Below are 56,573 nucleotides of genomic sequence, written 5' to 3'. Positions count from 1 at the left end.
TTGCCACATCCACTACGAAACCTGCTAGACTCTTCGTTTTCGCTGTTTCGCTGTTGTGTCTGCAGCGGAGAAACCGAACTATACGGACCTCCCCGACACCCGTCAACACCCTCCTGCAATATTTCCTCTTCTTGTCCATCAAAGTGCTGATTTGAAAGCGATCTTTTGTGACAAAAAGATTTCCCGCCCGGTTTGACCTGCTTCTACCCCCTGTATCTACGCCCTGTTAGCGCCGCTGTGCCGGCCGTTTGCACCACATTGGCACATGTCTTTGCGCGCACCGGCGCTATATATCTATCTGGATGTACGTAATCAGTCAGTCCTGATGACTTTGCGGTCTGGCTGGAACGGCGTTTGCTTTTATGGATTCATCCAACGAGCAAGGAGCCAGTCATGGCCGGGCAATATGCGTGGGAATCAATCGATGTACATCTGTTGCGCGTGCTGCATGCGCTGTTGACCGAATGCAGCGTGTCCAATGCCGCGCGCCGGCTTAACCAGTCGCAACCGGCGGTGAGTACTGCGCTGCGGCGTCTGCGTGACATGCTGGGTGATCAGTTGCTGGTGCGCAGCCGCAATGGCATGACGCCGACTGAACGCGGGATGGCGTTGCTGGAGCCGGTGAAGATTGCCCTGCAGCAGATCGAGACCATCGCCATGCAGCAGGTGAAGTTTGATGCCGCCCAGTCCCGCCGCATCTTCAACATTGCAACGCCGGATTATCTGAATGCCACGCTGATTGCCCAGATCGTCGCCCGCTTGCGCAAACTGGCGCCGCAGTCGCAAGTGGCGTTTCACTCGCTGGGGCAGGATTACGATTATGTGCGTGCGCTGGAGAACGGTGATCTGGATGCGGTGATTGGCAACTGGCCGCAACCGCCAGAACATCTGCGCATGCTGCCCTTGTTTGAAGATGAGGTGGTGTGTCTGATGCGGGAAGATCACCCGCTGGCGGGCCGCAAGCTCACCATCACTGAATATGCAGAAGCAGAGCATCTGGTACCCAACCCCTATTCTGTGGGTCAGCGCGGGGTGATTGATCTGCATCTGGCGCGTGAGCGACTCAAGCGCAATGTAGTGGCTTACGTGCCCTACTTTAATCTGGTGCCTTATCTATTAATGCAGACAGAGATGATCTTCTCTGGCCCGCGCATGTTTGCCGAGTATTTCTGCGACCACATGCCGCTGGCGATGTCTCAGGCGCCGATCGAGTTTCCGCGCATGCAGTTCTATATGTTGTGGCATGACCGCAGCCATCATGGCGAGGAATGCCGCTGGTTCCGCGAACAGGTGGCCAGCGTGGCCCGCAGCTATGGCGCCAGCATGCTTGAAGCACGGGCCAGACAACTGGCTGCGGCCTGACTTAATGATCCGCAAGACGCTGGGCCAGACGCAGGGCTGCTATGCGGTCGATCTGGTTCAGCGCTTCGGCCATTTCTGCGGGCGCGTCATGCGCCAGGCGTTCCTGCATGCGGGCAATGATGGTGGCGCGGTCCAGCCCACGCACGGCAATCACAAAGGGAAAGCCAAACTTCTGTTGCCAGGCCGCGTTGAGCAACTGGATCTGCGCGAACTCCTCCGCCGAACATTGATCAAGCCCGGCGCCGGCTTGTTCTGACCGGGAATCCTGCGTGAGTTCGCCACGCACCGCCGCGCGACCTACCAGCTCAGGGTGGGCGCGAATCAGCGCCAGCTGCTGATCTGCGCCGGCTGCGCGCATGCTCTGGCTCAAGGCCGTCTGCAAAGCCGCCACGCTGGTAAAGGGTCTGGCTTGCCAGGCATCGGCGGCCACCCAGGGCGAGTGCTCATACAAATCGCCCAGGGCAGCGACAAACTCTGGCTGCGAGAACGTGGATAAACCGGCAAGAGTATAAAGGGTGGCCATGGAGACTCCGGGTCAGGCGTGCCGTGTTGTTCAACTGTATGAGACACGACCCGGCTTCAACAAGGTGATGTCGTTTATAGAGTTCCTGTCTGCCGCCACATGAGCGCGCCAGTGCCGCCACGCCGCGCTATCTGGCCGCAGGCATAGTCGTTATGCACCGCAGGGGGCCCGGCGATGCCGCGCCGGGCTTCTATAATCGACTACGTCTCCTCACGGATCTGGCAGGCATATGGGCAAGCTCTCGGTTCATGTTCTGGATACAGCGCACGGCCAGCCGGCGGGGGGCATGCGCCTGCGCTTGCTGCGCATTACCCCGGCGGGCCCGCAAAGCGTGTTTGAGGGGCATACCAATAAAGATGGCCGCGTCGATCAGCCGCTGTTGAGCGGCGATTTGTTCACCGCCGGTGTCTATGAACTGCAGTTTGAAGTCGCCGCCTATTTCAGGCTGCAGCGCGTGGCCCTGCCCGATCCTCCGTTCCTGGATATTGTTGTGCTGCGTTTTGGCATTGCCAATCCGGCTGCAGGCTATCACGTGCCACTGCTGGTCTCGCCGTGGAGCTACTCCACCTACCGCGGGAGCTAGGCGCCGATGGATGCCAGCTACGTGATCGAATGCGCGTCCATGCTGTTGCGCTGGATGCATGTCATCTTTGCCATTGCCTGGGTGGGCTCTTCTTTTTATTTCATCTGGCTGGATAACAGCCTGAAAGCGCCGGTTGATCCGGTCTTGATTGAGAAAGGCGTGGGCGGCGAATTGTGGGCGGTGCATGGCGGCGGCTTTTATAACCCGCAAAAATACCTGCTGGCCCCCCGCCAGTTGCCGGATGAACTGCACTGGTTCAAATGGGAGTCTTATTCAACCTGGTTGTCCGGCTTCTTTTTGATGGGGGCGCTGTATTACTCCCAGGCCGGGGTTTACATGATCGACGCCAACAGCGCGATCCAGACGCCAGGCGCCGCCGTGCTGACCGGGATGGCCACGCTGGTGACGGGCTGGCTGGTGTACGACGGGCTGTGCCGCTTGCTGTTCAATCGCAGCCCTTTATTGTTTGGTGCGATCTACTACGGCTTTGTGGTCATCACGGGGTTTGTGCTGTGCCATTTACTCTCTGGCCGCGCGGCGTTTTTGCATGTCGGGGCGATGATCGCCACCACGATGAGCGCCAATGTGTTTTTCTGGATCATTCCGGGCCAGAAAAAAATGGTGGCCGCCATGCGCGCCGGCCAGACCCCGGAGCCCGTGCACGGCAAACGCGGCAAGCAGCGCAGTGTGCACAACAACTATCTGGTGTTGCCCGTCATCTTTTGCATGCTGAGCAACCACTACGCATTTATATATAGCGGCCCGCAACCGGGGCTGACGCTGGCGGTGCTGCTGCTGGCGGCGGCGCTGACCCGGCATTTTTTCAATTTGCGGCACAAGGGGATCTATCGCTGGCAATACCCGGCCGCGGGGCTGATCCTGCTATTGGCGGTATTCATCACCCACGCGCCCAAAGCGCAACCGACCACCGCCCAGAGCGCACGCACCACCACGCTGGTAGATATCCGCCCGATCATTGCCGACCGCTGCATGGCCTGTCATTCAGAAAAACCCACCCGGATGCCCAGCGCCCCCAATGGCATCAAATTTGATACGGACGACGCCGTGCGCGCCAATGCGCCCAAAATCTTCCAGCAGGTGGTGCAGATGAAAGCCATGCCACTGGGGAACCTGACCGGAATGACCGACGCCGAACGGGCGCAGTTCGCGCAGTGGTTCAAAGACGGCGCCAGATGAGCGACTGGATCAGAACAGCGCCGCCAGCACCATGACAAGGCCCAGCATGGACACCACCCAGGCCAGCGAACGCAGCCAGGGTACGCCAAAGGCATAGAGCGGCAGATAGGCCACGCGCGCCCAGAAATAGATCAGGCAGCCCCATTCAGTCTGGGCGGATTCCCGCGCCAGGACATGCGCCAGCAACACCGCCGCCGCAAAAAAGGGCCAGGTTTCCATATAGTTGCGCTGCGCCCGCGCCAGCCGCCCGGCCAGGCCCTGTTGTGGCTGGCCTTCATCCCGCGGGCCGGCAGTCCACATGACGCCCTCGGATTTGAGAATCACGCAGGCATACGCCATCAGATAGACAAGGCCCAGCGCGATACTCCAGACCAGCCATTGCAATTGCAGATTCATCCGTGCTCCTTGTTCATAAGATGACGTCAGACCTGTCCGCCAGGCCGACAGGTGCTGCGCCGGACCGCGAAACGCAGCGCCGCACGCCATACTGTTTACAGGCGCGGCGTGTGCCGCAAGCGGAAAAGGAAAAAGCCATGTTGCTTGAAGGTTCCTGCCAGTGCGGCGCGGTCAGTTTTACCGTCCAGTGCCCGCATCCCCTGCCTTACCAGCGCTGCTATTGCAGCATTTGCCGCAAAACCCAGGGCGGCGGCGGTTATGCCATCAACCTGGGCGCGCTGGCCGATACGCTGGACGTGCACGGTCGCGAGCACATTCGCATGTATCACGCGCGGGTGAAAAATCCGGAAGATGCGCGCACGCATATCAGCAGCGCCGAGCGGCATTTTTGCGGCGAATGCGGTACGGCCTTGTGGGTGTACGACGCGCAATGGCCAGAGTTGATCCACCCGTTCGCTTCGGCCATTGATACGCCCTTGCCCGCCACACCAGAAACCGTGCATATGATGCTGGAATTCAAACCGGACTGGGTGGTGGCAGATATCAAGCCGCAGGATCAGCAGTTCCAGCGTTATTCCAGCGAATCCATTGCCGAATTCCACCAGCGCGTTGGCGGCGTGTCGTCAGATGAACCAGGCTAAGGCAGAAGTTATTTGCACACCCAGCCCACCGACAACACATAGCGGCTGCCGCCTTCCACCCGCGTCACGCTGTGCTCGCACGCATCCGGCCGGAACAATTTGATGCGGCGTGACGCATAGATGGGCGTGGCACAGACAAACTCGCCCCCGGCGCGCGGCGCTTTGAGAATGATGTTCAGCCGGTAATGACGGCCGTCCTGCACCGGATCGGTATGCGGTGGAATATGCGCGCCTTCCGGATAGCGGATCAGATAGCTGTCAAACGGAATGGGCCAGCGCGCGGTGAACAGCAGCATCTTGTCGTAACCGGAGCCCTGCCGACCCCGCTGCCAGCGAAAAGCGGTAGTCAGGTAACTGCACCAGCGCGCCCGAAGGGTGGCCCCGATCAATGTGCGCGCTGCCCCATGATGTAGGTTGCCGCCACGCAGCGCTCGTCGCCCAGCGTGGTCAGCGCAAACAGGCGCTCGGCCAGCGTGCGGGCGCGCGCCATGCGAAACGCCAGCTCCGGCGTGGCATCCAGTTTGAGGACGATGAAGTCCCCTTCCCGCCCCGGCGCGAAATTGCCGATGACTTCATCCAGATAAAGCGCCCGCGCACCGCCCAGCGTGGCCAGATACCAGCCGCGCATGGGAGACAACGGGTGATGCCGCGCCTGCGAGACCTTGTAGGCCTCGGCCAGCGTGCGGATCATGCTCAGGGAGGTGCCGCCGCCCACATCCGTCGCCAGCCCGACGCGAACTCCGGCGCCTGCCACGCTGTGGTAATCGAACATGCCACTCCCCAGGAACAGATTGGATGTCGGGCAGAAGGCCGCCGCCGTGCCGCTGGCCGCCATGGCCGCCTGTTCACGGTCGGTCAGATGAATGCAGTGCCCGTAGATCGTGCGCGGGCCGGTCAGGCCGAAGTGTTCGTAGACATCCAGATAATCGCGCTGTTGCGGGAATAACTCGGCTACCCAGGCGACTTCCTTGTCGTTTTCTGCCAGATGCGACTGCACATGCAGGTCTGGCTTTGAGCGATACAACTCGCCGGCAATGCCCAGTTGTTCCGGGGTGGAAGTCGGCGCAAAGCGTGGCGTGATCGTGTAGCGCAGCCGGCCCTTGCCGTGCCAGCGGCTGATCAGGTCTGCGCTGTCCCGGCCCGATTGTTCCGCGGTATCGCGCACTTCGGGCGGGCAGTATCTATCCATCATGGCTTTGCCGCAGAGCATGCGCAGTCCGCGCTGCGCCGCTTCTGCCATAAAGGCATCGACCGATTGCGGATGCACGCTGCCAAAGACCGAGGCCGTGGTTGTGCCATGCGCCAGCAAGCGCTCGATCACAAACTTTGCGGTAACGCGGGCGACGTCCGGATCAGCAAACGCGGCTTCAGCCGGGAAGGTGTAATCGTTCAGCCAGTCCAGCAGGCGGCAACCAAAAGAGCCGATCATGCCCGCCTGAACGTAATGCATATGGGTATCGACAAGGCCTGGCAAGATCAGCTGGCCGCTGTGATCCGCCCAGGTTGCATGCTCACGCGCGGCGGCCGGGATCTCGCCCAGTTGTTGCCAGTTTCCCGTGCCTTGCACGATGCCGTCCGCCAGCCACAGGTAGCCGTCGTCCAGATACTGGAACGCCTCCGCATCCGGGTACTGCGCGGGGTCCTGCAGAAAATGCAGGATGCTGCCACGGACGATGAGATGAGCGGGAGATGCCATATAGATATGATAGTTGGATTCGGGTTGTCGTGGGCGCGATCAATGCCGCCCGCACGCACGGGGCTGATTCACACGCGCTCTGAGGATTGATTCGGCGGCGGGTCAGCCAGGGTGTGATCATTGGATGTATGCGCCAGCCGCCGGCCCAGCACCCGTCTTCGCTCCCGCACTTGCAACAATTGCGCGGCCACGGCAATGGCAATGGCGGCAGGCTCTTTGGTGGTGATGCCGGGCACGCCGATCGGGCAGATCATTTCTTTGAAGCGCGCCACCGGCACGCCGCGATCCCGCAGGCGATGCTCGAAAGTAACCCTTTTGCTGTGCGAACCAATCATGCCGAAGTAGTCAAAATCATCCCGCTTGAAGATGGCCTGGCACAGTTCGAAATCCAGCGCGTGGTTATGCGTCATCAGCAAAAAGCAGGTGCCGGGCGCTGCGGCGGCGATATCGGCCTGCGGCGTATCGGTGGCGATGCATTGCACGTTATCGGGCCAGATAGCCATGTCGCCAAACAGCGTCTCGCGCTCATCAATCCACTGCAGTCTGATGCCCAGCGGCGCCAGCACATGCACCAGCGCCGCGCCGACGTGGCCCGCGCCGAACAACATGACGGTAAACGGGTGCGGCAACCAGGTCTGCGTCAGCGACCAGGCTTTCAGATCCCCTTCCAGCGTGGTCGTTGCGCTGTGATCCGTGGCCGGCACGTTGTGCCAGTCCGAACCCTGACCAGTGCTACGTAACTGCCGCGTCACCACTGCGCCCTCGCGTAGCGCCAGCGCCCGTTGTTGCCATGCGGACGCCTCTGTCGCGCTGATGCGTTCCAGCGCCAGCCAGACCACGCCGCCGCAACACTGACCCAGTCTGGCGCCCAGGCTGAAACGCAACAGCGCCTGCTGCGGGCCGCCTGCCAGCAGCACCCGCGCCATGGTGATGGCTTCCCATTCCAGATGGCCGCCGCCGATGGTGTCGTGCGTATCGGCGGGCCCCACCAGCATGACCGTACCGGCATCGCGCGGGGTGGAGCCCTCGGCCCGGGCGACAGTCACCAGCACTTGATCGTCGCCCTGCGCCAGCCGCCGGGCGAGTTGCTGCATCCAGTGGCTCATGCGCCCTCCCGCCCGTGTCTGAGTGCGCGCAAGATGCTTTCCGGCGTGGCCGGAGCCACCAGGGGCGGGCGGCTGCCCGGGCCACACGCGGCGGCGACGGCATCGCGCACCGCAAAAAACACAGACAGCGCCAGCATGAGCGGCGGCTCGCCCACGGCTTTGGAGCGGTAGATGGACTCCTCCAGATTCTCGCCGTCAAACAGCGCCACGTTGAAGACTTCCGGCACATCAAAACCGGTGGGGATTTTGTAGGTCGACGGCGCATGGCTATTCAGCCGTCCGCGCTGGGCACCGGCTTGCTGCCAGCACAATTCCTCGGACGTCAGCCAGCCCATGCCCTGAATAAAGCCGCCCTCGATCTGGCCGGTATCCAGCGCCGGGTTAATCGAGCGCCCGACATCATGCAAGATGTCGGCGCGCAAGACTTTCATCTCGCCGGTCAATGTATCAATGGCGACTTCGCTTACCGCGGCGCCGTAGGCAAAGTAAAAGAACGGGCGCCCGGTGCGGGTGGCCGGGTCCCAGTGGATTTTGGGTGTGCGGTAATAACCATCGCTCCATAACTGGATGCGTGCGGCATAGGCGCGGCGGGTGATATCGGCAAAATCTTCAGAAAACCCGGGCGCGTAGACGCGGCCATCGACAAAGCGCACCTGCTCTGGCTGGCATTCACTTAACTGGGCGACCAGCGCTGCCAGTCGGCCACGGATGGTCATGGCCGCTGCATGCACGGCCTGGCCGTTGATGTCAGTCCCGCTGGATGCCGCCGTGGCCGAGGTATTGGGCACCCGGGAGGTATCGGTTGCGGTAAAGCGGATGTCGGCCACGGGCAGGCCGAATACTTCGGCCACGATCTGGCGGATTTTGGTGTACAGCCCCTGCCCCATTTCCGTACCGCCATGCGTGACCAGCACCGTGCCATCGGCATACACCATGACCACCGCGCCGGCCTGGTTGAACAGCGTGGCGTTGAACGAGATACCGAACTTCACCGGCGTCAGTGCCAGCCCGCGCTTGATCACGGGGCTATTGGCGTTGAAGGTCGCCATGGCTTTGCGACGGGCGTGGTAGTCGCTGGTCTCTACCAGTTGCGCCAGCAACTGCGGCAGGATGTTGTCCTCGACAGTCATGCCGTAATGCGTCACGTTGCGTTCGTGCCCGGCGGCCGGGCCGTAGAGATTACGCTGGCGCACCGCCAGTGGATCAAGCCGCAAGTGGCGCGCCACGTCATCCATGATGCTTTCAATCATGAACATGCCCTGCGGGCCACCAAAACCCCGGAACGCCGTGGCGGAAACCGTGTTGGTCTTGCAGCGCAAACTGCGAATGGCCACGGCGTCCAGGTAGTAGGCGTTATCCAGATGACACAGCGCCCGGTCATTCACCGGCCCGGACAAATCGGCCGAAAACCCGCAATTGGACGCCAGTTCGATCTTCACCCCCTGCAGCAGACCGTACTCGTCAAAGCCCGCTTCCCAATGACACTGAAACGGATGCCGCTTGCCGGTGATGGTGATGTCGTCGTCGCGATCCAGCCGCAATTTCACCGGCCGCCCGGTCTGCCAGGCCAGCAGGGCAGCCAGACAAGCCCACTGGCCCGATTGCGATTCTTTACCGCCAAAGCCACCGCCCAGGCGCCGGCATTCCACGCTGACCTGATGCGAGCGCCAGCCCAGCGCATGCGCCACCAGGTGCTGCATTTCGGTTGGATGCTGAGTGGAGCAATACACATGCAGGCTGTCATCGGGCCGGGGCACGGCATAGGCAATTTGCCCTTCCAGATAAAAATGTTCCTGCCCGCCCACTTTGGCAAAACCCGTCAGGCAGTGCGGCGCGGCGGCCAGCGCGCTGGCGGCATCACCGCGCGCCATCTCTGCCGGCGGCAACACCCAGGACTGCGCGGCAATGGCTTCGTCCATGTCCAGAATCGCCGGCAGCGATTCGTATTCAATCTTCGCCAGCCGCACCGCGCGGCGGGCGACCTCATGCGAGCGTGCCGCCACGGCAAAAAGTGGTTGTCCGTAAAACTGGATGTCGTTGTCGGCCAGAATGGGTTCATCGTGAATCACGACGCCACAGTTGTTGGCGCCAGGAATATCACTGGCCATGATCACCGCCTGCACGCCCGGATATGCGCGCACGGCATCCAGCTCCATGCGGATCACCCGGCCGTGGGCAATGCTCGACAGGCCCAGCGCGGCATGCAGGGTTCCGGTCAGTTCCGGCAAGTCATCGGTATAGGCCGCCGTACCGGTGACATGCAGCGTGGCGCTTTCATGCGGCAACGACTTGCCGACCTGGGTGCCTGCGGGTGGGCCGGGATCACGCTGCATGTTCATGCGCTCACCTCATGAATCTGGCCAAGGCGGGTGATCGCGACACCGGCGCCGGTTTCCAGCCAGAAACGGCGCAGCAGACTGGCGGCGATCTCTTTGCGGTAGTCGGCGCTGGCGCGCAGATCAGTCAGTGGCTGGTAGTCATCTGCCAGCGCCTGCACGGCGGCTTCGGCGGTATCGGCATTCCAGCGCTGCCCGATCAGCGCCATTTCTGCGTTGGGCGCGCGTTTGGGCGTCGCGGCCATGCCGCCAAACGCAATGCGGGCATCGCCAATCAGCCCGTGCCGGTCTACTTGCAGCATGAACGCACCGCACACGGCAGAAATATCCTGTTCGTAGCGTTTGGAGACTTTCCAGGTGCGGAACAACCGGCCCTGCGCCGGGGCATCGGGCACGCAGATTTTCTCCAGAATCTCACCCGGTTCCAGCGCGTTTTGCTGATAGCCCAGATAAAACGCTTCCAGCGGCAATTCGCGCCGGTAGTCGCCGCCCCACAAAACCAGCCGCGCTCCCAGCGCCATCAAGGCCGGCATGCTGTCGCCAATGGGCGAGCCGTTCACCACATTGCCGCCCAGTGTCCCGGCATTGCGTACCGGTACCGAGGCAAACCGCCGCGCCAGCTCCAGCCATTGCGGCTCTTGCTGGATCAGCGCGGCAAAGGCATCAGCCAGCGCCACGCCGGCGCCAATCTCCAGCCCTTGTTCCACGGTTTCAATGCGTTTGAGTTCTGCGATCTGGCCCAGATAAATCACGTCGCCCAGTTCCCGCAATTGTTTGGTCACCCACAAACCGACATCCGTCGATCCCGCCAGCAATTTGGCATGCGGGTGCTCGGCGCGGAGCAACAGCAACTCGCTCAGCCGGCGCGGGGCAAAAAAGTGATGGCCGTGCGACTGATAATGCAAGGGCGGCAACAAAGCCAGCCTGGCCAGCGCCGACAGAATCGGCGCGGTATCCAGCGCTTTGCGCGGCAAGGCATACGCCGCCTTTGCGGCATCCAGAATCGGCCGATAGCCTGTGCAGCGGCACAGGTTGCCAGAGATCGCATCGGTGATGGCCTCACGCCCCGGGCAGGTGGGCGCGTTCTGGTACATGGCCCACAGGCTCATGACAAAACCCGGCGTGCAGAAACCGCATTGCGAACCATGGCATTCGACCATGGCTTGTTGCACCGGGTGCAAATGCGCCGGGGTGCCCACGTCTTCAACGGTAAACAGCGCTTTGCCATCAAGTGTCGGCAAGAACTGGATGCAACTGTTGACCGCGCGCAGACGCAACTCGCCATCAACTTCTTCGCCCAGCACGACGGTACAGGCGCCGCAATCGCCTTCGGCACATCCTTCCTTGCTGCCGGTGCAATGCATGTCCTCCCGCAGGTGCTGCAGCACCGAGCGCGTGGGGACGGCGTTATCCACTTTGTGGATCTGCCCGCGATACCAGAACTGGATGGCGCGTGTATTCATGAAACGGGTTCCGCCCTTGATGTGAGGGAATGGATGATTTCAATCTAACACTTCATACCGCGATGACTGCCCCGCCAGGGCGTATAACCGTTATTCGGTTGCGGGCATGTGTACGACCGCTCGCGGAACCACCTTGCACGGTGTCACTGGCGCCGGCTGCCGCCCGGGACGATGCTGATGATCAGGCCCGCGGCACCACAGGCCGCTCAAGCCATCACACCAGCACGGTTTTTCTGTTCGCTGCACGATACATGTTTGCGCCAGCAGGACGAATTTTGCACACGCGTCAATCCGCCGTTGCCACAATGACGGATGCATAACCATTTCATAAAATACACCTTGATCAATCAGGCCGGCAGTCGTAGCCGGAACAAAGCATGACGAGCCCCGCCTTTCTTATCGCTGTGACGGCACTGCTCAACTTCATGATGCTGCTGGTGCTGATGTCGTTGCGTCGCAGCGGCCTGCCCGGCGTGCGTGAATGGTTGTGGGCCAATGTGCTGGAACTGGCCGCGCTGGGTTGCTATCTGGCTTCGCCGCTGGGGTTTGCGTTCATTCCCATCGTGCTGGGCAACGCCTTGCTGGGCGCGGCGATCTGCATGTTTTATGCCGGTTGCCGCCGCTTTGCCCAGCTCAGCGTGCCGGTGCGCCCGCTTCTGATCAGCCTGGTGGTGTACACGATTATTCTGGGCGCGCTGCGTTTTTACGTGGATTACTTCAATCTGCGCGTGGTGGTAACCTCCATTTACCATGGCACGCTCGATGTCATGATTGGCTACACCATCCTGCGCCATCATCCCAAGACCCGCTCCACCCACGGCCATGACTTCACCGGTGGCTTTGCGCTGGTGCTGGCCCTGGCGTATCTGGCCCGCTGCGTGCTGTATCTGCTGCACCCGGAGCTGAAATACTGGTTCACGGATTACTCGGCGCTCAATCTGACCTTCCTGGCGCTGGGCGCAGTGGTGATCCCCGGCCTGACCATGGGCGCAGTGGTCATGGCCCATGACGCCATCTTGACTGCATCTGAAGAAGTGGCCAGCCGCGACTTCCTGACCAACGCACTCTCACGCAAGGCGTTTATCGAGCAGGCCACGCGCCAGATGGCCACGGCGGCGCGCAGCGGGCGGCCGGTATCGTTGTTGCTGCTGGATATCGATCACTTCAAATCCATCAATGACCGTTTTGGTCACGCCGTCGGCGACGAAGTCCTGCGCGATTTCACGCTGATCATGCACAGCGCCCTGCGCGCGGCAGATTGTCTTGGCCGTCTGGGCGGGGAAGAGTTCGGCCTGTTGCTTTACGGCGCCAGCCCGGCTGAAGCGCGGTCTATCTCTGAACGCCTGCGCGCACTGGTCGAGGCCAATACCATGCGCATTGGCGATAACCTGGCCTCTTACACCATGAGCGGCGGTCTGGCGCACTGGTCGGTTGAAGAGAGCCTGCAAGAACTGACGCTGCGGGCCGATACCGCGCTGTACCAGGCCAAAGACGCCGGCCGCAACCGCATTGTGGTCTCGCAACCCACCGCCCCCACCACCCCGCCCGAACACGAGCGCTGAGCCGGTAAGCGCCGGGCGCCGCATGCTATATTGCGGCGTCACCCCCGTCTGAGCCCGCCATGCCCGTTCAACGCCCCGCGCCTGCTTATGCCCGCATCAAGGACTACGTGCGGCGGCAGATTGAAACTGGCGCCTGGCCCGCTGGCAGCGTGATCCCGTCCGAACATGACCTCGTCAAACAGTTTGGCGTGTCCCGCATGACCGTACACCGGGCACTGCGTGAACTGACGGCAGACCAGTTGCTCTCCCGGGTTCAGGGCGCCGGCACGTTTGTGAACGCCAAACGCTACCAGTCCACGCTGATCCAGATCAGGAGCATTGCCGCTGAAATAGAAAGCCGCGGCGACGTGCACAGCAGCGCAGTATTACTGCTGGAGCGCACCACCGACCCCGCTGCCCTGAGCACGCTGGGTCTGACCGGCAATGAGTACGCGTATCACTCCTGTATTGTGCATTTTGAAAACGGCGAACCGATCCAGGTCGAAGACCGCTACGTCAACCCGCACCTCTACCCGCGTTATCTGGAGCAAGACTTTGCCCAGCTCACGCCCAGTGATTACATGACGCGTGAGGCCCCGCTGCAACGCGCCGAATACGTCATCACCGCGCGCCTGCCCGATGCCGGCATCCGCCAGCACCTGCGCATGCTGGCGGGCGATCCGTGTCTGGTCTTGCAGCGGCGCACCTGGGCGCATGAGCAGATCGCCACCGATGTCACGCTCTGGCATCCTGGCGCCCGCTTCCAGTTTTCCGGATCGTTCTGATCCGTTCTGCAAACCAGCGCCGCCGCCGGCCAGACCCCGGCAGCACCATTTGCCAGATCACCGCCACGCCCGGCAGCATCCCCGGTAAAATAGCCGCCTTCGCCGGTCACGCCCTGATTGAACAAACACCCCCATGAATCTTGATCACCTGAACCCGCCGCAACGCGCGGCTGTGAAATACCTGGACGGCCCCTGCCTTGTGCTGGCGGGCGCGGGCTCAGGCAAGACCCGGGTGATCACGCAAAAGATTGCTTACCTGATCACCGCAGCGCAGATGGACGCGCGCAATATCGCCGCCATTACCTTTACCAACAAGGCCGCGCGTGAAATGAACGAGCGGGTCGGCACCTTGTTGCCACCGGACAAACTGCGCGGGCTGACGGTGAGCACGTTTCACTCGCTGGGCATGCGTATCTTGCGCGAAGAAGCAAAATACCTCGGCTACAAGCCGCAGTTCTCCATTCTGGATAGTGGCGATCAGTGGAAGATCATCTCTGACATTCTCACCACCACCGACAAACAGCTGATCCGCACCACGATCTCGCGCATTTCCATGCTCAAGGCGGACCGCGTCTCGCCCGATAAAGCCTTGCTGGGCGCGGATTCTGAAGGTGAACTGCATCTGGCCAAAATCTACCGCCAGTATCAGGACACGCTGCAGGCCTATCAGGCTGTCGACTTTGACGACCTGATCCGGCTGCCGGTGGATCTGTTTGCCCAGGAAGAAGCGGTCTGCGCCAAGTGGCAGCAGCGGCTGCGCTATCTGCTGATCGACGAATACCAGGACACCAACAACACCCAGTACGAGTTGCTCAAGCAACTGACTGGCAAAGCAGGCAAGTTCACTGCCGTGGGTGACGATGATCAGTCCATTTACGCCTGGCGCGGCGCCAATGTTGAAAACCTGGCGCTGCTGAAAACCGACTTCCCCAGCCTGGAACTGATCAAGCTGGAGCAAAACTACCGCTCGGTTGCGCGCATTCTGAAATGTGCCAACGCGGTGATCAGCAACAACCCCAAATTGTTCGAGAAAACGCTGTGGTCTGATCTGGGCATCGGTGACCCCATTCAGGTCATCGAAGCCAAGAGCGAAGAAGCCGAGGCCGAGATGGTGGCCATGAACATGCTCAACCACAAGTTTCTGAACAACACCAAATTCAGCGACTACGCCGTGCTGTACCGCGGCAACCACCAGGCGCGGATCATCGAGACGCAACTGCGCGAGCATCGTATTCCCTACGTCATGGCGGGCGGCCAGTCGTTCTTTGACCGGGCTGAAATCAAGGACGTGTTGTCGTACCTGCGGCTGATTGCCAATGAAGACGATGATCCGGCGTTTATCCGCGCCATTACCACGCCCAAACGCGGCGTCGGCAATGTCACGCTGGAACGCCTGGGCGCCTATGCCAACCAGCGGCAGATTTCGCTGTTTGCGGCCGCGTTTGAAGAAGGCTTTATCCACCAGGTTCAACCCCAGCAATACGAACCGCTGCAAACCTTCTGCGAATTCATCAACCGCATGCAACCACGCGCGCAGCGGGAAAACGCCGGCTCGGTCCTGACCGAACTGTTGCAATCCATCGATTACGAAACCTGGCTTTACGACAGCGACGACCCCAAACCCGCTGAAGCCAAGTGGAAGAACGTGCAGGACTTTGTCGGCTGGGTCACCAAACACGGTGAAGACAAAGGCAAGAACCTGATCGAGGTCACGCAGACCATCGCACTGATCACCATGCTCGAAGGCCGCGACGAAGAAGAAGTAGACGCCGTGCGCATGTCCACGCTGCATGCCTCCAAGGGTCTGGAATACCCGCATGTGTTCCTGATTGGCTGCGAGGAAGATATCCTGCCGCACGCCAACTCGATTGAAAGCGGCATGGTGGAAGAAGAACGCCGTCTGATGTACGTGGGCATCACCCGCGCCCAGCGCTCGCTGACCATCAGCTATTGCGGCAAGCGCCGCCGCGCCGGCGAGTGGCAGATTGTCGAACCCTCCCGCTTCTTGCGGGAACTGCCGCCCGATGAAATCCGTGTCACCGGCCGCCTGGCCCCGGACAATGGCCAGAACCAGGTCACCAAAACCGAAGGCCGCGCCACGCTGGCCGGGTTGATGAACAAGCTGGGCAGCATGGGCTGATACTTTCCCGACGTGGGAAAGCGGCAGCAAATGTGCAAGAATATCGCAACAGCATATGAGTATCCGTTGATACAAAGCTGCCAAGCCGCTACATAGCTGTTACATTGAAAGCATTGGTTTTACCCATTCAAAGCCGCCGGCGGACACGTCCATGAATTCTATTGTTTCCAGCGCCCTTGTTGCCTATGCCCCGAGTCTTGTGACAAGCGTGGGCTCCCTGCCCGTGCGCGCGGTGGCTGAAACCGTCGGCGCGGCTGCAACCGTCGTGGGTACTGCGGTTTCGGCCATCGGGAGCGGGGTGTCTGCAGTGGGCAGCGGCATCAGCACCATTGGACGGGCGATTGATACCTATGTCTGAGCAGTGATGCTCCCCCTGAAAAGAACCGGCACTGGCCGGTTTTTTTTATGCAAGGTGCCCAGGCCTGATCGTGAACTCCTGCTAGTCGACACCTCAATGAAAAAGCCCCGCGTCAAAAGTCGCGGGGCTTTTCATGCTGTAACGCACAGCGTGCGCTCAATCCTTCTCAAACAGCGCCATCGATTCCACATGGCCCGTGTGCGGGAACATGTTCACCACGCCGGCGGACTTGAGCTTGTAGCCCTTCACGTTGACCAGCACATTGGCGTCACGCGCCAGGGTGGACGGGCTACAGGACACGTACACGATGCGCTTGGGGCCGTGCTCGGCGCTGATGGATTTCACCAGTTCCATGGCGCCATCACGCGGCGGGTCGATCAGCATTTTGTCGAAGTGGCCCAGTTTATCCAGCCATTCTTCGGTCATTTCAAACAGGTTGGCCACCTTGAAGTCGGTCAGGTGTTCCAGCTTGTTGAAACGGGCGCCTTCAAAGGCGCGGTCGACCAGTTGTTGCAGGCCTTCCATGCCCAGCACTTTGGCGCCACGGCGGGCAATCGGCAGGGTGAAATTACCCAGACCGCAGAACATATCGGCAATGACTTCGCCCGGTTGCGGGTCCAGCAGACGCATGGCGCGGTCGACCATCACGCGGTTCACGGCGTGGTTCACCTGTGTGAACTCGGTCGGCTTGAACGGCATGGTGATGTTGTATTCGGGCAGCTCGTAAGTCAGCGCCGGGGCGTCTTTGGGGTACAGCGGGTACGCAGTGTCCGGGCCCTTGGGTTGCAGCCAGATCTGCACTTTCCACTGATCGGCATAGGCCTTGAAGTGGGCTTCGTCGTCCGCGGTGATCGCATCCATATTGCGGAACACCAGCACCGTGACGTTCTCACCGACAGCCAGTTCAATCTGCGGCATGCGGTTGTAAATAGACAGCTTGCCGACGAGTTCACGCAGTGGCACCAGCTGGTCAGAGATGAACTTGGGCAGTACGTGGCATTCGGTCATGTCGGCAATGAATGACGAGCGCTTTTCATGAAAGCCGACCAGCACCCCGCCCTTCTTGGCGACATCACGCACCGACAGGCGCGCGCGATGGCGGTAGCCCCATTGCGGGCCGTAAATGGCCGGCAGCATGGTTTCAGCCTCGACATTGCCGATCCGCTCCAGATTGTCTTCCAGCACGCGCTGCTTGGCGGCCACCTGGGCGGTAAATTCCATATGTTGCATGGAACAGCCGCCGCACACGCCAAAGTGCGGGCACTTGGGCTTGGTGCGCATAAAGCTCTCGGTGAGAATCTGCATGGCCTGCGCGTTCTCGAAATTGGGCTTTTTGCGATAGGTGTTATAGGTGACGGTTTCGAACGGCAACGCACCATCGACAAAAATGGTTTTGCCTTCGACGCGGGCAACGCCGTGACCTTCGTGGTCCAGTGATTCAATCCGGGCTTGCGGCATGAGGTATCCAGGAACTGCCTGACAAAACAGACGATTATACCTTGCCCGGCCGCCTTGTCTTTACCGAACGTGCCGCCCATAAAAAAACCGGAACGCCGGTTCCGGTTTTTTCAGCTAGCACCGCCCGTGCAGGCTGGCGGTCAGAAGCGCAGGTTCTTGGGCAGCCAGTCGTCACGCGGGGGCATGTCGCCACTCTTGCTGAAGGCAATGCCGTCTGGCTTGACCGGCAGGTAAATCCGCCCTGTCAGCTTGTAGCTGGGCACTTCATCGCCCTTGAGCGCGCGCAGCTGTTTGACCAGTTGCGCAATATTGCTCACCACCTCGATATGCAGGGTGACTTCGCCCAGCGCCGGAATGGTGACCTGTTCGTTGGACACGCCTTGCGCCATTTCAAAGCCGTTGACCGACAAACGCGCGTCCAGGCCCGATACAGCGACAGAAATATTGTTGGGGTTTTGCACGGTCAGCGCCAGTACAAAGCGCTGCTGGAAGAACGTGGCGTCCTTGAGCGTGAAACCCGCCAGCGAGATGCGCGGCTTTTCCCAGCTCATCGGCAAACCGCTGCACCCGGCCAGCGTCAACATCAACAGCGCCAGCATCACCCCGATCACACGGCGCATGTTGGTTACTCCCCGGCCAGCTGCTTGAAGCGGTCGGCAATATCGCCTTCCATGGGCAGCGCGCCTTGCACGTCGGCGTGAATCACCGCGATGGTGACGTCCGCCTCGGCCACGACTTTGCCATTATCGGCCCGCACAATGCGTTGTTCGACAATGGCGTGGCGCTCGCCCATCGGGCCGGAGCGGGTTTCCACCACCAGCAGGTCGCCCATGGTGGCCGGCCGCTTGTAGCGGATATCAATACGGCTGACGACCAGCGCGTACTGCCGTTGCATGAACCACTCAAGATCGCCGTGAGACTCCATCATTGCCCAGCGCGCTTCTTCCAGAAACTCAAGGTAGCGCGCGTTGTTCACGTGGCCATACAGGTCGAGGTGGTACCCACGAACCTTGATCTCGGTACGAAACGGCATTGCAACTCCGGGCAAAATTGTTATGTGTATTCGCTGTGAACGTCAGCACATCTGAATGCGGGAACCAATCCATAGAGCATCTGCTCTTTGCTTAATCCCGGCCTGTTAGGGATAATCCCAAGACCATCGGCAACCCATACTTACACAAAAACCAGCATCGCTCCAGATGGACCTGCGTCACTCCCGACCTTTCCGACTTGTGCTTTTGCTGATTGCGGCCCTGATCGCCGTGATCGGCATTGTGCCCTGGTTCGTCCAGGCAGATTTTGCCCAGGCAGCCCTGGCCGCACAAATGTCGCATGATACCCAGCGTGCACTTTCCGTGCAGGGACGCACTCGCCTTGTCATTTTGCCGCGCCCGGCGCTGCTGCTGGACAAGGTCACGCTGAGCGAGCCGCGCCATCCGGACCAGATTTTTGCGCAGGCCGATCACGTACGGGTCGAACTCTCGATGTGGCCGCTGTTGCGATCGCGCGCTGTGGTTGTGCACCGGCTGGATCTGGACCACCCGCAGGTGCATATCGAGCGCCAGCCCGATGGCACCTACAACTTTGATGACCTGCTGCAAAAACGCGATAGCGGTACCGGCATCAATTTCGATATCGACCGGGTGGCTTTCAATGATGGCGATCTGGTCTACCGCGATAACGGTCTGAACGAATATTTCCGCCTGGCCCGCCTGCAATGGCATATGGACAAGCTGGGCGATCCAAAAAACGGTGAGCTGTCGCTGGAAGGTGATCTGCAGATCGGCCCCACCCACGCCGTGCAATGGCGTGGCCGGATCAAGGGTGCGGCGGCCATGCGTTACCACGCGCAGGAACGGCGCCTGCTAGTGGCGGACCTCAAACTCAACCTGATGCAACAAGGCGACAGCGCGCCCGCGCTGCGGATCTCTGATGCCGAAGTCAGCGTGGCCGGCAACCTGGTTTATGGCTGGCAACCCCTGCGCCTGAACGGGGGCGATCTGCATGTGTCGGCATCCGGCAAACGGGCGGACCAGCACTGGACCGGCGAGCTGGATCTGCCGGACATCCGCGTGGCGCGCAATGTGCTGTCGCTGGACAAGCTCAAGCTGCAAGTCGATATGAAGAGCCCCGGCAATCACCTGACGGCGAACATGAAAGTGCCACGTCTGGCCGGTGCACAAGGCGGGTTGCTGCGTGCCGACAACGCCAGTATCGATGTCGTGCTCGATAGCCCTGGCCAGAAATTGACGGCCCAGTTTGTCAGCCCGCTGGAAATGCAGGGCGGCGCGCGGTTCTCTTTGCCCGCCTACAAACTGACCGGCAGCTATAGCAACACGGCGCTGCCGCGCGGCGAGATCGGCCTGCAACTGACCGGCACCAGCACACTGGATCTGCGCTCTGAATTTCTGCATCTGGCCAGCAACGGCCAGCTGGATCATGAACCGGTGTCGATGAGCCTGGGCGTCAACGACTTTGTGCAGCCGGAATATCAGTTCGACTTCAATATCAGCCGGCTTGATCTGACACCGTATTTGCCGGTGGTGAGTGAAGGCGCGCGGCAGGTTGATCAAAGCAAGGACATCGACTTCACCTGGCTGCAGCATGCCCGCGCCCAGGGTCAGGTACGCATTGGCGAGCTGGTGGTCAAGAACCTGCATGTCGACGACATCGCCATGAACTTCAGCGCACGTGACCGCAAGCTGACCATGGACCCGCTGCAGGCCACGCTGTACGAAGGCCGCCTCTCTGGCAACATGCAGATCGATACTACCGGTGACATGCCGGTTTTCCGGGCCCGCCAGCGCCTGACCGATACCAATATCAACACCTTGCTGGTCGATGTACTGGACACCAGCCGGTTTGAGGGGCGTGGCCAGGTTGATCTGGATATCTCTGCCCGCGGCACCTCGCTGGAAGACCTGCGCCGCACCACCAACGGCAACGCCCACCTGCAACTGAAAGAAGGCGCGATCCGCGGGATCGACGTGGAAGCCTTGCTGCGCAATACCAGCAAGCAACTGGCGCTGCTGGGGTCAGAGGTAACACAACCGTCCGACAACGACGCCCGCACCCGCTTCACCCAGTTGCAGGCCAGCCTGCAGATCAAGGACGGCGTAGCCCGCAACAATGATCTGGCCGTGGGTACCGGCGTGGTCAAGCTGACCGGCAGCGGCGCCATCAATCTGGGCCAGGGTTATATCGACTACCAGATGCAGGCCTCGACCAGTTCCCGCCTGCCGGAACTGGCCAGTCTGGCCGGCCTGACCTTGCCCATTACCTTGTCTGGTCCGCTGGCCTCTCCGGATTACCACGTTGACTATGCCAGCGTGAAAGAACAGTTCATCGCCCGCCAGAAAGCCGCGGCAGAGAAAGCCGCCGCATCCCGCGCTGCCGCTGCCAAAGCCGCGCAAAAGCAGAAGGGCAAACCTGCCCCGGCTGCACCCACGCCACCCAAAAAGAAATAAGCCGTGACCGCCCCGTTTGCCGAACGCCTGCTTGCCTGGCATGCCAGCCATGGTCGTCATGATCTGCCCTGGCAAGTCAGCGACCCTTACCGTGTCTGGTTGTCAGAGATCATGCTGCAGCAGACCCAGGTGACCACCGTTATCCCGTACTACGCGCGTTTTCTGGCGCGCTGCCCTACGGTGGCAGACCTGGCGCAAGCCCCGCACGATGACGTGATGGCCCTGTGGGCGGGCCTGGGTTATTACACCCGCGCCCGCAATCTGCACGCTGCGGCCAAAAAAGTGATGACAGACTTCAGTGGCGTGTTTCCGCACACGCCAGAAGACATCGCAACGCTGCCTGGCGTCGGCCGCTCCACGGCAGCGGCCATTGCCGCTTTCAGCTTCAACACGCGTTCTGCCATTCTGGATGGCAACGTCAAACGCGTGCTGGCGCGCTGGGCCGGTATTGACGGCAACGTGGCCAGCAAAGCCATCGAAACCCGCATGTGGGATCTTGCGCAATCCTTGTTGCCTGGCAGTGCCGATATGCCGGCCTATACCCAGGCCATCATGGACCTGGGCGCCACCGTCTGTACGCCCAAAAAACCGGCCTGCCTGACCTGCCCCATGCAGGACGACTGTGTGGCGCGCCGCGAAGGCCGCCAGCTGGAACTGCCTGTGCCCAAACCCAAAAAGAAGATTCCGGAACGCCAGACTGTCATGCTGATGGTGCACGATGGCGACCGCATCTTGCTGGAGCAGCGCCCGCCCACCGGCATCTGGGGCGGTTTGTGGGCTTTGCCGGAAACCACTTCCACACTGGAGGCAGAGACCGACTTTGCCACGCGTTACGGCATGCATATTGCGCTGGAACCGGCATTGCCGGAACTGGTCCACGTGTTCACGCATTTCCGGCTGACCATTACGCCGCAGCCGGCACGGGTGGTCGGCGCCAGTGCGCTCAAGTCGGACCTGACGCGCTGGTTTACCCGCCAGGAGGCGCTGGCGGCTGGTATTCCCACCCCTTTGCGCAAGCTCTTGTTGCTACCGTCTGTATAAGCAATTTCCTATTTGCTTAATAAAGCCGATAAACTTACAAGTTATGCTGACGAAGTGTAGTGCCTCACCCGGCAATAGTGGTTATGCTGCGCTCCAGACTGAACGGTCGTGTGAAACAGCATGATCAACAAAAGACCAGAAATCTCAATTGCAACAATGATGTAGAAGTCCCTCAAGGATGGGATATGCGTGAACAAGCCTGGGATATCGTGATCGTTGGCAGTGGCCTTGCGGGGCTTTCCCGCGCATGGGTTGCTCACCAGCGAGGCCTGAGCGTGGCGCTGCTGGAAAGCGGCTCCGGTGATCGCGCGCCGGCAGAAGCCGGTCTTATCCTGCAAAAGGGCTTGCCGCCGCAGTTGCTGCCGCTGGATCGTCCTGCGCGTGAGCGCTGGCAGCGGGTTCCGGGTGGCCACGAAGAAGCCGCCGGCGTATCGCTGTTGCAACGTGATGAACTGGAAGCGCGTGTCCTGCGCGATTGCCTTAGCGGCGTTGCCCGTCTGGCCAACAGCCCGCTGCCAGGTTTTCCGCCGTGCAGCGAAGCTGAACAGATCGACCTGGGCGCCGCGCTGCGTACCCTCAAATGCTGGTTGTCCCAACGCATTGATTACTTCCCTGGCCGCACCATCCTCGCGGTCGAAAAAGGCTGCGTATACACCCTGAACGGCATCATGCGTGCCGACCGTGTGGTGATTACCGCCGACGCCTGCTCCCACTGGCTGCCGCAGTCCTGGCCGGTTGATGACGACACCACCGGCAATGCCCGTGTCGAGATCATTGACCTTGAGCGCACCATGGCCTCGATCATGCACGCCGCCACGCCAGGCCTTGCCGCCCAGCACTAAGCCGGCTCACCACCCGCTGTTGACCTGATGCCCGGCCTGCCGGGCATTTTTGCGTGGGCATCGTTATGCCGGTTGTCACGCGAATCCGGTATGCTTGCGGGTTTGATTCGCACCTCATTACTTGAAAAGGACACGCGCCATGCCGGTCAATCTGCCAGCACTCGATCCGTCCAGCCTGCACCCCGTCGCCGGGGTAGAACTGGGTATTGCTTCTGCCGGTGTCAAAACACCGGGCCGCAAGGACGTATTGGTCATGCGACTGGCTGAGGGCAGCCGCGCCGCCGGCGTGTTCACGCTGAACAAGTTCTGTGCCGCCCCGGTACGCCTGTGCCGCGAGCATCTGGCCGCGCGCGGAGATATCCGCGCCCTGGTGGTGAACACCGGTAACGCCAACGCCGGTACCGGCGTGAATGGCATGGAACGCGCCAAAGCCATCTGCGTGGCGCTGGCCGGCCAGATGAACATCGCCCCGGAACAAGTGCTGCCGTTCTCCACCGGCGTGATTCTGGAGCCGCTCCCGCACGAGAAAATCATCGGCGCCCTGCCCGCCGCCCAGGCAGACCTGGCCCCGGCCAACTGGGCCCAGGCCGCACAAGCCATCATGACGACCGACGTCGCCCCCAAGGCCGCCAGCCGTCAGGTACAGATTGGCGGCAAGACCGTCACCATTACCGGCATCAGCAAGGGTGCCGGCATGATCCACCCGAACATGGCCACCATGCTGGGCTATGTCGCGACCGATGCGGCGGTATCGCAAGCGTTGCTGCAAAAGCTGGTGTCGTTCACGGCAGATCGCTCGTTCAACAGCATTACGGTGGATGGCGATACCTCAACCAACGATAGCTACATCCTGATCGCGACCGGCCAGTCTGGCGCGGCCGAGATCACCGATGAAGCCAGCGCCGACTTCGCCACCCTGCGCGACGCGGTGCTGGATGTGGCGCAGACGCTGGCCAAAGCCATCATCCGTGATGGTGAAGGCGCAACCAAGTTCATGACCATTGATGTCGAAGGCGGTAGCAGCCGCGAAGAATGCAAAGCCGTGGGTTACGCCATTGGCCGCTCGCCGCTGATCAAGACTGCCTTCTTTGCCAGCGACCCCAACCTGGGCCGCATTCTGTGCGCAATTGGTTACTCGGCCGTGCCGGATCTGGACGTCGACAAGCTGGAAGTCTGGCTGGGCGATGTGCTGGTGGCCAAAGACGGCGGCCGCGCCGCCAGCTACACCGAAGAGCAAGGCCAGCGTGTGATGAAAGAAGCCGAGATCACCATTACCGTGAAGCTGGGCCGCGGCGCAGAAAAAGCCACCATCTGGACCTGCGACTTCAGCTACGACTATGTGAAGATCAACGCCGACTACCGTAGCTGAGCGTTGTTTGACCCCACAAAAAAGCCCGGCATTGTCCGGGCTTTTTTGTTTTGTGCATCTGGTTATATGCATGGATTGCGACGATCCGCCTGGTTGTTTTTATATTCATAAATATCATATTAAAAACAATTTAAATTTCCATTAGTTATATTTATCCTGCTTGCAGCGCTGCGCCCTGGCTGCAAGGGGCAACGGCCTTCAAGTGACCCTCTGCCACGGATAAATCATGACTGCGCAACCCAATTTCCTGGTCATCCTTGCTGACGACCTCGGCTTTTCCGATATCGGCGCGTTCGGTAGCGAAATCGCCACCCCGCATCTGGATGAACTCGCCTATGCCGGCCTGCGTTTTACCGACTTTCACACCGCCTCTGCGTGCTCACCAACCCGGGCGATGCTGCTCTCTGGCACTGACCACCACCTGGCCGGGCTGGGCACGTTTGCCGAAGTCCTCACGCCGGCCCACGCCGGCAAGCCTGGGTACGAAGGCTATCTGAACGACCAGGTGGCCGCGCTGCCGGAAATATTGCAGGACGCGGGCTACCACACGGTCATGGCCGGCAAGTGGCATCTGGGCCTGACGCCCGAACGCAGCCCGCATGCACGCGGGTTTGATCGCTCGTTTGCGTTGCTGCCCGGTGCGGCCAATCACTATGGCTTTGAGGCAGAGATCTCGGCCGACCAGATCCCGCGCCTGTTGAAAGGCACGCGCGGCCTGTATGCCGAAGACGGTGAATACGTCAAAACCCTGCCGGATGATTATTACTCCAGCGACTACTTTACTGACCGGTTGCTGGGTTATCTGGCCGAGGCTCCGGCCGGCAAGCCGTTCTTCGCCTACCTGCCCTTCTCTGCCCCACACTGGCCACTGCAAGCGCCGGATGAACTGATCGCCAGATATGCCCACCGTTATCACGCCGGGCCCGATGCTCTGCGGCTGGAACGTCTGGCGCGGCTCAAGGAACTGGGCTTGATCGATGCCGATGTCGAAGCGCATCCGGTGATTGCCACCAACGCCGAGTGGTCTGCCCTGACCGATGAACAAAAAGCGTTCTCTGCCCGGACCATGGCCGTTTACGCCGCCATGGTCGAGCGCATGGACTGGAACATTGGCCGGGTGATCGAACAACTCAAGGCCAGCGGCCAGTTTGATAACACCGTCATCATTTTCCTGTCTGACAACGGTGCGGAAGGCGCGCTGCTGGAGGCGCTGCCGGCCTTCGGGCCCAATCTGCAGCAAGTCATCGATACGCATTACGACAACAGTCTGGCCAACCTGGGCCGCGGCAATTCTTATATCTGGTACGGCCCGCGCTGGGCTCAGGCCGGTACTGCGCCAGCGCGCTTGTATAAAGCGTTCACCACCGAGGGCGGCATTCGCGTGCCGGCGCTGCTGCATTACGGCAAGCTGGCCCGCCAGCAGGCCATCAGCCATGACTTTGCCACGGTGATGGATATCGCCCCGACGCTGCTGGAGCTGGCCGGTGTGACGCACCCGGCGCCCCGCTTCAAAGAACGCGAAGTGCTACCGGTGCGCGGTCGCTCCTTGCTGCCTTATCTGCAAGGGCAAAGTGCGAACGCGCATCCGCATGATCATGTCACCGGCTGGGAGCTGTTCGGGCGCAAAGCCATCCGCCAGGGCGACTGGAAAGCCGTGTTCATTCCGGAACCGGCCGGCCCGTCGCGCTGGCAGTTGTACGATCTGTCGCAAGACCCGGGCGAGATCCATGATCAGGCCGATGCCCGCGCCGACATCCTCAATGGCTTGCTGAGCGCCTGGCAGCAATACGTGCAAGAGACCGGCGTGCTGGAAGATATCCCCGCGCCCTCACTGCTTTGAGGCGTTGCTCACAACCCCAGGATTGCCGGCAGCGTGTCTTCCAGCTGCCGGTACAGGGCCGGGGAGACTGGCGTCATGGGCAGCCGCAGCTCATTGCGCATAACGCCCATGATCTCCAGCGCTGCCTTGAGCGGGCCGGGGTTGGGCTCGCTGAACAACAGGCTGATCAGCGGAGACAACGCACTGGCCAGCTGGCGGGCCGCCGGCAGATTGCCCGCCGCCACATGCGCCAGCATGCGCCGGTGCAGATCGGGCCGGATATGGGCGGCGGCGGTAATCCCGCCGTGCCCGCCCATGCACGCACTGACAAACAACAGATGGTCTTCACCGCTCAACACGCGCAGCGGGGTTTGTTCAATCAAACCGGACAACTGCGCCAGATTGCCGCCGCCGCTTTCCTTGATCGCCACAAACTGCGGGTTGGCCGCCAGCGCCTTGATCGTGGGCAGTTCCATGTTCACGCCGGTGCGATACGGGATGTTGTATAGCACGATGGGCAGGCTGGTCGCCGCGGCCAGCGCCTCGTAATGCAGGCGGATGCCCTCTTGCGACGGCCGTACATACTGCGGCGGGCTGATCAAAAGGCCACTGGCACCATGCGCTTCAATGCGCTCGATCCAGCGGCTCATGCTGTAGGTATCGGCCCCGCTCACCCCCATGATGACCGGCACATTGCCGGCCAGGGCGCGCACCAGCCGCAACTGGGTGAGTTGTTCTGACTCGCTCTGCGTGGCGGCTTCACCGGTGGTGCCGCACACCACAAAGCCGTCTACCCCCTGGCGCAGCAGCATGAGCACCAGCTTTTCCAGGGCGGCGACATCCAGTGCGCCATCGCGAAACGGCGTCACCAGCGGCACCCAGACCCCGGTAAATGCGCGGCGCAGATCGGCCCGGGCGGTTTGGGGTTCAGTCGCGGTAGATGTGGAAGTAGGAGCGATTGCGGTAGATACAGTCATCATTGCCTCTCTGGTTTCGAACACGGTTTGCAAAGCGGTCCCGGGAGGGGGTACCTCAGGTCTGCAAACGTGGGTTCAAGGCAAGTTGATGCTGGCAGTCCCGTCGGTACGCGCCCGACGGGACAGACGGCCCGTCAGCGGCGCATCTGTTTTTTGGATTTATTGGAAACGGCTGCAAACGCCACGCCCACACGTGCGTCTGCCTCAGCATGATGCTGACGGGCAAAGCCGGCGTGGAGAGCAAAAACGGCGTTCACGACAATTTCCGCAAAAATTTATGACGCTCAAATGTAGCGGAGGAGATGGACCGGTGTAAAGTACCCGTTCCGCAAGCCCCCGGATCGCCCCACACGGGCACCCACTTCTACGGCGTGTATCCACCGCCTGACTTGCGCCGGCAAGGCTCACCCGCCACGGCCGGCGCGCACAACTTCTGTCGCAAGAACAAGCCCTTGCGCAACTGGTTCCATTTGAAACAATGGTTGGGGTCGAACCGCCGTGCGCGAGCGTGTACGCTTGTGCACAGCCGATTTTCCATCGTCCTTTGTCAAGAGCACACCCATGTCCCACCCACTGGACCCGCATTTCATCAAACTCACGCATCAGCTTGAAACGCTGATCAACCGCCTTGAATCCGCCCTGCCGCCGGCCCCGCCGACCACCGACTGGTCTGCCGTGGCTTACCGCTGGCGAGTGCAAAATGGCCACCGCTACCTGCAGGCCGTGAAACACGTGCACAAGGTCAGCCTGACTGATCTGCAGAATATTGATCTGCAAAAACAGCGGCTCGTGGAAAACACCCGCCAGTTTGTCAGCGGCAAACTGGCCAACAATGTGCTGCTGACGGGCTCACGCGGTTGCGGCAAATCGTCGCTGGTCAAAGCCGCCTGGAATGAATTCCGCGACACCGGCCTGCGCCTGATCGAAGTCGACAAGGCCCATCTGACCGATCTGCCCGATATCGTGGCGCTGATTGCCGACCGCCAGGAAAACTACCTGGTGTTCTGCGACGATCTGTCGTTTGAAGAAGGCGACTATGGCTATCAGGCGCTCAAGACCGCGCTGGATGGCTCGATTGCCGCACCCAGCGCCAATGTGCTGATCTACGCCACCTCCAACCGCCGCCATCTGGTGCCCGAATACTTCAGCGAAAACGAACAGACCCGGCACGTGGGGGATGAAATCCACTTTGCCGAGGCGATTGAAGAAAAAATCGCCCTCTCTGAGCGCTTTGGTTTGTGGTTGTCGTTCTACGGTTTCAGCCAGGAAGAATATCTGACCGCCGTGCAGCACTGGCTGGCGCAATTTGGCCAGACTGAATGGAACGATCAAGTGGAACGCGAAGCGCTGAACTGGGCGCTGGGCCGTGGCGCCCGCAGCGGGCGGATTGCCTGGCAGTTTGCGCGGGACTGGGCGGGCAGCCACTAAGGCTGTCTGGATGAACACCATGCCGGCAAGGCTGTCGGCATGGTCTGTGCGCAGCGCTTATTCTGCTGGCTGCAGCAGCGGCTCGACAAAGCGCACCGTCTCACCCATGGAAGGCGTGAACAGTTTGTAGAACTGCTGCAAGGTTGCCTCGGACATCAGCCGGGGCGGCACATGGATCAGATGCCGTGCAGCTTCCTCGATGGATTCAGACGTCAACGGGCGCACCTTGCCGGTGACAAAAAACGCCGGCCGGCCGCTCAGCCGCAGCCCTTCCACCAGTTCTTGCAGCAATGTGGGCGCGGCATCACGCAGCAAGTACCAGCCATCTTCCTGCACAATCAGCACCTGCACCGACAAACCCCAGGCATGCTCGCCCACCACGCGTTCCGGCGCCGCTGCCACAATGCTGCAGACAGTGCCCGGAGAGCGGGCAAGCGTGTTGATCAATCGCCAGCTTTGAGCGACGGTAACAGGCTGGATTTCGGTGATTTGCTGTGACACGATGAGCGCCGGTTGTGAACGGTTGGTCCATTACTTACTAGTGACTAAAGCAAAGATGATCTTAGTTGTTTTATTTCAGGTTGCCTATCCCGACCTTGCCAACGGAGTTTCCCCATGACCGACCCGGTACGTATTGTGGACGTGGCAGTTGGCATTCTTGTGAAGCCGGACGGGCAGTTTTTGCTGGGCAGCCGCCCGGCAGGCAAACCGTTTGCCGGATTCTGGGAGTTCCCCGGCGGCAAGCTGGAAGCCGGCGAAACCGCGCTGGAGGCGCTGGCGCGTGAACTGCACGAAGAAATGGGCATCACCGTCACCGCCGCCTGCCCCTGGCTGACGCAGACGTTCACCTATCCGCATGCCACGGTGCGACTGCATTTCTTTCGCGTCACCGGCTGGCAAGGCGAGATCCAGTCGCGGGAGGGCCAGCAGTTTGCCTGGCAGACCAACCGTGCGTTGACCGTCTCCCCCATCCTGCCGGCCAATGGCCCGATCATGCGCGGCCTGCAATTGCCGGATGTCCTGGCGCTCTCTGCTGTTGCCCTGCTGGGGCAGGAAAACTGGCTGGCGCGGCTTGACGCGAAACTGGCCAGCGGCCTGCAATGGCTGATCCTGCGTGAACCCCAACTGGATGCCGCCGACTTTGCAACGCTGGCGCAGACCGTGATCGCCCGCGCCCGTCCGCATGGTGCCCGCGTGTTTCTGCATGATCACGTCGAGCTGGCGCGTGAACTGGGCGCAGATGGCGTACACCTGTCCGCGCGCGCAGCGGCTGCACTGTCAGGCCGTCCGCGCGGGCTGGACTGGGTCGGCGCATCCGTCCACAACGTCGCAGAGCTGACTCAAGCGCAGCACATTGGTGTCGACTACGCCGTGGCCGGACATATCAAGGACACCGCCAGCCACCCTGGCGCCGCGCCCATGGGCTGGGCGGGCTTCGATGCCTTGGCGCGTGCCGGCTGGCCGTTCCCGCTCTATGCGATTGGCGGCCTGGCCGCCGCAGACGGGGCCGCCGCCCAGGCGCAAGGCGCCCACGGCGTGGCCTTGTTGTCCGGAGCCTGGCAGTGAACTGGCGCGGCCTGGCCAGCGGTGCATTCGCGGTGCTGGCCACCGGCTTTTACTTCGGCTGGAGCCAAGGCTGGTTGCCATGGGGACAAACCGCTAGCGCCAACGCGCCAGCGCCGATCCCCTGCGCTGATCTGGCTCAAGGATGCAGCTTCAGTCTGGCGGGCCATGACTACCACTTGCAGAGCGACGGGCCGGTCACCCCGTCGCGACCATTCGTGTTAAAGCTGGCCGGAGCGCCGCTGACATCGGCCACCGCCAGCTGGAAAATGGCCGGCATGGAGATGAGCCCCAATCTTTTTCATTTCACACCCGACGCCCAGGGTCAATGGCAAACTCGCTCGGCCTTGCCGTTTTGCACGCAATCCCGCAACGACTGGTTACTGACAATAAACGTCAACAAAAACAAGGCTGTATTGGCCGTCCAGCCCCGCTGAATGCGCAGTTTTACCCCTGACTGATGCCACGCGCACAAGGCATAATACTTAGCATGAAAAACAGTCTTTTTGCTTTGGCGCTGGCCGGCCTGCTGGCTGTGGGTTTGTCTGCTCAGGCGGCGTCGGTTTACCAGTGGCGTGACGATAACGGCAATCTGCATTACAGCGATCGACCGATCTTCCCGCAGGCCACCCTGCGCGCCATCAAGGCCAACGTCACCGACGGCCGCAGCGCCAGTGCAGTTGCCGCCGCCAAATCAGGCATACGCCTGTACGTAATCGACAATTGCCCGCCCTGCACCGCCGCGCGGGAACTGCTCGACAGCAACAAAGTGCCGTACGAGTTGCACTCCATTACCGGCTCACAGCAAGAAGTCCTTGGCTTTTACAAATTGACCGGGGATACCAACAGCCCGTTGCCGGTACTGGCCGTGGGTGGCGATGTCTACAAGGGTTGGGATCTCTCACTCTGGCAAGCCGTTCTGGACAAGGCCGGTTATCATGTAGCGCCAGCCCCGCGCTAACAGGGTTGCGCCACAGTGCGCACCTGCCCTGATTTCAACCAATGCGCCGCTTTTTGCGGCGCTTTGTTTTTGGACCGACACCATGCAATTTGTCACCTGGAATGTGAACAGCCTGAAAATCCGCCTGCCCCAGGTGCTGGAATGGCTGGCAGCCAACCCTGGCGTTACCGCGCTGGGCATTCAGGAAACCAAACTGGAAGACACGGCGTTTCCGCAAGCCGAGATTGAAGCCGCTGGTTTTCATGTGGCCTTTGCCGGCCAGAAAACCTACAACGGCGTAGCGATCATTGCGCGTGCGCCGATGACCGCGGTCAGCATCAATATCCCCGGCTTTGCCGATGAGCAAAAGCGCGTGATCGCCGCCACCATCAATGACGTGCGCTTTGTCTGCGCGTATATCCCTAATGGCCAGAGTCTGGATTCGGACAAATACGTCTACAAGCTGTCCTGGCTGAAGGCATTTACCGATTGGCTGCAAGGCGAACTCGCCAATCACCCCAAACTGATTCTGGCCGGCGATTACAACATTGCGCCGGAAGACCGCGACGTGCACGACCCGGCCAAATGGGAAGGCCAGGTGCTGGTGTCCGGCCCGGAGCGCTCGGCCTTTCGCCAGTTGCTGGCCCTGGGGCTGACAGATTCGTTCCGCCTGTTTGACCAGCCGGAAAAATCCTTCAGCTGGTGGGATTACCGCATGTATGGCTTCAAGCGTAATGCGGGTTTGCGCATTGATCATTTGCTGGTGTCGCAAGCGCTCAAACCGCTGGTCACCGCGTGCGTGATCGATAAAGAACCGCGTCGCGTGGAGCGCCCGTCGGACCACACACCGGTCATCGTCACGTTGGCCGACTGATCCTCAACCCCGGAACCGCAGCGTCAATAATGACATTGGCAGTACACGCAAGATGAGCGACAGCGACGCAGTGTTGGTGCACAATGAGCGCGTTCCAACAAAACCCGCCTGAATTCATATGGATAAAGCAAAACTCCTGTCCGGCAGCAGCCTGTTTTGCGAGCTGACGCCCGACGAGCTGGAAGGCCTGGCGCAGCATGCGGAATTGCGCACCGTGCGCGCCAAGCAAGCCGTAATCTCCCAGGGCACCGCCGGGGACGAGATGTACGCTGTGCTGCACGGCCGCCTGAAAGTGGTCCGCAGCACGGATGATGGTCGTGAAGCCACACTGAGCCTGCTGGAAGCCGGCGAGGTATTCGGTGAACTGGCCATGCTCGATGGCGGCCTGCGTTCGGCCGGCGTTGAGTCGCTGGAACCGTGCGAGCTGCTGGTCCTGCGCCGCGAGTCGGTCATGGAATATCTGGAGTCTCATCCCAAGGTGATGCGCCAGTTGATCGCCGCCCTGTGCCAGCGCCTGCGCTCGGCCGATGATCTGCTGCAAGACACCTTGTTCCTGAACCTGCCGCAACGCCTGGGCAAAATGCTGCGCCAACTGGGCGAACAGCACGGCGACCAGACTGATCGCGGCGTGCTGATTGACCTGAAACTCACCCAGCAAGAGATCGCCAATCTGGTGGGCTCCAGCCGTGAATCGGTCAACAAGCAACTGAATGTCTGGGTGGATGACGGCCTGGTTGATCTGTCTGGCGGCTATCTGCGTCTGCTCAAGCCAGACGAGTTGCCGCACTGATCTGCGCCATTTGCATAGCAACAAAAAACCCGGCACTGGCCGGGTTTTTTGTTGCGCGCTCAGCGCGTGTTATTTGCTGGCGATATTGCCGCCAATGTCTTTCCAGGCAAACAGACTCTTCCAGGAGCCGTACACCATGTTCGGGTATTCCGGACGCCCCAGGCTGCCGTTATAACGGCCCAGCGCGCGGAACAGATCGCCGTTCTCGACATCCAGGTAGTAACGCAAGATGGTGCAGCCGTAGCGCAGGTTGGTGTTCATGTCGAACAGGTTCTGGTCGGCGCTGCCAATCTGGCGCACCCAGAACGGCATGACCTGCATCAGGCCACGGGCGCCGACACTGGAGAGCGCGTAGCGGTTAAAACCGCTTTCCACGTTGATCAGGCCCAGCACCATTTGCGGGTCCAGCCCGGCACGGGTGGCTTCGTACTGGACCGCAGTCAGCAGCTTGCGGCGCATGAACTCGTCCGGCACCTTTTTGACAAGGCGCGCCGACATTTCATTGAGCCAAGCCTCTCCCTCGGCCCTGTTGTCAAAGACCAGCCGGGGTTGAATGCCATCGCCCACCGACCGCGCCATGGCGCTTTGCACGGAGGTAGACAAGGCCTCTTCTTTCTGGGCACCGGCCAATGCCAGACCAGAGGCAGCTAACAGGCAGATAAATAACGCTTTTTTCACGGCAACACATCAACACAGCACAATGGCGCGACTGTAAGCCGAGCCAGCGTCAGGGTCAATGCCTTATGGCCGATCAGCCACACCGCTGACCCTGTCAGCCCGTTTTTCAGCTACTTCTGAAAGCGGAAACACTTGTGAATACGCTTGTTGCGGAAGTCTTCCGGCACGGATTGATCGCTGATGTCCTGGCACAACGGAACCAGCGCCTCGTCCATCTTGAAGGTGCGCAGGTTGTTGGAAAAATATAGCACGCCACCCGGATGCAGCATGTCCAGACAGCTTTCCACCATCCAGCGGTGGTCACGCTGCACATCAAGCACACCCTGCATTTTCTTGGAGTTGGAGAACGACGGCGGGTCCAGGATGATCAGGTCGTACTTCCAGCCCCCATCCAGCGTTTCTTCCAGATACTGCAATACGTCCGCGCGGACGCGGCGGTGTTGCGGGCCTTCAAAACCGTTGAGCGCCATATTGCGCGCGGTCCAGTCCAGATACGTGTTGGACAGATCGACCGAGGTGGTGCTTTTGGCGCCGCCGGCTGCCGCGTACACGCTGAACGAGCCGGTATAGCAGAAGAGATTGAGCACGCGCTTGCCGGCCGCTTCCTCGCGCACGCGCTGGCGGGTGTTGCGGTGATCCAGAAACAGGCCGGTATCCAGATAGGCATCCAGGTTTACCAGGAACTTGAGGCCGCGTTCTGTCACGACAAACTGCTCGCCCTCGCCTTCGTTCTTTTCGTATTGCGTGGTGCCGCGCTGGCGGGCCCGGGTCTTGATGGCGACAAGGTCTTCATCAATGCCCAGCGCATCGGCGGTGGCGTACCAGATGTCCGACAACCATTCTTCGTGCGCGCCTTCGGTCTGTACCCAGCCCGTGTCGTATTCCTGCAGCTGCACGTGCCCGTCGTACCAGTCCACAATGACCGGGAACTCCGGTACATCGCGGTCATAAAGGCGGTAGCAAGTCAGGTCTTCGCGCCGCGCCCACTTGGAGAGGCGCTTGAAATTCTTGGCGAGCCGGTTGCTGTAACTGGCGATATCAGGCATCTAAAACACTATCCATTTGTCATGCCGCCCATCGGTCGACATGGTCTTTGACACAAAAAATTAACCGGCAGCCAGGAGGGTTTTCTCCGTAACCGCCGGTCGGTTGTTGCAGCCAGACAACAGCCCTAGCCGCGCTGCCGGCCTGACATGGCCAGTAAGCGCTTGAACACCGGCTCAGGGACATATTGCCCCACCACATCCTCCCACCCGGCCGGCCCGACAAGGCCTTTGACCATGGTGGAACTGACCTCTGCGATCTCACGCGGGGGCATCAGGAAGATGGTGTCGATATGCGGCGCCAGGTCTGCGTTCACATAGCGCATTTTGCGCTCAAACTCATAATCGGCGGCCTCGCGAATGCCGCGGATGATGTAGTCCGCATTCAGGTCACGTGCGTAATCGACAAGAAAACGGTTCTCGAAACACTCCACGCGCAGATTGGGCAAATGCTGCGTAGCCTCACGCAACATGGCCAGTCGTTCGTCCACGCTGAAGGTGTACCGTTTGTCAGGATTCTCGCCAATAGCGACCACCATCTCGTCAAACAGACGGACGCCATGTTCAATCATCCAGAGGTGACCGTTGGTCACTGGATCGAAGCTACCGGCATAAACGCCACGCCGCATGTCATTTCCTTTCCAGACGCGAGTCGCCACTATAACATCACCCAATGTTAAATCAGGATGACGAGGTAAAAATCCGGCGGCTGGTTTGACATGAAGTCCACACAAAAATTAGAGAGTTGGGGAGATCCATGATTCTGCGCAATGTCCTGCTTACGCTGGCATTGATGGCCTCGGCTACCTCACAGGCCGACATCAATATCGGTGAGTCTGTTCCCACTTCAGGGCTGGCCGGCGACACCGGCAAGGCACTGGCCCTGGGGGCTTCCATCTATTTTGGTCGCGTTAATGCCCAAGGCGGCATCAACGGCGAACCGATCAACCTGATCACCCGCGACGATGGCTACGACGCTACCCGCACGCTAGCCAACACGCACGACCTGATTGAAAAAGAAAACGCAGTCGCCCTGATTGGCTATTACGGCACCACGCCGATGCAAGAGCTGATCAAATCCAAACTGCTCGATACCGCGGGGATTGCGCTGGTTGGCGCGTATTCCGGTGCGGACAGCATCCGCACGCCGGGCAGCCCGTATTTCTTCCAGACCCGCGCCAGTTACACCGACGAGATCGAACGCATTGTTTCCTTGCTGAACGATCACCTTGGCGTAACACGTATTGCGGTGGTGGCCCAGAAAGACGGTTTTGGCGAAGCCGGTTATATCGCGCTCAAGAACGAACTGGCCAAACGCAAGCTCACGCTGGCAGGTGAAGCCTGGTACGACAAGACCACGGGCGACACCAACGGCGCGGCGCAAGCCCTGGCCAAAATCAACCCGGAAGCGATCGTGATGGTGGCGATCTCCAAGCCGGCAGCAACGTTCACCCGGCAGTACAAGGCGCTGGGGGGCACGTCGCAGCTGTATGGTTTGTCTCCCATCCAGTATGACGAGGTGACCAAGGCAGTTGGCGTGGGTACCGCCCACGGTATTGGCCTGTCGCAGGTGTTTCCGGCGCCGACCAATGCCCAGCTCAAGCTGATCCGTGATTTCCAGAAAGACGCCGAGCCGTTCCTGAAAACCGGCGACTACCCAAGCTACGCTTTGCTGGAAGGGTATATTTCTGCGCGTCTGGTGACTGAAGCCATCAAGCGCGCGGGCAAGAACCCGACACGGGCCAGTGTGTATACCGCGCTGTCCAATATGCGCAAATTCGATCTGGGTGGCTTCACGGTGGATTTCACCGACAAGCGCCGGCTGGGTTCGAACTTTGTTGAACTGACCATGATCTCGCCCACGGGCACGCTCACGCGCTGATCAGCAAAACACGCATATCGCGATCCAGAAAACCGGCCTCAGGGCCGGTTTTTTCATGTTCTGTGAGTGATATCCCACATCATGTTGCGGCAAACTTGATGCAACTGCGGCGTTTTGCTCCCGTCCAACGCTCAGGGTCATTGGCCCTTTGCGACAAGGAGAAAACACCATGACACGCATTCAGTCCCTGTTGGCGCTGTGCGCCCTGCCGCTGGCCATTTACACCGGGCAAGTCCTGGCAGAAGACATGGCACAAGCCCTGCAGCCGCAGCAAACCGAAAACGGCGGAAGCTTCATCACCGGCGGTGTGGGCGATGAAGAAATGGCGCAACTCAAATCCACCCGCAGTGACTACAACCTGCATCTGCTGTTCACCGGCAAGGGCGGCGAGTTCCAGTCGGGCGTGAAGGTCCAGATCGCCAACGCCAAGGGTGATGTGGTGCTCGATACCACCACCACCGGCCCCTATCTGTACGCCAAACTACCGGCGGGCAAGTACAAGATCAACGCCACGCTGGAAGATCGCACGCAAAGCCGCAGCATCCAGGTGGCCAGCCGCAGCGGTGGCGATACGCAGATCACCTTCTGAAGCTCTGAAGCAGTAGTACCGCGTCATCATGGAAACGGGCCTTTATGGCCCGTTTCTGTCATCCGGCCATCCCTCTCTTGTGGCCAACCTTACCGTGTTCAATCTGCAACACACAGCTATCCGGAAAAACGTGAAAGCCTGACTTTTGCCGGAATCGGCTGGCTTCTTTTCACCCGCGTTTGATTTTTTGCGCCCTGCACCTTTTCTGTGCTGGGATTCGTGCGCAGCGCACCTCCACAATGTTTCGTCCTGTATCCACTGATATATCCATTTCCAGGATGAAGAAAACCCAATAAAAACAGGAGGATCGATATGCATGACTCTCAATCGCAGTTTCGCCGGACCACCATCCACATGTCAGTGCTGGTGGCCGCACTGACGCTGGCTGCTTGCGGCGGTGGTAGTGATGGCAACTTTGCGGCAAACAACCTCTCCACCCAACCCGCCCCCTCGGCGCAGACTAGCGCTACGCCAACGCCCACCCCTTCCCCGACGGCAACACCAACACCAGCGCCGTCGGCCACGCCCACACCAGCACCAACGCCGACCGCCACACCCACGCCCATTTCGGGCGAGTTCACCCAAAGTTCCGTTGCCATGGCCAACCCTGCGCCATCCAGCAGCCTTGCCCTGTTCAACCTGGAAGGTTATGCCCAGAGCGCCAACGTCACGGGCGGCGGGGTGCTTGCCGAAACCAGCGCCAATTATTGCAAGGTCAGCAACGCGACCGAGTTCACGGCGGCGATCAACAATATCAAGACCACCGCCAAGACGCCCTGCAAGGTCATCGAGATCACCGCCGACCTGAACCTGGGCTGGAATGAAATCGGCGCGGCCAACCAGACCGGCAACATGACGTCCAACAACGCCTCCAACCTGCCGGCGACCACGCTCACGACCATGCGCGCGGCGGGGACCTCGCTGATCAATATCCAGTCCTTTAGCGGGCTGACCATTTATTCAAAGAATGGCGCGACCATCCGGCATGCCGAATTCAATATCAAGAACGGCGGCAACATCATTTTGCGCAATCTGAAATTTGCCGAAATGTGGGAGTGGGATGAACTCACCAAGGGCAACTATGACAAGAATGACTGGGACTTTGTGACCACTGGCGATGGCGGCGGCGTGGTGAACGGCGTGTGGATCGACCATTGCACCTTTACCAAGGCCTATGACGGCATCACGGATATCAAAGGGGCATCCAGTGCAACCGGCGGGACGACCGGGGTGACGGTGTCGTGGAGCGAGATTGTGCCGGAAGACCCGGTATTCATGCAGCATGAGTTCGACGCCATTGAAGCCGACCGCGCCAACAACCCGATGTACGACTATCTGCGCAAAGCCGGCTTTACCGAGGCGGACATCATCCGCGTGGCCACACCGCAAAAGAAGAACTCGCTGGTGGGAGCACTGGATCTGAAAGAATCCAGCGTGTATACCGTGACCCTGCACCACGATTATTTCAAGAACCTGCAGGACCGCATGCCGCGCCTGCGCAGCGGCGACGTGCATATCTACAACTTGCTGGCCGACAGTTCAGACAACCTGCTCACGAAAGTCTGGCGCGACAACATCGTGACCCAGAATGCGCAGTTGTCCAAAGACCTGGATGGGAACGGTGGCACACAGAAATACCACTTCGAGATCATTTCCAATGGCTCCATCTCGACCGAAGGCGGCTCCATGGAAATTGCCAAGAGCGCGTATATCGGCGTGCTGACCCCGCTGCGCAACAACCAGTCAGATCCTTCCAACCCGGCGTATACCGGGGCGATCCGGGCGTTTGATGTGATGCACACGCTGCTGGCAGCGCAAATGCCGGCCGCATCGCAGCAATCAAGCTATACGGATACGCAAGGCAATGTCTGGGCCACGTGGGAAGGCAACAGTCATGGCGCCAACTCCACTTTGGGGCCAAACCAGGCGCCGGAAATCGCCTTTGTGTGGCACAACGGCACGCCCAGCTATACCGCCCACATGCATGAGGTCAGCCAGTTGAAGGACTTGCTGAGCGGGCCGAACAGCAAGGCCGGCGCGGGCAAGATCACCATGACCACTGCGCAGTGGCTGAGCCCGACCAACTAGCTTTGCATTGAGCACCGGCCATAAAAAAAACGGCATCGCAAGATGCCGTTTTTCTGTGTAACACCGAAGACGCGGATTAACGCGGCAGCAGTGTCGTACCCATCAAGGATGCGTCGATTTCGCGCGCGGCCTGACGGCCTTCGCGAATCGCCCACACCACCAGCGACTGGCCACGACGCACGTCACCGGCGGCGAAGACTTTCTCGACGTTGGTGGCGTAGCAACCGGCGCCGTCAGTGGTGGCCTTGGCGTTGCCGCGACCATCACGCTCGACACCAAAGCCTTCCAGAATGCTGGCGATCGGGTTGGTAAAGCCCATGGCCAGGAATACGAGATCAGCCTTGATCTCGAACTCGCTGCCCGGTACTTCCACCGGCTTGCCGGCTTGCCATTCCAGACGCACGCACTTGATGGCGGTGAGCTTGCCGTTTTCGCCGACAAACTCTTTGGTCATCACCGAGAAGTCACGTTCCACGCCTTCGTCATGGCTGGACGAAGTACGCAGCTTCACCGGCCAGTACGGCCAGGTGACGGACTTGTTCTCTTGCTCCGGCGGCATCGGCATCACTTCCAGCTGCGTGACGGCCACAGCGCCGTGACGGTTGGAGGTGCCCACGCAGTCAGAACCGGTATCACCACCGCCGATCACCACCACATGCTTGCCGGCAGCGCTGATCGGGTTCGGGGCGTCACCTGCGACGGTCTTGTTCTGCGGGATCAGGAATTCCAGCGCGTAATGCACGCCAGACAGTTCACGACCCGGTACCGGCAGATCACGCGGTACTTCAGAACCGCCCGCCAGCAGTACGGCGTCGAACTCGGCCTTCAGTTGTTCCGGCGTCACCACGGTGGTGGCATCGTTCACGATACCGGCCGGCAGCTTGCCGTCCACAGCCACGAGGGTACGGGTGCGGAACACCACGCCTTCGGCTTCCATTTGCGTCATGCGACGATCAATGACGCTCTTTTCCAGCTTGAAGTCGGGGATGCCATAACGCAGCAGACCACCCACGCGATCGTTCTTTTCGAACACGGTCACGCTGTGACCGGCGCGCGCCAGTTGCTGGGCTGCAGCCATACCGGCCGGGCCGGAGCCGACGATGGCGACGGTCTTGCCCGTCTTCACCGGGGCGATCTGCGGCGCAATCCAGTTGTTTTCCCAGCCCTTGTCGACGATGTAACGCTCGATGGACTTGATGCCCACCGGGTCAGCATTGATGCCAAGGGTACAGGCGGCTTCACACGGGGCCGGACAGATGCGGCCGGTGAATTCCGGGAAATTGTTGGTCGAGTGCAGCACTTGCAGCGCTTCTTGCCAGTTGCCGCGGTAAACCAGATCGTTCCAGTCCGGAATGATGTTGTTCACCGGGCAGCCGTTATTACAGAACGGAATGCCGCAATCCATGCAACGCGCGCCCTGGGTTTTGGCGGCGTCATCGGTCAGGCGCAGCACGAATTCCTTGTAGTGCTTGACGCGCTCTGCCACCGGCGCGTAGCTCTCGGATACGCGCTCGAATTCGAGAAAACCTGTCGGCTTACCCATTATGCGATCTCCTTTTGCGGGGCGCTGGCGGCGGCGGCCATGTCTTTCAGCGCGCGGCGGTATTCGTTCGGGAACACTTTGACAAAGCGGGCGCGGGCGGCCGGCCAGTCAGCCAGAATCGCCTTGGCGCGGGCGCTGCCGGTGGCAGCCAGGTGTTGTTCCACCAGCTGCTTGAGCAGCGTTTCGTCAGCCTGACCACGGTGCTTGGGCTCATCGCCTTGCTCCGCAGCCGGAACCACGGCTTCCAGTGCCACTTGTGCCATGTTGCAGTGATCAGCGAAATCGCCATCCACGTCATACACATAGGCCACGCCACCGGACATCCCTGCCGCAAAGTTGCGGCCCGTCTTGCCCAGTACCACGACAGTACCGCCGGTCATGTATTCACAACCGTGATCGCCCGTGCCTTCCACCACGGCGGTCGCGCCGGAGTTACGCACGGCAAAACGCTCGCCACCGACGCCAGCCAGGAAGGCCTCGCCTTCGGTTGCGCCGTACAGCACGGTGTTGCCGCAAATGATGTTGTCAGCGGTGTAACCGGCAAAGTTGGCGTTCGGGCGGATGATGATGCGGCCGCCAGACAAACCCTTGCCCACGTAGTCGTTACCTTCGCCCACCAGATCAAAGGTCACGCCCTTGGCGAGGAACGCCGCAAAGCTCTGACCGGCCGTGCCGTTCAGGGTGACGTGGATGGTGTCGTCCGGCAGACCCTTGTGGCCGTAACGGGCTGCGACAGCGCCAGAGAGCATCGAGCCCGCAGTGCGGTTGATGTTCTTGATGCTGGTGGTAATGCTGACCTTCTCGCCTTTTTCCAGCGCCGGGGCAGCTTGTGCCAGCAACTGGTTGTCCAGTGCCTTTTCCAGAGCGTGGTCCTGGTTTTCCACATGCAGACGCGCCACGCTAGCGGGCACATCCGGCTGATGGAATACACGGCTGAAGTCCAGACCTTGCGCCTTCCAGTGTTCGATACCGGCGCGCTTGTCCAGGAGGTCGGCACGGCCAACCAGCTCGTCAAACTTGCGTACGCCCAGCTTTGCCATGATTTCGCGTACTTCTTCGGCAACAAAGAAGAAGTAGTTCACGACATGTTCCGGCTGGCCGGAGAAGCGCTTGCGCAGTTCCGGATCTTGCGTTGCCACGCCCACCGGGCAGGTGTTCAGGTGACACTTGCGCATCATGATGCAGCCTTCCACGACCAGCGGGGCCGTGGCAAAGCCGAATTCATCGGCCCCCAGGAGCGCGCCGATCACGACGTCGCGGCCGGTCTTCATCTGGCCATCCACCTGCACGCGCACACGGCCGCGCAACTGGTTCAGCACCAGCGTTTGCTGGGTTTCAGCCAGACCGAGTTCCCACGAGGTGCCAGCATGCTTGATAGACGACAGCGGCGACGCGCCGGTACCACCATCATGACCTGCCACCACAATGTGGTCAGCCTTGGCCTTGGCTACACCGGCAGCCACCGTGCCGATACCGACTTCGGACACCAGCTTGACGGAGATCGACGCCTTGCGGTTCACGTTCTTCAGATCGTGAATCAGCTGTGCCAGATCTTCGATCGAGTAGATGTCGTGGTGCGGCGGCGGCGAGATCAGACCCACGCCCGGTACAGAGTGACGCAGGAAACCGATGTACTCGGACACCTTGTGGCCCGGCAACTGGCCGCCTTCACCCGGCTTGGCACCTTGTGCCATCTTGATCTGGATCTGGTCGGCATTGACCAGGTATTCAGTCGTCACACCAAAGCGGCCCGAAGCCACCTGCTTGATGGCCGAACGCAGGCTGTCACCTTCCTGGAAGGTGTAGTCGCGCTCGATCCGGCCCTTGCCGATCACTTCAGACAGCTTTTCGCCGGCCTTGAGCGGAATGAAACGACGTGCATCTTCACCGCCTTCACCCGTGTTCGACTTGCCGCCGATCCGGTTCATGGCGATGGCCAGCGTGGTGTGCGCTTCGGTCGAGATCGAACCGAGCGACATCGCGCCGGTAGCAAAACGCTTGACGATTTCCTTGGCGGGTTCGACTTCATCCAGCGGTACGGCATCGCCAATCGCGCTGAATTCAAACAAACCACGCAAGGTCAGGTGACGCTTGGTCTGATCATTGATCAGCGCAGCGTATTCCTTGTAGGTATCGGTCTTGCCGGTACGCGTGGCGTGTTGCAGCTTGGCGATCGAATCCGGCGTCCACAAGTGTTCTTCACCGCGGATACGGAAGGCGTAATCACCGCCGGCATCCAGCGCATTGGCCAGCACCGGATCAGCCGAGAACGCAGCCTGATGCAGCTTGAAGGCTTCTTCAGCCACTTCAAACAGACCCAGACCTTCGATGTTGGACGGCGTGCCGGTGAAGTACTTGTTCACCAGCGACTTCTTCAGGCCAACGGCTTCAAAGATCTGCGCGCCGGTGTAGGACATGTAGGTGGAAATGCCCATCTTGGACATCACCTTCATCAGGCCCTTGCCGATCGCCTTGATGTAATGCTTCTGGTACTTGGCTGCCGTTTCAGCATCGCCACCGGCCATATCGGCCAGCGTGGCCATGGCCAGGTACGGGTGAACCGCTTCCGCGCCAAAACCACCCAGCAGTGCAAAGTGGTGGGTTTCGCGGGCAGAGCCGGTTTCCACCACCAGACCGGTGCTGGTACGCAGGCCTTCGTTCACCAGGTGCAGGTGAATGCTGGAGGTCGCCAGCAGGGCCGGGATCGCGACATTGTTGCGATCCATCTTGCGGTCAGACACGATCAGGATGTTGGCACCGCTCTTGACGGCATCTTCCGCTTCCGCAGCCAGCGACGCCAGGCGGGCTTCAATGCCTGCCGGACCCCAGGCGGCCGGATAACAGATGTCCAGTTCGTGCGAGCGGAACTTGCCACCAGTGTACTTGCCGATGTGGCGGATCTTCTCGATATCGCCAGCCGACAGCACCGGCTGCGAGACTTCCAGACGGATCGGCGGGTTGATGTCAGACGGGTCCAGCAGGTTGGGCTTGGGACCAATGAACGACACCAGCGACATCACCAGATCTTCACGGATCGGGTCGATCGGCGGGTTGGTGACCTGCGCAAACAGTTGCTTGAAGTAGGCGTAGAGCGGCTTGGCCTTGTTGGACAACACGGTCAGCGCGGCATCGTTACCCATCGAGCCGGTGCCTTCTTCGCCCAGCTTGGCCATCGGTTCCAGAATGAACTTGATGTCTTCCTGGGTGTAGCCAAACGCTTGCTGGCAATCGAGCACGGTCGAACAGGGCGCGCCCGGCAGTTCGGTCGCGTCTTGCACTTCATCAAGCTTGATGCGGATCTTGCCAATCCACTCTTTGTACGGACGGGCATTGGCCAGCGAGGACTTGATCTCGCCATCATCAATAATGCGGCCTTGTTCCAGATCGATCAGGAACATCTTGCCCGGTTGCAGGCGCCACTTCTTGTTGATGCGGCTGTCTTCGATCGGCAGCACGCCGGATTCAGACGCCATGACAACCAGATCATCGTTGGTGACCAGATAACGGGCCGGACGCAGACCGTTACGGTCCAGCGTGGCGCCAATCTGGCGGCCATCGGTAAACGCCACGGCGGCGGGGCCGTCCCACGGCTCCATCATCGCGGCATGGTATTCGTAGAAGGCGCGACGGTTGTCGTCCATCAGCGTGTGCTTTTCCCACGCTTCCGGGATCATCATCATCACGGCCTGAGCCAGCGTGTAGCCGCCCATGACCAAGAGTTCCAGCGCGTTATCAAACGACGCGGAGTCAGACTGACCCGGGTAAATCAGCGGCCATACTTTTTCCAGGCTCTTGCCCAGCACCGGCGAGCTGATCGCCTTTTCACGTGCGGTAATCCAGTTCACGTTGCCGCGCACGGTGTTGATTTCACCGTTGTGGGCAATCATGCGGAACGGGTGTGCCAGATCCCAGGTCGGGAAGGTGTTGGTACTGAAACGCTGGTGAACCAGCGCGAGTGCGGAAACGCAACGGGCATCGGCCAGATCGCGGTAGTACTCGCCAACCTGATCGGCCAGCAGCAGACCCTTGTAGTTCACGGTACGGGCCGAGAACGATGGGACATAGAATTCGTGACCGTGAGTCAGCTTCAGGCGGCGGATCGCGTGGCTGGCCGACTTGCGGATGATGTAGAGCTTGCGTTCCAGGGCATCGGTAACCAGCACGTCCGGACCGCGACCCACGAAGATCTGGCGGATGACCGGCTCTTTGGCGCGCACGGTCGGGGACATCGGCATCTCGCGGTCGACCGGCACATCACGCCAGCCCAGCACCACCTGGCCTTCCACACGGACGGCACGCTCGATTTCTTCCTGACAGGCATTGCGCGAGGCGGCTTCCTGCGGCAGGAACACCATACCCACACCGTACTCACCGTACGGGGGCAAGGTCACGCCCTGGCGGGCCATTTCTTCGCGGAACAGCGCATCCGGAATCTGGATCAGAATACCGGCGCCGTCGCCCTGGAGCGGGTCAGCGCCAACGGCGCCGCGGTGATCCAGATTTTTCAGGATCAACAACCCTTGTTCGACGATCGAATGAGACTTCTGGCCCTTCATATGGGCGACGAAACCAACGCCACAGGCGTCGTGTTCGTGTGCGGGATCGTACAACCCCTGCTGCTGGGGCATCACGTGATCCATCACGGTCTTTCCTTCTGGCTAAGCGCACCCGATCCACATCAACGTGCGGGCGACGCACAGGTCAAAAAAGGCCGACATTGCGTCAGCCTGGTTCCGATAATTCGATAATCATCTACAGGGGTCGAGCGGCTAGTCCGGATCTCACGGAGCTGGCGTCGACTAGGCTGGCGGGGTAGCCAGCGCACGGTGCGCGAGCGCGTTGGTATAACGCAGCGCACAAAATGGCAATCATATTGCCAGAAATTCTGCCCTGATCAGAGGCATTTTTTCGAAAAAATGACAGAAAACGGTGCAAATGCGGCACGTCCGTCGGGAAACCGTTGTATGTTTGTCAGAAGACAATGACTACATAATTTCATGTATGTTTTGTGTCAGTCACAAATCAGCAAACTACATCTGTTATGCGAACGTGATTTTTACCTGCGCAATGAAGTGCTTGATAGGTATCAATACACAGAATTCATGCAGTCATCATGCTTCAATAATGAGAATGATTCTTGAAAGCGAGATGCAGCATGTGCCCCCTGTTCGAGCTGTCGCTGGAAACCCCCGCCCGCGTATTAAAACTACATACTCCTGATGAGCTGACACAGCGTCTTTGCGCGCTGGGTTTACGCCCTGGCCGCGAGGTCACGGTACTGCGTCGCGGCTGGCTGGGTGGCCCGCTGCAATTGCGCATCGGCAGTACTGAACTCATGCTGCGGCGCGAACATGCCCGCGCCATCGACGTGGAAGCCCTCCTCGCCCGGGAGGCGTGAACATGCAACGCATCGCGCTGGTCGGCATGCCCAATACGGGCAAATCCACCTTGTTCAACCGCATTACCGGCGGCAATGCCCGCGTGGCCAACTGGCCGGGGCTGACGGTTGATCTGGCCACCCACCGCATCTTGCTGGGCGCCAAAATGGTGCAGATGGTGGACTTGCCCGGCATCTACGATTTATCGGGCGGCGCCGAAGATGAACGGATCGCCCAGTCTTTTCTGGCCAGCACGCCGCTGACCGGCGTCATCGTCTTGCTCAATGCCACGCAGCTGGACCGGCAACTGGGCCTGGCGCTGCAGCTCAAGGCCCTGGGCGCGCCGATGATTGTGGCGCTTAACATGGCCGACGAAGCCCGTAGCGCCGGCATGACCATTGATACTGCGGCGCTGGCGCAGCAACTGGGCTGCCCGGTGCTGCTGGTTTCAGCCAAGCGCGGCGATGGCATCCCCGAATTGAAACAGACCCTGTCTCATCTGGCCGGCCAGCAACGAGCAGTCAATCTCGACTTCACCCAGCTGCAGCCGGCGGCGGCGTTTCATGAGGCCGAAGCCCGTCTGCACCATGACCACGTCAGCCGCCCGCCCACCATGCCAGCCAGCCTCACCGCCAGGATCGACCGCTGGATTCTGCACCCGGCGCTGGGGCTGCCGCTGTTTGTGCTGACCATGTTTATCCTGTTCCAGCTGACATTCGCCATTGGCACGCCACTGCAAGACTTGCTGGGCAGCGGCATCGACTGGGTCAAGTCAACGTGGCTGGAACCCGCACTGGCCGGTGCGCCCGAGATTGTGCGCGGCGCCTTGCTGGATGGCTTGTATGACGGCGTTGGCACCGTGCTGACCTTTGCGCCGCTGATCTTCCTGTTTTTCTCGCTGATGGCGGTGATTGAAGACTCCGGCTACTTCGCCCGCGCCGCTTTCATGATGGATGGCCTGATGGCGCGCCTGGGTCTGGATGGCCGCGGCTTTGTCATGCTGATGATGGGTTTTGGCTGCAATGTGCCGGCGCTGATGGGCACCCGCGTGATCCGCGACCCCAAGGCCCGGCGCCTGACCATGCTGACCATCCCGTTTGCGCTGTGCTCGGCCCGGTTGCAGATTTTCCTGTTCCTGTGCGCCGCGCTGTTCACCCCGGCCCAGGCACCGTGGGTACTGCTGGGGCTGTATCTGGCCAGTATCGTGATCGCCCTGGGCACGGCCTGGCTGCTGCGCAAGCGCTTTACTTCATCCGAGCCTTTTGCACTGGAACTGCCGCCCTTCCGCCTGCCGCTCTTCAAGCAGATTCGCCTGCGCGGCTGGGGCGAAACCCGGGCGTTTTTGCGTACCGCCTCAACCATGATTGTCGCTGGCGTACTGCTGGTGTGGTTCCTGACGCATTACCCGAACGAGCACCATAGCTACGCCGCCATGGTGGCAAACGTGCTCGAACCGGTACTGACGCCGATCGGTATTCATTCCGAGATGTCGATTGCGCTGATTTTTGGCTTTGTCGCCAAAGAAGTGGTGCTGGGGGCGCTGTCGGTGATTACCGGCATGCAAGGCAACGCGCTTTCCGCCCACCTGGCCAGCAGCATGGACCCGGTTTCGGCCATCTCGTTCATGCTGTTCACGCTGATCTATGTGCCGTGCGTGGCCACCGTGGCCACCATGCACAAAGAATCAAAAAGCGCGTGGTTCACAGCCGGTTCGGTGGCGTGGTCACTGGGGCTGGCGTGGGTGTTGTGCTTTGTGTTTTATCAAGGCACGCGGCTGATTGGCGGGTGGTTCTGAGTCGCTGGTCAGCACCTGACCACCCTCTGGAGACTGGCGGTTTTGCCGCCGCTTTTATTCCCAGTCCGCCCCACCGGCTTTGGGCAAGGTATCCCACATCTGCAGGCGTTTGGTATCGGCCAGCCGCATCGTCGGCTGGCTCAGCAACCAGGCTTCCAGCGCCATGCGCTGGTAGGTCAATTCTTCAATGCTGAGCGCCGCCAGAGTGCGCAGCAGCGCGGCGTGCTCCAGCAGGATTTCGCCTTCAAAAATGGCGGCCGTGGCAAGGTAAAGCTGGTCTTCAATCGCCACCACCCAGTACACACTGTCGGTTTCTTCCACCAGCGCCAGCGTGCCGCGCGGCATGACGGCCAGTTCTTTGGCCACCAGTTGCCCCACCATCTGCAGCCATTGCCAGGCTGATTCGGTGCGCTCGTCAATGCCATAAGGCGGGATGTCGGTATCAACCGGCAGTTCAGAAAACGGGGGATAAACAGGCATGGCGATCAATCAAACGGTATCAGGCAAAGAAAACAAAACGCGGCGGATCAACTGCTGCCGCGCAGTTTAAGCTCAAAACCCAGATCAAGCTGACGTTGTTCCGGTACGTTGTGGCCCTCCATCAGTTTAAGCAGCAGGCTCGCCGCTTCAAAACCGATGCGGTAACGCGGTGTGCGCACGCTGGTCAGCGTCGGCGTCGCCCACGCGGCGCCTTCCAGATCGTTGAACCCCACCACCGCCAGCTGCTCCGGCACCTTGATGCCGATGCGATGACTGCCGGTCAGCACCCCCAGCGCCAGATCGTCGTTACAACAAAACACGGCATCGCAATCCGGATGCTCACGGCGCAAGACTTCCAGCATTTCCACACCAAGGCCGATGCGGGAGGGCTTGGGATTAAGGTACTCCAGCTCCGGCGCATAACAACCTGCCGCCTGCAGCGCCTTGCGGTAGCCATCCAGCCGCTGCATCACCCGCGGGTCCAGCCGGGCGCCAAAGAAGGCAATGCGCCGGTAGCCGCGTTCCAGCAAATGCGTGGTGATCTGCCGTCCGGCTTCATCTTGCGAGAACCCCACGCACAGGCGCTCGTTGGAAGGATCAAGCTCCATCATGTGCACCGCCGGGATACCCAGCTTTGCCAGGCGCTGGCGCATTTCCGGCCGCTGGCGCGTGCCGGTCAGCAACACACCATCCGGCGCGTGCGACAGATACGCCCGCAGCAGACGCTCTTCTTTCTCATCGTCATACGCCGTGTTGCCGATCAATATCTGGTAGCCCTTCGGGTCCAGCACTTCATTGATGCCGGCCAGCGTATCGATAAACACCGTGTTGGATAACGACGGAATCAGCACCGCCACCGTGTGCGAGCGCGATGAAACCAGTGTGCGGGCCGAGCGGTTGGGCACATAACCCAGTTCATCGACCGCCGCCAGAATCTGCGCCCGCAGTTTTTCAGAGACCAGATCCGGCGAATTGAGCGCGCGTGAGACCGTAATCGCACTCACCCCTACCTTGCCCGCTACATCGTGCAAGGTGGCGGCGCGAGACGCATTCTGGTTGGCTTTACGCGGCATGGATGTTCTGTGTGCTGACGGCAACAAAATTGAAACGGAACTCAGGATACCGGATTTTGCCGATGCATCGGGCAGCCGGGCTGATCATCAGGGTATTCATTTATTGTTAGGCGCGCTGCTGTTAACGTTAACATTGGCATCAATGTAGTCGATAAAATCCGACAACATTTCAGCGCCAATGACACGCACACGACCAGCGGACTGCGCCCCCTCGCCCTGCGGCAACGCCGGCAGGCACACGAATATGGAGATCGATCATGCTTAACGTACGACTGACCCTGTGCGCTGCCGCGCTGCTGGGCCTTGCTGCCTTCACGCAGGCGGCTGAAGTGGAAGTACTGCATTACTGGACCAGCGGCGGCGAAGCCAAAGCGGCCGGCGAACTCAAGACCATGCTGGAAGCCAAGGGCGACAAGTGGAAAGACTTCGCCGTGGCCGGTGGCGCAGGCGAAAACGCCATGACGGCACTCAAGACCCGCGTGGTCTCCGGCAACCCGCCTGCCGCCGCCCAGTTGAAAGGCCCGGCCATTCAGGAATGGGGCGATCAGGGCGTGCTGGTGTCGATTGATGACGTCGCCAAAGCTGAAGGCTGGGACAAACTCCTCCCGCCCGTCGTGGCCAATGTCATGAAATACAAAGGCCAGTACGTCGCCGCGCCGGTCAACGTTCACCGCGTGAACTGGTTGTGGATCAACGCCGACCTGCTGAAAAAAGCCAACGCCAAAGCCCCGACCACCTGGGATGAATTCTTCAAGACCGCCGACGCCATGCAAAAAGCCGGGATTATCCCGGTCGCCATTGGCGGCCAGTCCTGGCAAGAAGCCGAACTGCTGGAAAGCGTCGCCCTCGGCGTAGGCGGTGCCAGCTTCTACAAGAAAGCCTTTGTGCAACTGGATCAGGCCACGCTCAAAAGCCCGACCATGATCAAGGTGCTGGAAACCTACAAGCGCATCAAACCCTACACCGACAAAGCCGCCAACGGCCGCGACTGGAACCTGGCCACCGCCATGGTCATCAACGGCAAGGCCGGCATGCAGTTCATGGGCGACTGGGCCAAGGGCGAATTCGCCGTCGCCGGCAAACAGGCCGGCAAAGACTTCCTGTGCGTCGCCGCGCCGGGCAGCGCTGACGCGTACACCTTCAACGTCGACTCTTTTGCCTTCTTCAAACTGAAAGACAAAGACGCCGAGAAAGGCCAGCGCGACCTGGCGCAACTCTTGATGAGCCCGAAGTTCCAGGAAGTGTTCAATCTGTACAAAGGCTCGATCCCGGCACGCCAGGGCATGGACCTGTCCAAGTTTGACGACTGCGCCAAAAAGTCCTCCGCCGACTTCAAGAACGCCGCCGCCAAGGGCACGCTGGTCCCCTCCTGGGCACACGACATGGCCATCCCGCCTGCCGCCGAGGGCGCCATTTACGACGTCGCCGCCCAGTTCTGGAACGACGACAGCATGACCGCACAAACCGCAGCGCAAAAAATCGCCGCAGCGGCACGCGCCCAGTAACCCGCTTCCCTCCGAAGGCTGCAGCCCCCGACTGGTCGTTTGATGACTGGTGGGGGCTGTGTTTTTTGTTTTGCAGCCGGCTGGATTCCGGCTCAAGCCGCAATGACGCGGCAGTGAGGCGCAGCACGCAGCGCGAAACAGCCCAGTGTTGCAAGGTGGATTGCTTCGCGAATCCACCCTACAAAACCTGCCCCAGATCCCACAGCGGTTGCGGTTGCGGTTGCGGTTGCCGTTGCCGTTGCCGTTGCCTTTGCCTTTGCCTTTGCCTTTGCCTTTGCCTTTGCCTTTGCCTTTGCCTTTGCCTTTGCCTTTGCCGTTGCCTTTGCCTTTGCCTTTGATGTTGCCTTTGATGTTGCCTTTGACGTTGCCCCCCTTGACTGCGCCGAGCATCGCAGCAAGGCGCGGGGTTTCGGCGCAAGGGTGTTTGAGGGCTTTAGCCCGAGTTCCCTGGAGCCAGCCGCGCCTTGCGAGAAGCGCAGGGAACCCGAAGGGCGCAGTCGCAGGGGTCGCCTTTCTTTTGGTTACTTTTCTTTGGCGAAGCAAAGAAAAGTAACGTGCTCCGGCCACCGCCGGTATCAAAACCACCGCGCCGTCAGGCGCCAACAAAAGATCAAGGTTCTACAACCCGCCAAGCCACCCTATCGCCAGCCCCCGAATCCCCCCACCCCCCACCCCCCACCCCCCACCCCTCAACCCTCAACCCATTGATCCATCAGCCATTCAGCATTCCCGCCCGCCAGCCACGCCATAATCACGGTATACTAATGCGTTTTGAATTCCCCCCGCAGCGATGAACCTGTTCGTACTCGGCGTCAACCACGAAACCGCTCCGTTATCGGTGCGGGAGCGGCTTGCGTTTTCGCCAACCGAACTGCAGTCCGCGCTGCCTGGCCTTGTGGCCCAGCCTGGCGTGGTTGAAGCCGCCATCATCTCTACCTGTAATCGCACCGAACTCTATTGCAACGCCCGTGATCCGTCGGCCCTGATGGATTGGTACGCCGCCAGCCGTGGCCGCAAGACAGAAGAACTCAACAGTTATCTGTACGTGCATGCCGGTGGCGATGCCGCCCGCCACACCTTCCGTGTCGCCGCCGGGCTGGACTCGATGGTGCTGGGCGAAACGCAGATTCTGGGGCAGCTCAAAGATGCCGAACGCCAGGCGCGTGAGTCGGGCAGCATGGGCGTCTTGCTCAATGGCTTGTTCCAGCGCGCGTTTCAGGTCGCCAAAGACGTGCGCACCCAGACCCGTATCGGGTCGGCCTCGGTATCCATGGCGGCAGCGGGCGTCAAACTGGCGGAACGGATTTTCCCCTCGGTCTCTGAATGCAGCGTGCTGTTTGTGGGTGCGGGCGAGATGATCGAGTTGTGCGCCACTTATTTCTGTGCGCAAAAACCAAGAAAAATGGCGGTGGCCAACCGCACGCTGGAGCGCGGCGAGCTGCTGGCGCAAGCACATGGCGGTGAAGCGATCCTGCTGACCGATATCGCTGAGCGGCTGCATGAATTCGACATTGTGGTCAGTTCAACGGCCTCGCCGCTGCCGGTGATTGGCAAGGGCATGATTGAACGCGCGCTCAAGCTGCGCAAACGCCGCCCGCTGTTCATTGTTGATCTGGCGGTGCCGCGCGATGTCGAGCCTGAAGCCGCCGAACTGGACGATATCTATCTGTACACGGTGGATGACTTGTCTGAAGTGGTCCGCCAGGGCGTGCACGCGCGCCAGGGCGAGGTCGTCGCCGCCGAGGCGCTGATCTCTGATCATGTCAGCGAATTCAATCACTGGCTGGCCAGCCGTGAACTGGTCCCGACCATTCGCGACTTGCGCGATCACGCCGACCGCGCCGCACGCGCTGAACTGGCCAAGGCCAAAAAGCGCCTGGCGGCTGGCGATAACCCGGAAGAAGTGCTGGAAAAACTCACCGCACAACTTTCGGCCAAGTTTCTGCACGCCCCGCTGGCTTCACTCAATGCGGCCGATGGCGATGAACAAACCGCCCTCGTCACCGCAACCCGCCGCCTGTTTCGCCTCCACGACGAGGAATAGCTTTGATGTCACTGTTTCAAACCGCCCGCTGGCAACGCCAGTTTGATACGGGCGCGTTTGAGGTCGACACCGACCCTGCGCGCCTGCCCTTCGAGACTGCCTACGACTTTATCGGCCGCCGCTCCTATTGGGCCAAAGGCATGCCGGAGGCCGTGTTTCGCCGTTCCGTGGCCGGCGCTCTGTGCTTTGGCGTCTATCACGGCGAGGCGCTGGTGGGTTTCGCCCGGGTGATTACCGACGGCGCCACCATTGCCTATCTGGGCGATGTGTTTATCGACGAAGGCTACCGCGGGCGTGGTTTGTCCAAGTGGCTCATGGCCTGCATACACAGCCATCCAGACCTGACCGCCTTGCGTCGCTGGATGCTTTTTACTGCCGATGCGCACGAACTCTACCGCCAGTTCGGCTGGACCGAAGCGGCGCGACCCGAGCGCTATATGGAACGGCTTAATCAGAACGTTTACCAACAACAACAATGAAACCATCGATTCTGGCCCGACTGGCCCAACTTTCCGACCGTCTTGAAGAAGTGGGCGCCCTGCTCGCCTCTGAAGGCGCGACCAATGACATGAACCAGTACCGCAAACTCACCCGTGAGCATGCGGAGCTGGAGCCGGTTGTGGCGCTCTACAAGGATTACCGCCAGGCCGAGGCCGATATCGCCACAGCCCAGGACATGCTCTCCGACCCGGACATGAAAGAACTGGCCGAAGAAGAGCTGGCCGAAGGCAAGGCGCGGATCGAGTCGCTGGAGCTGGACCTGCAAAAGGCCCTGCTGCCCAAAGACCCCAACGACGAGCGCAATATCTTTCTGGAAATCCGTGCCGGTACCGGGGGTGATGAATCGGCACTGTTTGCGGCAGACCTCTTTCGCATGTACAGCCGCTATGCCGAGCGCAATCGCTGGCAGGTGGAAATCATGTCGGCCAATGAGTCTGACCTGGGCGGCTTCAAGGAAGTCATCGCCCGTGTTGTCGGCTTTGGTGCGTATTCCCGCCTGAAGTTTGAAAGCGGCGGCCACCGCGTGCAGCGCGTACCGGCCACGGAAACACAGGGCCGCATTCATACCTCCGCCTGCACCGTGGCGGTGATGCCGGAGGCCGATGAAGCCGAAGAGATCAATATCAATCCGGCCGATCTGCGCATTGATACCTTCCGCGCCTCTGGCGCCGGCGGGCAGCACATCAACAAGACAGACTCTGCCGTGCGCGTGACGCATATCCCGACCGGCATTGTGGTGGAATGTCAGGACGACCGCAGCCAGCACAAGAACAAGGCGCGCGCGCTGGCGGTACTGGCCGCGCGGATCAAGGATGTGCAAGACCGCGAGCGCCACGCCAAAGAAGCCGCCACCCGCAAGAGCCTGATCGGCAGTGGCGACCGCAGCGAACGTATCCGCACCTACAACTATCCGCAGGGGCGCATGACTGATCACCGGATCAACCTGACGCTGTACAAACTGGACGCGATCATGGATGGCGATCTGGAAGAGCTGACCCAGGCGCTGGTGAACGAACAACAGGCCGAGTTGCTGGCACAACTCGGGGAATAAGGCGTGACCGGTGATATGTGACGGGCAAGCTCAAAAAACGACACCCCGCACCACCACACGCCTCTTGAATACGGCCTGATCTGCGCAAGCGCGGATCAGGCCAGCCATCTTGATCAATTACACATTTAAAGCAGCGAGATGACAGGCGGTAGCCGGGTTTGGTTTTTCTCCTCACACCTCACCCCTGCCTCCTCACTCAGATATAATTGCCTGCTTTCCAGAAAGGGTTGTTATGCACGTTTTTTACGAAGAGGATGGTAGCTTCAAGGTCGCTACGGTCAAGGAATCGCAACCGGCGAGCTTGATGGTGGAAGACGTGCGAGGCAAGCGCAGCAAGGTCAAGAACGGCAATGTATTGCTCAAGTTCGAACGCCCTGCGCTCGATGAAGTGCTGCCGCAAGCCGAAACCCTGGCTGCCGAGATTGATCTGGACCTCTTGTGGGAAACGTGCGGCGAGCACGAGTTTGGCTTTGAAGAACTGGCCGCTGAATATTTTGGCGCCAACCCGTCGGCCGCCTCGCAGATTGCCGTGGTGCTGCGTTTGTCCGCCGCGCCCATGTATTTCTACAAAAAGGGCAAGGGCCGCTACAAGGCCGCGCCGGAAGAAAACCTGAAAGCCGCGCTGGCCGGGCTGGAGCGCAAGCAGCGCGAAGCCGAACAGATGGCGGTATGGCAGGCAGAACTGGTCGCCGGCAAGCTGCCCGACGCGTTCGCCCCCATCATCAACCGTTTGCTGCACCGCCCAGACAAAAACGGCATCGAATACAAAGCGCTGGCGCAAGCCGCCGACGCCGCCCACACCAGCCCCACCCGCCTGTTGCAAAGCGTGGGCGCCATTCCGGATGTGGCCGATTACTTCCTGCAAGGCTTCTTGCTGGAAACCTTCCCCAAGGGCCGCGAGGCCGTGGTCAGCCAGACCGTCACACTGCCAACCGATCTGCCGGTGGCCGACGTGCAAGCGTTCTCGATCGATGACGTGACCACCACCGAAATCGACGATGCGCTGAGCCTGAAAAAGCTGCCCAATGGCAACTGGCAAGTCGGCATTCACATTGCCGCGCCGGCCCTGGGTATTGCGCCGGATACCGAACTGGACAAGCTGGTGTTCGACCGCCTCTCTACCGTGTATTTCCCGGGCGACAAGATCACCATGCTGCCGGACTCGGCCGTACAGGTGTTCACCCTGCAAGAAGGCGCAGCGCGACCGGCCGTGTCGATGTATCTGGAAATCTCGCCAGGTTTTGACATCCTCAATCACCGTACGGTGGTCGAGCAGGTGCCCATTGCGGCCAACCTGCGCCACGACCAGATCGAAGCGCTCTTTAACGAGCTGACTGCCGGCAAGGAAGACGGTCCGGATTTCCCGTGGAAGGCCGAACTGACCACGCTGTGGCGCTTTGCCGGCAATCTGGAAGGCCGCCGTGGCCGCGCCGATGACCCCAACGCCCCGGTGCGCATTGATTACAGCTTCTACGTCGATACGCTGGAGAACGGCGAGAAGCGCGTACGCATCCTGCCGCGCAAACGTGGTTCGCCCATGGACAAGCTGGTCGCCGAAATGATGATTCTGGTGAACAGTCAGTGGGGCAAGGATTTGAAAGATGCCGAGATCGCCGGCATCTACAGAGTGCAGAACAATGGTCGCGTGCGCATGACCACGCAGCCCGGCCCGCACATTGGCCTGGGTGTGGAGTTTTACGCCTGGTCGTCCTCCCCGCTGCGCCGCGCGGTGGACTTTGTAAACCAGCAGCAGATCATCGCCATGGTGGGCGGCGTGAAACCGCGCTTCCAGAAAAACGACGCAGAACTGTTTGCGGCCATTGGTGCGTTTGACACCGCTTACGCCGCCTACGCCGACTTCCAGGACAAGATGGAGCGTTACTGGTGTCTGCGTTATATGGAACAGGAAAACATGCGCGAGTTCTCTGGCTCGGTCATCAAAGAGAACCTGGTGCGAGTGGATGGCATGCCGCTGGTGTTGCGCGTGCCCGGGTTGCCGGAATTACCGGCCGGTTCCACTGTCGTACTGCAACGACTGAAAACCGACTGGCTGGAACTGAATCTGGATTGCCGGTTAGCAACGATGTAACGAAGAATGGCCGGCCGGGCAGGCTGGCTGTTCGAATCGGGATGATTGTTTATGCAGCAGAAACGCCCTTTGAACTATTACCTGCCGATGCGCTTTGCCAACGGCGAGCAGATCCGGCAGTTCTCCAAGCCGTGCGTGC

General features: G+C 60.5%; 49 protein-coding genes (1 of these 49 only partly in view). 30 read left to right on the top strand and 19 right to left on the bottom strand.

Features of this window, described 5'->3' with window-relative positions; genetic code table 11:
* Positions 1–393: 393 nt before the first annotated feature.
* On the top strand, positions 394–1,362 hold the full coding sequence (locus IEX57_RS20535; RefSeq protein WP_188707075.1) for a LysR substrate-binding domain-containing protein: 969 nt from the start codon (positions 394–396) through the stop codon (positions 1,360–1,362).
* Between the two features lies 1 nt (position 1,363).
* Here IEX57_RS20535 and uraD read toward each other — a convergent pair whose 3' ends face one another.
* A complete protein-coding gene (uraD, locus tag IEX57_RS20530) occupies positions 1,364–1,885 on the bottom strand; it encodes a 2-oxo-4-hydroxy-4-carboxy-5-ureidoimidazoline decarboxylase (RefSeq protein WP_188707073.1) in 522 nt (173 codons plus the stop codon).
* 229 nt (positions 1,886–2,114) lie between these two features.
* Here uraD and uraH point away from each other — a divergent pair, with 229 nt between their 5' ends.
* Together uraH and IEX57_RS20520 are read left to right on the top strand one after the other, a co-directional pair.
* Positions 2,115–2,468 carry a hydroxyisourate hydrolase gene (gene uraH / locus IEX57_RS20525; RefSeq protein ID WP_188707071.1) on the top strand — a complete coding sequence of 118 codons (354 nt, stop codon included), beginning with the start codon at positions 2,115–2,117 and terminating at the stop codon, positions 2,466–2,468.
* A gap of 6 nt (positions 2,469–2,474) precedes the next feature.
* On the top strand, positions 2,475–3,665 hold the full coding sequence (locus IEX57_RS20520; protein ID WP_188707069.1) for a urate hydroxylase PuuD: 1,191 nt from the start codon (positions 2,475–2,477) through the stop codon (positions 3,663–3,665).
* A 9-nt stretch (positions 3,666–3,674) separates the two neighbouring features.
* Here the strand turns inward: IEX57_RS20520 and IEX57_RS20515 are convergent, their stop codons facing one another.
* Complete coding sequence (locus tag IEX57_RS20515) at positions 3,675–4,061, bottom strand: MAPEG family protein (RefSeq protein ID WP_188707067.1); 387 nt, start codon at positions 4,059–4,061, stop codon at positions 3,675–3,677.
* Positions 4,062–4,198: 137 nt separating this feature from the next.
* On the opposite strand from IEX57_RS20515, the gene IEX57_RS20510 reads away from it, so the two are divergent.
* On the top strand, positions 4,199–4,702 hold the full coding sequence (locus tag IEX57_RS20510; protein ID WP_188707066.1) for a GFA family protein: 504 nt from the start codon (positions 4,199–4,201) through the stop codon (positions 4,700–4,702).
* 8 nt (positions 4,703–4,710) lie between these two features.
* On the opposite strand, the gene IEX57_RS20505 is transcribed toward IEX57_RS20510, so the two are convergent.
* The 5 genes from IEX57_RS20505 to xdhA form a co-directional block, all read right to left on the bottom strand.
* On the bottom strand, positions 4,711–4,998 hold the full coding sequence (locus IEX57_RS20505) for a 2OG-Fe(II) oxygenase family protein (protein WP_229709156.1): 288 nt from the start codon (positions 4,996–4,998) through the stop codon (positions 4,711–4,713).
* A gap of 89 nt (positions 4,999–5,087) precedes the next feature.
* Positions 5,088–6,398, bottom strand: coding sequence for a guanine deaminase (gene guaD, locus IEX57_RS20500; protein ID WP_188707063.1), 1,311 nt, complete (start codon positions 6,396–6,398; stop codon positions 5,088–5,090).
* 68 nt (positions 6,399–6,466) lie between these two features.
* Entirely contained in the window at positions 6,467–7,504 is a 1,038-nt protein-coding gene (xdhC, locus tag IEX57_RS20495) for a xanthine dehydrogenase accessory protein XdhC (RefSeq protein WP_188707061.1), read from the bottom strand.
* The gene (gene xdhB / locus IEX57_RS20490; RefSeq protein WP_188707059.1) at positions 7,501–9,843 is read right to left on the bottom strand and encodes a xanthine dehydrogenase molybdopterin binding subunit; all 2,343 of its coding nucleotides are present in this window, start codon (positions 9,841–9,843) and stop codon (positions 7,501–7,503) included. Before xdhB ends, xdhC begins: the two co-directional genes overlap by 4 nt.
* Positions 9,840–11,303 carry a xanthine dehydrogenase small subunit gene (gene xdhA / locus IEX57_RS20485; protein ID WP_188707057.1) on the bottom strand — a complete coding sequence of 488 codons (1,464 nt, stop codon included), beginning with the start codon at positions 11,301–11,303 and terminating at the stop codon, positions 9,840–9,842. The genes xdhB and xdhA overlap by 4 nt, the downstream gene beginning before the upstream one ends.
* 377 nt (positions 11,304–11,680) lie before the next feature.
* Here xdhA and IEX57_RS20480 point away from each other — a divergent pair, with 377 nt between their 5' ends.
* The 4 genes from IEX57_RS20480 (at position 11,681) to IEX57_RS20465 (ending at position 16,127) form a co-directional block, all read left to right on the top strand.
* The gene (locus IEX57_RS20480; protein WP_188707056.1) at positions 11,681–12,865 is read left to right on the top strand and encodes a GGDEF domain-containing protein; all 1,185 of its coding nucleotides are present in this window, start codon (positions 11,681–11,683) and stop codon (positions 12,863–12,865) included.
* A gap of 59 nt (positions 12,866–12,924) precedes the next feature.
* A complete protein-coding gene (gene hutC / locus IEX57_RS20475) occupies positions 12,925–13,629 on the top strand; it encodes a histidine utilization transcriptional repressor HutC (protein WP_188707054.1) in 705 nt (234 codons plus the stop codon).
* Positions 13,630–13,762: 133 nt separating this feature from the next.
* The gene (locus IEX57_RS20470) at positions 13,763–15,769 is read left to right on the top strand and encodes a UvrD-helicase domain-containing protein (protein WP_188707052.1); all 2,007 of its coding nucleotides are present in this window, start codon (positions 13,763–13,765) and stop codon (positions 15,767–15,769) included.
* 151 nt (positions 15,770–15,920) lie between these two features.
* On the top strand, positions 15,921–16,127 hold the full coding sequence (locus IEX57_RS20465; RefSeq protein WP_188697980.1) for a hypothetical protein: 207 nt from the start codon (positions 15,921–15,923) through the stop codon (positions 16,125–16,127).
* A 156-nt stretch (positions 16,128–16,283) separates the two neighbouring features.
* Here the strand turns inward: IEX57_RS20465 and rlmD are convergent, their stop codons facing one another.
* The 3 genes from rlmD to IEX57_RS20450 all read right to left on the bottom strand — a co-directional run bounded on the left by rlmD (position 16,284) and on the right by IEX57_RS20450 (position 18,618).
* The gene (gene rlmD, locus IEX57_RS20460; protein WP_188707050.1) at positions 16,284–17,585 is read right to left on the bottom strand and encodes a 23S rRNA (uracil(1939)-C(5))-methyltransferase RlmD; all 1,302 of its coding nucleotides are present in this window, start codon (positions 17,583–17,585) and stop codon (positions 16,284–16,286) included.
* A gap of 140 nt (positions 17,586–17,725) precedes the next feature.
* Complete coding sequence (locus IEX57_RS20455; protein WP_188707048.1) at positions 17,726–18,205, bottom strand: LEA/WHy family protein; 480 nt, start codon at positions 18,203–18,205, stop codon at positions 17,726–17,728.
* A 5-nt stretch (positions 18,206–18,210) separates the two neighbouring features.
* Positions 18,211–18,618: an acyl-CoA thioesterase gene (locus IEX57_RS20450; protein WP_188707046.1), complete on the bottom strand. Its 408-nt coding sequence runs from the start codon at positions 18,616–18,618 to the stop codon at positions 18,211–18,213.
* A gap of 166 nt (positions 18,619–18,784) precedes the next feature.
* Between IEX57_RS20450 and IEX57_RS20445 the strand changes: the two genes are divergently transcribed.
* From IEX57_RS20445 to IEX57_RS20425, 5 genes are all read left to right on the top strand, one after another.
* Positions 18,785–21,052, top strand: coding sequence for an AsmA family protein (locus tag IEX57_RS20445; RefSeq protein ID WP_188707044.1), 2,268 nt, complete (start codon positions 18,785–18,787; stop codon positions 21,050–21,052).
* Positions 21,053–21,055: 3 nt separating this feature from the next.
* Positions 21,056–22,093 carry an A/G-specific adenine glycosylase gene (mutY, locus tag IEX57_RS20440; RefSeq protein WP_188707042.1) on the top strand — a complete coding sequence of 346 codons (1,038 nt, stop codon included), beginning with the start codon at positions 21,056–21,058 and terminating at the stop codon, positions 22,091–22,093.
* Positions 22,094–22,278: 185 nt separating this feature from the next.
* Complete coding sequence (locus tag IEX57_RS20435) at positions 22,279–22,935, top strand: FAD-dependent oxidoreductase (RefSeq protein ID WP_188707041.1); 657 nt, start codon at positions 22,279–22,281, stop codon at positions 22,933–22,935.
* 139 nt (positions 22,936–23,074) lie between these two features.
* Positions 23,075–24,304: a bifunctional glutamate N-acetyltransferase/amino-acid acetyltransferase ArgJ gene (argJ, locus tag IEX57_RS20430; RefSeq protein WP_188707038.1), complete on the top strand. Its 1,230-nt coding sequence runs from the start codon at positions 23,075–23,077 to the stop codon at positions 24,302–24,304.
* 226 nt (positions 24,305–24,530) lie between these two features.
* Complete coding sequence (locus tag IEX57_RS20425; RefSeq protein ID WP_188707035.1) at positions 24,531–26,144, top strand: arylsulfatase; 1,614 nt, start codon at positions 24,531–24,533, stop codon at positions 26,142–26,144.
* 8 nt (positions 26,145–26,152) lie between these two features.
* Here the strand turns inward: IEX57_RS20425 and dapA are convergent, their stop codons facing one another.
* Complete coding sequence (dapA, locus tag IEX57_RS20420; RefSeq protein ID WP_229709155.1) at positions 26,153–27,103, bottom strand: 4-hydroxy-tetrahydrodipicolinate synthase; 951 nt, start codon at positions 27,101–27,103, stop codon at positions 26,153–26,155.
* A 558-nt stretch (positions 27,104–27,661) separates the two neighbouring features.
* On the opposite strand from dapA, the gene IEX57_RS20415 reads away from it, so the two are divergent.
* A complete protein-coding gene (locus IEX57_RS20415) occupies positions 27,662–28,528 on the top strand; it encodes an ATP-binding protein (RefSeq protein ID WP_188707034.1) in 867 nt (288 codons plus the stop codon).
* A gap of 57 nt (positions 28,529–28,585) precedes the next feature.
* Here the strand turns inward: IEX57_RS20415 and IEX57_RS20410 are convergent, their stop codons facing one another.
* Positions 28,586–29,029 carry a hypothetical protein gene (locus IEX57_RS20410; protein ID WP_188707032.1) on the bottom strand — a complete coding sequence of 148 codons (444 nt, stop codon included), beginning with the start codon at positions 29,027–29,029 and terminating at the stop codon, positions 28,586–28,588.
* 114 nt (positions 29,030–29,143) lie between these two features.
* Here IEX57_RS20410 and IEX57_RS20405 point away from each other — a divergent pair, with 114 nt between their 5' ends.
* The 5 genes from IEX57_RS20405 (at position 29,144) to IEX57_RS20385 (ending at position 32,695) form a co-directional block, all read left to right on the top strand.
* Positions 29,144–30,094, top strand: coding sequence for a Nudix family hydrolase (locus tag IEX57_RS20405; RefSeq protein ID WP_188707030.1), 951 nt, complete (start codon positions 29,144–29,146; stop codon positions 30,092–30,094).
* Entirely contained in the window at positions 30,091–30,528 is a 438-nt protein-coding gene (locus IEX57_RS20400) for a hypothetical protein (protein ID WP_188707028.1), read from the top strand. Before IEX57_RS20405 ends, IEX57_RS20400 begins: the two co-directional genes overlap by 4 nt.
* 53 nt (positions 30,529–30,581) lie before the next feature.
* The gene (locus IEX57_RS20395; protein ID WP_188707026.1) at positions 30,582–31,052 is read left to right on the top strand and encodes a glutaredoxin family protein; all 471 of its coding nucleotides are present in this window, start codon (positions 30,582–30,584) and stop codon (positions 31,050–31,052) included.
* A gap of 82 nt (positions 31,053–31,134) precedes the next feature.
* Positions 31,135–31,905 (top strand): exodeoxyribonuclease III, encoded by a 771-nt coding sequence (xth, locus tag IEX57_RS20390; protein WP_188707024.1) that lies wholly within the window; start codon positions 31,135–31,137, stop codon positions 31,903–31,905.
* 118 nt (positions 31,906–32,023) lie between these two features.
* Entirely contained in the window at positions 32,024–32,695 is a 672-nt protein-coding gene (locus IEX57_RS20385; RefSeq protein ID WP_188698028.1) for a Crp/Fnr family transcriptional regulator, read from the top strand.
* A 69-nt stretch (positions 32,696–32,764) separates the two neighbouring features.
* Here IEX57_RS20385 and IEX57_RS20380 read toward each other — a convergent pair whose 3' ends face one another.
* The 3 genes from IEX57_RS20380 to coaD all read right to left on the bottom strand — a co-directional run bounded on the left by IEX57_RS20380 (position 32,765) and on the right by coaD (position 35,045).
* A complete protein-coding gene (locus IEX57_RS20380; protein ID WP_229709154.1) occupies positions 32,765–33,373 on the bottom strand; it encodes a lytic transglycosylase domain-containing protein in 609 nt (202 codons plus the stop codon).
* 110 nt (positions 33,374–33,483) lie between these two features.
* A complete protein-coding gene (locus IEX57_RS20375) occupies positions 33,484–34,419 on the bottom strand; it encodes a class I SAM-dependent methyltransferase (protein ID WP_188707022.1) in 936 nt (311 codons plus the stop codon).
* A gap of 125 nt (positions 34,420–34,544) precedes the next feature.
* Complete coding sequence (gene coaD, locus IEX57_RS20370; protein ID WP_188707020.1) at positions 34,545–35,045, bottom strand: pantetheine-phosphate adenylyltransferase; 501 nt, start codon at positions 35,043–35,045, stop codon at positions 34,545–34,547.
* Between the two features lie 128 nt (positions 35,046–35,173).
* On the opposite strand from coaD, the gene IEX57_RS20365 reads away from it, so the two are divergent.
* From IEX57_RS20365 to IEX57_RS20355, 3 genes are all read left to right on the top strand, one after another.
* Complete coding sequence (locus tag IEX57_RS20365; protein ID WP_188707018.1) at positions 35,174–36,298, top strand: ABC transporter substrate-binding protein; 1,125 nt, start codon at positions 35,174–35,176, stop codon at positions 36,296–36,298.
* Positions 36,299–36,467: 169 nt separating this feature from the next.
* The gene (locus tag IEX57_RS20360; RefSeq protein ID WP_188707017.1) at positions 36,468–36,887 is read left to right on the top strand and encodes a hypothetical protein; all 420 of its coding nucleotides are present in this window, start codon (positions 36,468–36,470) and stop codon (positions 36,885–36,887) included.
* A gap of 312 nt (positions 36,888–37,199) precedes the next feature.
* Entirely contained in the window at positions 37,200–38,975 is a 1,776-nt protein-coding gene (locus IEX57_RS20355; protein WP_188707015.1) for a pectate lyase family protein, read from the top strand.
* A gap of 76 nt (positions 38,976–39,051) precedes the next feature.
* On the opposite strand, the gene IEX57_RS20350 is transcribed toward IEX57_RS20355, so the two are convergent.
* Together IEX57_RS20350 and gltB are read right to left on the bottom strand one after the other, a co-directional pair.
* Complete coding sequence (locus IEX57_RS20350) at positions 39,052–40,518, bottom strand: glutamate synthase subunit beta (protein ID WP_188707013.1); 1,467 nt, start codon at positions 40,516–40,518, stop codon at positions 39,052–39,054.
* Positions 40,518–45,158 carry a glutamate synthase large subunit gene (gltB, locus tag IEX57_RS20345; RefSeq protein ID WP_188707012.1) on the bottom strand — a complete coding sequence of 1,547 codons (4,641 nt, stop codon included), beginning with the start codon at positions 45,156–45,158 and terminating at the stop codon, positions 40,518–40,520. The genes IEX57_RS20350 and gltB overlap by 1 nt, the downstream gene beginning before the upstream one ends.
* 515 nt (positions 45,159–45,673) lie before the next feature.
* On the opposite strand from gltB, the gene IEX57_RS20340 reads away from it, so the two are divergent.
* Together IEX57_RS20340 and feoB are read left to right on the top strand one after the other, a co-directional pair.
* Positions 45,674–45,916 carry a FeoA family protein gene (locus IEX57_RS20340; protein WP_188707010.1) on the top strand — a complete coding sequence of 81 codons (243 nt, stop codon included), beginning with the start codon at positions 45,674–45,676 and terminating at the stop codon, positions 45,914–45,916.
* Between the two features lie 2 nt (positions 45,917–45,918).
* Entirely contained in the window at positions 45,919–47,691 is a 1,773-nt protein-coding gene (feoB, locus tag IEX57_RS20335) for a ferrous iron transport protein B (RefSeq protein WP_188707006.1), read from the top strand.
* A 54-nt stretch (positions 47,692–47,745) separates the two neighbouring features.
* Here feoB and IEX57_RS20330 read toward each other — a convergent pair whose 3' ends face one another.
* Both IEX57_RS20330 and gntR read right to left on the bottom strand, forming a co-directional pair.
* Positions 47,746–48,171 (bottom strand): hypothetical protein, encoded by a 426-nt coding sequence (locus IEX57_RS20330; RefSeq protein WP_188707004.1) that lies wholly within the window; start codon positions 48,169–48,171, stop codon positions 47,746–47,748.
* Positions 48,172–48,218: 47 nt separating this feature from the next.
* Positions 48,219–49,244, bottom strand: a complete 1,026-nt coding sequence (gene gntR, locus IEX57_RS20325) for an HTH-type transcriptional regulator GntR (protein WP_188707002.1) — start codon at positions 49,242–49,244, stop codon at positions 48,219–48,221.
* Between the two features lie 257 nt (positions 49,245–49,501).
* On the opposite strand from gntR, the gene IEX57_RS20320 reads away from it, so the two are divergent.
* The 6 genes from IEX57_RS20320 to IEX57_RS20295 all read left to right on the top strand — a co-directional run.
* Positions 49,502–50,749: an ABC transporter substrate-binding protein gene (locus tag IEX57_RS20320; RefSeq protein WP_188707000.1), complete on the top strand. Its 1,248-nt coding sequence runs from the start codon at positions 49,502–49,504 to the stop codon at positions 50,747–50,749.
* Positions 50,750–51,539: 790 nt separating this feature from the next.
* Positions 51,540–52,793: a glutamyl-tRNA reductase gene (gene hemA / locus IEX57_RS20315; protein WP_188706998.1), complete on the top strand. Its 1,254-nt coding sequence runs from the start codon at positions 51,540–51,542 to the stop codon at positions 52,791–52,793.
* A gap of 5 nt (positions 52,794–52,798) precedes the next feature.
* Complete coding sequence (locus IEX57_RS20310) at positions 52,799–53,272, top strand: GNAT family N-acetyltransferase (protein WP_188706995.1); 474 nt, start codon at positions 52,799–52,801, stop codon at positions 53,270–53,272.
* On the top strand, positions 53,269–54,345 hold the full coding sequence (gene prfA, locus IEX57_RS20305; RefSeq protein ID WP_188706993.1) for a peptide chain release factor 1: 1,077 nt from the start codon (positions 53,269–53,271) through the stop codon (positions 54,343–54,345). The genes IEX57_RS20310 and prfA overlap by 4 nt, the downstream gene beginning before the upstream one ends.
* Positions 54,346–54,577: 232 nt before the next feature.
* Positions 54,578–56,434, top strand: coding sequence for a ribonuclease catalytic domain-containing protein (locus IEX57_RS20300; RefSeq protein WP_188706991.1), 1,857 nt, complete (start codon positions 54,578–54,580; stop codon positions 56,432–56,434).
* A gap of 51 nt (positions 56,435–56,485) precedes the next feature.
* Positions 56,486–56,573, top strand: the start of a protein-coding gene (locus IEX57_RS20295) for a hypothetical protein (protein WP_188706989.1). It continues 464 nt past the right edge of the window; 88 of the gene's 552 nt are visible here — the first part of the coding sequence; it begins with the start codon at positions 56,486–56,488; the stop codon falls past the right edge of the window.

Source organism: Silvimonas iriomotensis (genome assembly GCF_014645535.1).
Lineage (GTDB): Bacteria > Pseudomonadota > Gammaproteobacteria > Burkholderiales > Chitinibacteraceae > Silvimonas > Silvimonas iriomotensis.
The sequence above is the reverse complement of the archived record's forward strand: the minus strand, read 5'-3'. Positions and strand labels throughout refer to the sequence as shown.

Bases quoted from the DNA above. Each gene is read 5' to 3' on its own strand.
- IEX57_RS20340 (WP_188707010.1), top strand. From the start codon at position 45,674: ATGTGCCCCCTGTTCGAGCTGTCGCTGGAAACCCCCGCCCGCGTATTA.
- IEX57_RS20470 (WP_188707052.1), top strand. From the start codon at position 13,763: ATGAATCTTGATCACCTGAACCCGCCGCAACGCGCGGCTGTGAAATAC.
- IEX57_RS20480 (WP_188707056.1), top strand. From the start codon at position 11,681: ATGACGAGCCCCGCCTTTCTTATCGCTGTGACGGCACTGCTCAACTTC.
- IEX57_RS20505 (WP_229709156.1), bottom strand. From the start codon at position 4,998: ATGCTGCTGTTCACCGCGCGCTGGCCCATTCCGTTTGACAGCTATCTG.
- IEX57_RS20330 (WP_188707004.1), bottom strand. From the start codon at position 48,171: ATGCCTGTTTATCCCCCGTTTTCTGAACTGCCGGTTGATACCGACATC.
- IEX57_RS20435 (WP_188707041.1), top strand. From the start codon at position 22,279: ATGCGTGAACAAGCCTGGGATATCGTGATCGTTGGCAGTGGCCTTGCG.
- IEX57_RS20310 (WP_188706995.1), top strand. From the start codon at position 52,799: ATGTCACTGTTTCAAACCGCCCGCTGGCAACGCCAGTTTGATACGGGC.
- uraD (WP_188707073.1), bottom strand. From the start codon at position 1,885: ATGGCCACCCTTTATACTCTTGCCGGTTTATCCACGTTCTCGCAGCCA.
- guaD (WP_188707063.1), bottom strand. From the start codon at position 6,398: ATGGCATCTCCCGCTCATCTCATCGTCCGTGGCAGCATCCTGCATTTT.
- IEX57_RS20350 (WP_188707013.1), bottom strand. From the start codon at position 40,518: ATGGGTAAGCCGACAGGTTTTCTCGAATTCGAGCGCGTATCCGAGAGC.
- uraH (WP_188707071.1), top strand. From the start codon at position 2,115: ATGGGCAAGCTCTCGGTTCATGTTCTGGATACAGCGCACGGCCAGCCG.
- IEX57_RS20395 (WP_188707026.1), top strand. From the start codon at position 30,582: ATGAAAAACAGTCTTTTTGCTTTGGCGCTGGCCGGCCTGCTGGCTGTG.
- IEX57_RS20365 (WP_188707018.1), top strand. From the start codon at position 35,174: ATGATTCTGCGCAATGTCCTGCTTACGCTGGCATTGATGGCCTCGGCT.
- IEX57_RS20515 (WP_188707067.1), bottom strand. From the start codon at position 4,061: ATGAATCTGCAATTGCAATGGCTGGTCTGGAGTATCGCGCTGGGCCTT.
- xdhA (WP_188707057.1), bottom strand. From the start codon at position 11,303: ATGAATACACGCGCCATCCAGTTCTGGTATCGCGGGCAGATCCACAAA.
- rlmD (WP_188707050.1), bottom strand. From the start codon at position 17,585: ATGCCGCAAGCCCGGATTGAATCACTGGACCACGAAGGTCACGGCGTT.
- IEX57_RS20360 (WP_188707017.1), top strand. From the start codon at position 36,468: ATGACACGCATTCAGTCCCTGTTGGCGCTGTGCGCCCTGCCGCTGGCC.
- IEX57_RS20425 (WP_188707035.1), top strand. From the start codon at position 24,531: ATGACTGCGCAACCCAATTTCCTGGTCATCCTTGCTGACGACCTCGGC.
- IEX57_RS20300 (WP_188706991.1), top strand. From the start codon at position 54,578: ATGCACGTTTTTTACGAAGAGGATGGTAGCTTCAAGGTCGCTACGGTC.
- argJ (WP_188707038.1), top strand. From the start codon at position 23,075: ATGCCGGTCAATCTGCCAGCACTCGATCCGTCCAGCCTGCACCCCGTC.
- IEX57_RS20445 (WP_188707044.1), top strand. From the start codon at position 18,785: ATGGACCTGCGTCACTCCCGACCTTTCCGACTTGTGCTTTTGCTGATT.
- IEX57_RS20415 (WP_188707034.1), top strand. From the start codon at position 27,662: ATGTCCCACCCACTGGACCCGCATTTCATCAAACTCACGCATCAGCTT.
- xdhC (WP_188707061.1), bottom strand. From the start codon at position 7,504: ATGAGCCACTGGATGCAGCAACTCGCCCGGCGGCTGGCGCAGGGCGAC.
- gntR (WP_188707002.1), bottom strand. From the start codon at position 49,244: ATGCCGCGTAAAGCCAACCAGAATGCGTCTCGCGCCGCCACCTTGCAC.
- feoB (WP_188707006.1), top strand. From the start codon at position 45,919: ATGCAACGCATCGCGCTGGTCGGCATGCCCAATACGGGCAAATCCACC.
- IEX57_RS20320 (WP_188707000.1), top strand. From the start codon at position 49,502: ATGCTTAACGTACGACTGACCCTGTGCGCTGCCGCGCTGCTGGGCCTT.
- coaD (WP_188707020.1), bottom strand. From the start codon at position 35,045: ATGCGGCGTGGCGTTTATGCCGGTAGCTTCGATCCAGTGACCAACGGT.
- IEX57_RS20385 (WP_188698028.1), top strand. From the start codon at position 32,024: ATGGATAAAGCAAAACTCCTGTCCGGCAGCAGCCTGTTTTGCGAGCTG.
- IEX57_RS20355 (WP_188707015.1), top strand. From the start codon at position 37,200: ATGCATGACTCTCAATCGCAGTTTCGCCGGACCACCATCCACATGTCA.
- IEX57_RS20405 (WP_188707030.1), top strand. From the start codon at position 29,144: ATGACCGACCCGGTACGTATTGTGGACGTGGCAGTTGGCATTCTTGTG.
- IEX57_RS20535 (WP_188707075.1), top strand. From the start codon at position 394: ATGGCCGGGCAATATGCGTGGGAATCAATCGATGTACATCTGTTGCGC.
- IEX57_RS20450 (WP_188707046.1), bottom strand. From the start codon at position 18,618: ATGCCGTTTCGTACCGAGATCAAGGTTCGTGGGTACCACCTCGACCTG.
- IEX57_RS20465 (WP_188697980.1), top strand. From the start codon at position 15,921: ATGAATTCTATTGTTTCCAGCGCCCTTGTTGCCTATGCCCCGAGTCTT.
- hutC (WP_188707054.1), top strand. From the start codon at position 12,925: ATGCCCGTTCAACGCCCCGCGCCTGCTTATGCCCGCATCAAGGACTAC.
- IEX57_RS20520 (WP_188707069.1), top strand. From the start codon at position 2,475: ATGGATGCCAGCTACGTGATCGAATGCGCGTCCATGCTGTTGCGCTGG.
- prfA (WP_188706993.1), top strand. From the start codon at position 53,269: ATGAAACCATCGATTCTGGCCCGACTGGCCCAACTTTCCGACCGTCTT.
- IEX57_RS20375 (WP_188707022.1), bottom strand. From the start codon at position 34,419: ATGCCTGATATCGCCAGTTACAGCAACCGGCTCGCCAAGAATTTCAAG.
- gltB (WP_188707012.1), bottom strand. From the start codon at position 45,158: ATGGATCACGTGATGCCCCAGCAGCAGGGGTTGTACGATCCCGCACAC.
- IEX57_RS20455 (WP_188707048.1), bottom strand. From the start codon at position 18,205: ATGCGCCGTGTGATCGGGGTGATGCTGGCGCTGTTGATGTTGACGCTG.
- dapA (WP_229709155.1), bottom strand. From the start codon at position 27,103: ATGATGACTGTATCTACCGCAATCGCTCCTACTTCCACATCTACCGCG.
- xdhB (WP_188707059.1), bottom strand. From the start codon at position 9,843: ATGAACATGCAGCGTGATCCCGGCCCACCCGCAGGCACCCAGGTCGGC.
- IEX57_RS20510 (WP_188707066.1), top strand. From the start codon at position 4,199: ATGTTGCTTGAAGGTTCCTGCCAGTGCGGCGCGGTCAGTTTTACCGTC.
- hemA (WP_188706998.1), top strand. From the start codon at position 51,540: ATGAACCTGTTCGTACTCGGCGTCAACCACGAAACCGCTCCGTTATCG.
- xth (WP_188707024.1), top strand. From the start codon at position 31,135: ATGCAATTTGTCACCTGGAATGTGAACAGCCTGAAAATCCGCCTGCCC.